Genomic DNA, 54096 nt, shown 5'->3' with positions numbered 1-54096 from the left:
CCCATGAAGCCGGGCATCTGGGCACCGCCGCCGATGGTACCGGCCAGGGTGGAGAAGGTCATACCGGACGGGGTCATGCCGCCATGCTCCCGGTTAACCACCATGAAGCCGTTGCACTCGGGCACCATGGCCAGGATACATTCGAAGCAGCCGCAGGAGGTCATCGGGTATTCCATGATGGTGTAGAAGTTAACAGCTTCAATGTTGCGTTGCGAGTTGTTATAGGTAAATTCGTTGAAGGACTTCCACTGGCCCTTGACATCGTCAATGACGCCTTCCTTGGGAATGGGCTGGTTAGCACCATGCGGGTTAATTTCATAAGCCGCCTTGGCATCCAGCCAGCTCACCGCGCCGCACAGGCCGACCCGCTCGGGGGCGATGACGCACACGTGGGTGGGCGCAAAGCTCTGGCACAGGGTGCAGGAATAGAAGGTGTCCACTTTCTCATCCCGCAGTTCCTTGAGGCGGTCGTCACGCCTCTTGTAGTATTCCCGTGCTACTTCCCGCATTTCCAGTACTTTTTGTTCATCACTGTAGATTGTTACAGCAATCCGGTCTACGATAGAGGAGAATTCGGACTTGAATTTGGCGTACAGTATTTCACCGATATGCTTGAGGCGGAAGCCCTTGGCATAGGCATCTTTACTGATTCGTACCCACATAATATCCCGCTGGGCTACGTGCCACAAACCTTCGCCGTAGTTGGTGAAGTAGTGAATGCGGCGCTCCAACACGGGTTCAAAGTCTTCCTGCATTTTGCGACCGTAAACGTCCACTACAATACCCAGGGGCATTCTGCCACCTTCGGCTACAGTATCGATATCCGGTCCCACCAGCTCAATTTTGCCGTCTTCGATGGTATCGTCACCCATACGTACCAGCTCGAAGCCGGGGGTTTTGGTGCCGCCGAATTCCACGTACATGTCTTTCTTGCGGATGGATTCGCCTTCAAAGGCGGGACCCACGGTGATGGGTACGTCGATATCCACAGTGGTAATTTTGATGCCCCGTACTTCAAGGCAGGTTTGGACGATTTTGTCGTAGTCGGGCTCGCTGATGAACCAGTCTTTAATTTGCTTGTCTTCGGGCAACTCCTGGTCGGTGATAACCGGGAAGCCCACGTTGATGGCACCCATGGCGGCTGCGGTTTTGACCATGTCATGCTCGCCCAGGTACAGGATGAAGGCCAGCACGCGGCGGCGCTGGTAATCGCGCTGGGCGTCATAGTCGCCGGGTTTGATACCGCCGAACATCATACCGGCCCGGAGGGCGTAGTTGGCGGCGTGTACCACCTGGGTGAAGTTGCCCAGCGGGTAAGCGATGTAGTCCACACCCAGCTTGACGCCTTCCTCCAGTAACTGCTCAATTATTTCATCGCATAAGAACAGCATTAGACCTTTGGCCATCAGGCTGTCCACTATTTTCTTGGCTGACTTGCTGTCCTTGGCCCGGCCCAGGATGACAGCTTCACCGGGAATGGTCCAGTCCACCATTTTGGTGCCGTACTGGCGCACCACGGGGTCACCGATGAATCCGGTCCAGGGAGCAACGTGCAGCGGGTTTTCCGGAGTATTCTTAATGTACCTGATTGCTTCGATGATATCGGCGGCGTACCAGGTTGCTTCGCCCCACTTGCGGGCGTTGGCAAAGGTTTTCTCTTCTTTGACGGCATTACGCATCCGGTTCAATACCGGTACCATATCGCCCAGGGTCTTGATTTCTTCACCGCTCAGGCAGCGGATGACCGGCAGGTAGTAAGCTGTATCGGGATATCCCACGGGATGGTCCTTGCCGTAGGTACGGATAGCCTGATTTAACAAAATCTCAGCGTAGCTAAGGGCGGTAATGGTGCCCTCATAAGCTTCCTTGAACAGCTTCTTGGGCTCCTTGCCCGGTTCTATGGCGCCTTCAAAAATTTGATCAAAGTTGATCTGTTCAGACATGCGTTATCCTCCTTTCAACCACGGGTATTAATAATTCTGGCAGAGGGCGGTTTCAAGATCTTCCGCGACATTCTTGTGAACGCCCAGTTTCCAGGTGCGGTATTCCAGCGCGCTGAGCAACTTCTTGGCTGCTTCAGCGGGATCCATTTCAAAGATAAAGTAACCGCCGTATACGTCACCGGCAACTTGAGTGGTGATGCTGTAAATCAAGTCGCTGCCTTCCAGCGGAGGCATGGCACCGACGTGTACGGGTGCACCCATAGCTACATACCAACATCCGATAGCAACCGCTTTACCGCTCATAGCTTCAGGAGCAGTGGCCACAAACGGCACCTTCGGTGTGTCTACGCCCATTTCATTGGCCATAGCCATTAAAAGGTCGGAGCAGCGGGTGTTGTCAACACAAGAACCCATGTGGAAAATGGGGGGTAACGCAGTGCTGAGATTGGCGTTTTCGCTGATCCGGGCCAGGAATTTCTTAAGCCCTTCACCAGCATACTCATCTACTGCCGCGGGGTCTAAGAGACCCAACTTGGCACAGGCTTGCATAGCACAACCGGTACCTATGACAAATACGTCATTCTTAATCATTTCTTTGGCAATGGTTATATGAGTGTCATCCTGCAGGCGCTTGACGTTGTTGCAACCGGCCATTAAGCAAACACCCTTCAACTCGCCGCTTTGAATTGCATCTGTAAGCACCTTGATCGGGTTGTCGGGGTTGACGGAAGCAAAAATATCATAAAGAGCTTCCAAGCTAAAACCTGCAACAACTTTATTCTTAACATCCGGAATATGCACTCTTGCAGGATCTCTTAGTTTAAAGGCTTCGATGGCCATCCTGATGGCTGTTTTAGCATCCTCAAGAGCAGTGGGCGCATTAAAGTCGAGGTGTGCTGCGCCAGGAATTTTAACCAGCGGAGAAGTGGTAATCAGTACAGTGTGGAAGCACTCGGCGGCAGTACGCAGCGAAGGCATAATGCACTGCACGTCCACTACCATGCCGTCAATGGCTCCGGTGGCAATGGCATACTCTTGGGAAGAGAAAGATGTCACAATAGGCACGCCTTGGCGCATCAGCACTTCATTACCGGTGCAGCAAATGCCCATGCACTTGATACCTTTAGCGCCGGCTGCTTTTGCTTCGTCTTCCATTTCGCGGGCGGCCTGAACAATAATTTCACTTAAAATGGGGTTATGGCCATGTAGTACAATATTGACTTTATCGGGTTCAATAACGCCCAGGTTGGCTTCGCTGACCACCGGTTTCGGTGTGCCAAAAATAACGTCGGCCAAATCTGTACCTACGTGCATACCTACATAGTCAGACAGGGCAACTCTCAGGGCACTGAAGATTAAGTTAACCGGGTCATTGTCCATACCAACGTGGGCTTGGGTTACCAGGTTGGAGATAGTATTATATACTCCACTGGGCATAATGTTATGGGTACGGAATTTTTCCAAACGACCATTTGTTACAGTGGTTTTTACCCAGGTTGACTCGCCAAAACCATCAAGCCGGCTATAATCCTGCAGAGCTGCTTCCGCCACTTCTTTGGCAATTTGATTGATTTCCTTGCCCTCTGTTTCAATACCTATACGCTTGGCCACTGCGTTTAACTTGGCAGGATCTTTGACGCTGTAATCAGGTGCATGCCCTTCAGCAATTTCCAGTAGGGTTTTGGCCATATGGCTGGCGTGCTCACTGTGGGAAGCTGCACCGGTAAGGAGCATCAGGCCGGTGCTTCTGGCAGCGATGGTCCAGGCGCTGGCACCACAAATACCACGGCTGGCCGGACCTTCATCGGCTTTAATCCGGCAGGGGCCCATCATGCAAAAACGGCAGCAAATCCCTTTATACCCGAATTGGCACTGAGGTTGCTGGGCTACGAAACGATCAAAGGCAGTTATCATGCCATTTTCTTTAGCTATATCGATCATTTCCAATACGCCCGGGTCGATGGAGCGCTTGATGCTCTTCGGGTCAACCACTCTGGGTGCACCCGAAGGCCTGCTTGTATGGCTTGGATCTCTAAACCTTGGCATTACTTTAACCTCCTTAATAAAAGCTAATCAATTAACTTATATGGTTCCAGCCGAAGAAACTCCCCCCAGAACTTTCGGCTGACCCCACTGATTGGCAATTATGAATAATTTTAATGTTTATTTACCACCTGCCTCTCCAGAAATTTTAAGGCAAACCTGCTGCATCTCCGCCAATAATTCTCCCCCTATTTCGATGGCTTGAGAAGGTTCCATGGAGTTTGCCAAAATAGATTCGGAAAATTTTATAAAACCCAGGATGTTGTTATCCGGGAAACTCGACTTGATAAACTCTTTTTCTTTATCTGTACGGATCTTATTGGCTATAATACCCACCTTTTCAATGCCCAGGTCTCTAGCCATTCTTTGTACGTTTCTTGCAGTATTTACGCTGTTGCGGCTTGGTTCCACCACAACCAACATCATGTCAACTCCACGGGCTGTACCCCTGCTTAGGTGTTCTATGCCCGCACCCATATCCATAATTACGGTATCTTTTTGATCAAGCAGAAGTGATGTTACCAGTGCATGTAAAAAGGTGTTCTCCCGGCAGTAACATTCAGACCCGCCTTTTTTCGGGTCGCCCATACGCAAAAATCTGATGTTACCGAACTTATAGCTGTACTCATCCAAGAAATCATCCAACTTGGGGTTAAGGTTGTAAAATGCACCGTCGCCTGTTTTTTTGCGGATAGCGTCCCGCATTTCCACTACTGGTTTGATTTTGGCTGCTTCCTCCTCAGGTATGCCGATACCCGCAGCAAGGCAGGCATCCGGGTCGGCATCGATGGCGTACACAGTGCCTCCGTTTTGGGCAAATATTTTAGCCAGTGCCGCAGCAATGGTTGTTTTGCCGACACCACCCTTACCTGATATGGACAGTTTCATTACTACCACCCCTGCTTTGTTTTGATAAAAAATATTTATGCATGTCCATTATCAAAGATTTTAGATACCAACTTAATCAATTTCAACAACGGTAAGTAATCTCCTGCCATGTACGAATAAATAAATCCACTTTGCTGTTATTGGTACTTTAAATAGTTTTATTTTTTCAAAATAACTTGAGTTACATTTCGACAAGTATTCTGAAAAATCCTTCTCCTATAGGGATAAAAAATGAACGTATGGTTATTAGCTTACTGTTAAGTTTAAGGAAATATAAGGTACTTTTTGCGTAACCACCTGTACAGAAATACATAGCCGGTTAATAAAAGGATAACTATAACGGCCCCCGCAAACTTTAATATCTTGATCTGTATTAACAGCCGGTGTGTGGTACTGTCCTTTTCTGAAATAATTCTGTGTATGTTTTCCCTTTCCTTCTTGATCTCAGCTTTTTGTGATTCAATTGACTGGTATTCTTTTTGGATCACACTTATCTGTTCATTATAATACTGGCACTCCTTTTGTAAATCGCCGATTCTTTTTTTCAGATCGCCCGTTAATATCTGACTGTTTGTTACTGGCAGGCTTTCGTATAGAATATGCCCGGGCATTTCGGCAGGTGGGGTGATACCGTGTATTTTACATATAGTGGGTGCAATATCCAGCTGACAACAATAGAAATAACTTTCCGGCTTACCAATGTTGCTATTGTAAATAATTAACGGGGGCGTCTCGCCATTGCCGGTAATTATTATTGTTGAGCTTGATAGTCTATCATTTTTTATGAGATGGTTCAGCACTCTTCCCACTTGATTATCAGCCAAAGACCATGGTTGAAAGCGGGAGGAATTGTTTAATTTATCCGGAATGCTGGTATCGTTCAGGAATATGGCTGTGAATTGATAGGAATTGTCGTTTAATTTATCCAGCAACTTGTCCACGGCCAGTTGATCATTTTTTTCCGATATTAATTCCAGATTGCTTCCCCTGGCCTGTGAAACAGTAATTGCACCGGTGCCATCCACTGCCAGGCAATTAATATCGTTATTTGCTAATATTTTGGTTAACAAGAACCGGTTGTCCAGAGGTACCAGAACATCTGTATTGGTGGTTGGTGTGCTTTGGGCCACGTGGCTGTAGCTTACACCTTCACTTTTCAGCTTTTTGATATTGGGCAGTCCGGGACCATCAATATCTGTGTAATTTAAACCCTGCACATAAAATAAAAATGTGTATTTTTTGGGGTTGTTGGTTTCTTTGTTGGTGGTTACGTCTGCGGCTGCTGCTTGGTGAAACACACTACCGGAAATGAAAGTAAAAATGCATACCAGTAAGGCCCATAAAATATTTTTAAGCATAAAAAAACCCCCTTAACTATTTACACAATATACTTATAGTAGGGGATGTCCATTATTTATGCCTTTGACCTATCGTTGTTTTTCGAGTTATAAATCCTTTAATTTGTTAATGTCTATTTGCTAAGAAAACATGCGACAAAAATTTTATTTTGACCGGTTAGAAAAAGTTCTGCCGGTTACTGCCTTTGCAAGATTATGTGACCTGTACATAACGGTTCTTTGGTTATTGTTTGCGAGATATGAATAATAAACCGGGTTGGCGGTTATAATTTAAATACTCCGCTTTGGTGAGTTCTATCTCTCCCCGTCCGGCTTTAATGCCGGACTTTTTTTTAAAAAAATAAAAAATAACTCCGGTATCTAACCGGAGTTATTTTTGGTGCGGCAGAGAGGACTTGAACCTCCACAGGCGTAGCGCCTATAAGAACCTGAATCTTACGCGTCTGCCAATTCCGCCACTGCCGCATATAAATATTTTGTTTATTTTTATCTTACCTTTGCAGGGCTGTTATAGTCTTTGTCGCCCGCGCAAGAATTATATTAACATAGTTTAAGTAAAGTGTCAACAAAACTTTTAAATATTTTATAGATATTAAAAAGCTGTTTCCGATCGAAACCGAAAGCAGCTTTTTAATATTTTAATTAAGCAGCATTGTTGACTTTGGAAATTGCTCCACTGGGACATGCTCTGAAGCATTTTCCGCAACGGGTGCAGTTGTCAAGATTAATGGCGTAGTTTACGGTATCGTCAATGTAAATGCCGTTGAACTTGCATTCCACCTCGCATGCCGCACAAGCCATACATTTGGTGGCGTCTAGGACATAGTTGAATTTAAACTTTTTCTTTTCGGCCATCTTTATATCCCCCTTCCCTTGTCTTAACTTAAATAATGCATTATCAGAAAAGTTCTACATTACAAAAATGAAATCCTGCTATTTTTAATACATAATATCAAAAAAAAAATTTATGCTATATATGTAGTAGATAAAGTTATAAATAAATATTCTGGAGGTGTGGAAAAATGCCCAAAAGAGTTGCAGGTATTTTGGCAAAAAATACAACAGGTTATCGACCGGTTTGGGATATGGGTAGAGCGGCCGGTGTAAAGAAAAGGCAAAGGATCACGGGAATAAACAGGCCCAGTACCTAATAATCAGTATTATTGTGGGGTAGTGGTGTGGCCTCTTCTTTAAGCTCTCTAAGGGGTTCCATGGTGTAAGAAAATAAATATAAAATAAATACACTTAAGGGTACAGGATAATGTCCTGTACCCTTTTCTGGCTGGGGCGGCTGGATTCGAACCAACGAATGACGAGTCCAAAGCCCGTTGCCTTACCACTTGGCTACGCCCCATTATGGTGGAGGGGGCAGGATTCGAACCTGCGAAGGCGTCGCCGGCAGATTTACAGTCTGCTCCCTTTGGCCACTCGGGAACCCCTCCGTGTCATTGGGGACATGCTTTGCAAAGAGGCTTGTCCCCTTTCTTATTCGGGACATATCTTTTGGAAAAAGATGAGCCCCGCTTTGCTATTGGTGACCCCACCGGGATTCGAACCCGGGTTACCGCCGTGAAAGGGCGGTGTCTTAGGCCTCTTGACCATGGGGCCTTGTTAAATGGTCGGGATGGAGGGATTTGAACCCCCGGCCTCTTGCTCCCAAGGCAAGCGCGCTAGCCAAACTGCGCTACATCCCGACTTTCTCAACGCAAAGATTATTTTACTTTAAAAAGAGGGTAATGTCAATGTATTGATAAAAATATTTCTTGCATAGCTCTGGACAGTTGCATTGCATTGCGGCATTCCAATACCAGTGAGCAACAGGGTGCGTAACTTTCCATGATGCAATCATTGATGGACCAATGATCACGGGGTAAGGGATTAAGCCAAATTGTTTTGCGGCACCGTGCGGTGATACAGCTTAAATATTCCTTACCGTCCGGTTGCCAGTTATTTCGGGCATCACCCATTATAATCAGTATAGTTTGCGGGGTTAATGTATATATAAAGTCTTTTGCAAATTGTTCCCATACCTGTCCGTAATTGCTAAAGCCGGTGCGGGATATCCGGGCTTCTCTGAGAATTATTCTGGCTGCGATATTCCATGCTGTGGAAATGGATCCGGCCATGTTGGTCACATCGGCGATATGATCAACAAAGGCATAGGACTTTAATTTCGAGAACCTGTGTTGCAGGCTTACCAGTAGTTGTAAAAAAAACAAGCTGTATGGTGCCATTGAACCGGAAAGATCGCACATTACTGTTATACGGGGTTTGCCCGGCACAGGCTTCATTTTTTTCAGCACCACGGGTATCCCCCCCCGGGCCGCCGCTTGGCGTATGGTGCGGCGCATGTCCACGATTCCGGTGGGTGCGGGCTTTTTTCGGTATCCTTTGTGGGCGGCCAGCCGATTTCCAATAGCAGTAATAATTTTATTTATTTCGGCTAATTGCTCAGCATCAGCTTTAGCCAGATCAAGTTGTTGCAAGTTGGTTGGCCCGGGAGATGTGTTTCTATTTTGGTATGCCTCCTGTGGAGATACTGGTTTATATTGCCGGCCTGAACGGTGAATACCGGGTTTAATGGCCTGACCATCGCAGGTTAAATCATTATTGTCATTGTTCCGATTATTAAAGGCTGTATTATACTCATAACCAGAGTTCAGGCCAGCACCGCTTTTACCGGCCCCGGAACCACCGGTTATACCGGCTTCGTTGATTAACATTATCTCATGTCGGATGCTGTTTTTTATATTATGCAGGCGGTGAATAAAATCTTCATCACTCAACTGGGGCGGGTTGGTCAGTACTTTTTCGGCATCGATTGGCGGGGGAATTATTAGATGGTTGTCTTTTGATGTGTTTTGCAAGTAATCATTGATGACAGCTTTAAGGGAATCGACAGATAGTTTATCCTTGGCAAGGGTACATTGTGCCGCCGTTAAGGCATCGCCTCCGTACAGTTCAATTATTTGTAGAGCACGGCAAAAATCCAGGATTTCCCCGGGTGAAATGCGCAGACCGGCCCCCCGTAGAAGATTTACCAAATTAATTATACTGGCGTGCATTTTCAAACACCTCAAACTTATGTGTCACTCATGGGCATACTTAAACTATTATTTCAGTCTCACACTCACCCTCAGAGGGCATATTCGAGTACTTTATGCATAAATTCAATCATTTGACTGTGAATACGGCGTATAAAGTCCAGAGACTCATCTTCCCGGTTAATTTTTACGCTTGCGCTGATTACCAGGGTTAGTTTTTTAATATCATATATCGCGGTGAAGTAATCACATTTTATTGAAAACAAATGAAAGTCCGGTTCTTTAATAAAGGATAGTTTGCCAACCAGTTGTTCCGAAGGCAGCAGGACGTTAACCGCTTTGTGCTGTATTTTTAATTCCTTAAAGCCCAGTAAATCGTGCAGTTGCTTTAATAAATCGGTACTTAATACTTGTGGATCGGTTATGGCAATGCTGCAGAATATTTCGCGCCGTTCAGCATTTTGTACAAAATTAATATGCCCTGCCTTACCGAGGTCCACCATATAAGAATCAGTTTTCTGCCGGTAAATGACCGGGGCGGGTTGCTGGTTGACAAATTCGGCCCAACCGGAACCGGGTACGGTTTGCTGAGCCTGGATAACCGGACCGGTTACCTGCGGTGTGATTGGTGGCTTTGTAAACCCGTGACACAACGGCATGAGCACTTCACTAATAGATACTTGTTCGATGCAAGCCCGGCAGTTATACTGGCTATCCCTGAAATGTGGGTTATATTTTATGCGGGCTGTGATAATACCGCCCTGGACGGCTAGATCGGCATGTGCAACCACTGCCACATCCCGGGAGCGCCATTCCACCAGTCTGACCCCCAAAAGTTCGCCACGCTCCATATCCAGGTGACTTAATTCGTGCAAATGGGGCAGTATGCGGGTTGGCTCCAAACTTTTGGCCGTGACGATAATTTTTGCATCGGAAACCGGTTCATAGAACTGGCCGGCGGCATTGATCGGCTTTACAGAAAACAAAAGCGGCACAACGCGTTCCGCCCAGGCCGGAGAAGTGACGTTAAACAGCAGGTAATTGGCGTTAATATGTAGAACAAGTCCGGGAACTGTTATCTTATCACCCGTGGCCTGCAATTGGGGCTCGGTGGACAGCAGTGTTAATACCGTGTTCTTTTTATCCAACTGCTTGGTGAAAATTTCTATCAGCATAATTTACCTCCGTGCTACTATCACCGCCTGATACAAAATTATTTTATCATTTGAGGAGTAGGTATGAATAGGGTCGATGATTTTTTTAACAGTATTGAAAGTGTCATGGATGGATTGCTTAAGCAGCAATATATAGTTGACAGAAAGATTGCCACCGCAGTTTTTCTGGCCGGGCGTCTGGAAAAGCCGCTGCTTATAGAGGGTCCGGCCGGGGTGGGTAAAACCGGGCTGGCCGGTGCAATAGCAACAGCCAGGCAAACGGAACTGGTAAGGCTGCAGTGTTATCCCGGGCTGGATGAAAGTAAAACCCTTTACGAGTGGAACTACCAAAAGCAATTGTTATATATCCAAATGCATGGCAGCGACGTCGATATCTTTTCCTCCGAATTTTTGTTGGAAAGGCCACTGCTTAAAGCCTTCCGGGCACCCAAACCGGTGGTTTTGCTGGTTGACGAAATAGATAAAAGTGAGGAAGAATTGGAAAGCTTTCTGCTTGAAGCTTTATCCGAATTTCAGGTCAGTATACCGGAGTTGGGTATACTGACGGCGATGCATAAGCCATACGTTGTGATTACCAGCAACAGCACCCGGGAACTGGGGGATGCCCTTAAACGCAGGTGCTTGTATCTTTACCTGGCATATCCTGATGCCGCCCGGGAACAAGCTATTTTAAGTTTAAAGGTGCCGGGCCTTTCAGGGTTTCTGGCCAAACAAATTGTTGCCTTTGTGCAGCAGTTGCGGAAGATGAAACTTAAAAAGGCACCCAGCATAACTGAAACCATAGACTGGGCCAGGACATTGTTGCTATTGGGCCGGGACAGTTTGGAAGAGCAACTGGTTCGGCATACATTAAATGTATTGTTGAAATACGAAGAAGATATCAGAGAGGCAGAGCGAAAATCAGGCGGCATTTTATTGTCCCTGGCGGCGGATTCCGGGCCGGTTGCAGGTGCCTTTGCAGAAGACGACAACCAACCGAAGGTGGACCGGGCCGGCATCGATCAAAAGCAACAACACGGGCCGGACCCGGCAGATGATCCAGTGCTGGCCAGGTTTGACTTTTAAAACTGGTATGTGAAAACCCGATTGGGGGTTTTATTGAACGCTAATTCTAATAAGAACCTTGCGTTGACGGGGGCCGTCAAATTCACAAAAAAATATTCTTTGCCAGTTACCCAGCAGTATTTCTCCACCGGACACCAGCACGGTTTTTTCGGTACCGGCAAGAAAAGCTTTTATATGGGCGTCCGAATTTCCTTCCAGGTGGGTATACCCACCGTCGTCCGGCACCAGTTTGTTTAAATGCATCAATATATCATGTATAACACTGGGATCATGGCCTTCATTAATGGTTACACCGGCGGTGGTATGAGGCACATAAATATGACATACTCCTTCAGATATCCCGCTTTCTTTTATAAGATGGGTAATGTCGCGGGTCAGATCGATAAATTGTTCTTTTTTACCGGTATTAATTCTTAAAGTATGCAAATTGGTCATGGTTTTCATCCCCCTTAAATAAATAACCTGCCGTTTAAGGGCAGGTTTATTAATTGCTAGTCCGGATCATAAATATAACCTCGTAAAATGGCTTATCCCTTTATTTAACTTATAGTTACAAACTTTGGGCTGCTCTAAAGCCAAGGTTAAAGGTTAGTACTTCCAGTTTTACGGACAAGTCCACATTACGTATTTCAATTTCATCCGGTACGTTTAGTCCCACCGGGGCAAAGTTTAAAATTGCCTGTACGCCATTTTTTACCATCATATCGGCCACTTCCTGGGCGGCACTGGTGGGAACGGCTATTACCCCAATGCGTATGTTTTCCTTTTGAGCTGTTTCGGGGAACTGTGTCAGTGGCTGTACCACCAGGTTGCCTATTCTTTTGCCTATCCGTTCAGTATCTTTATCAAATACACCTACAATATTGAAACCACGCACATTGAATCCCCGGTAGGTGCACAGTGCAAAACCCAGGTTGCCGGCACCCACGATAGCCAACGCCCATTCCTGGTCCAGACCAAGTATTTTTAATGTATACTTCAACAAGTCTTTGACATTATAACCTACGCCTCTGGTGCCAAATTCACCAAAGTAGGCCAAATCTTTGCGGACTTGGGCCGGACTAACTCCTACCCCTTCGGCTATCTCACCCGATGATACAGTAGTGATACCGTTTCTATCTAACCTTTCTAAGAATCTGGAGTATATTGAAAGCCTGGTTACTGTTGCTTCCGGTACCCGTAAAGTTTTCAATCATGTCACCTCCGCTCCCCCTTTATATGCTATATATCTTAACCAAAAACACTATGCACGGTTTTTGTCATTGCTATTTCATTTATTTAACAAACTTTGCTGTAATACCAGGTTAACAATGTTATAAAATTCACATGATATTGATATATATATCACGTATGCCCAAATATGTCAAATAACTTCCTCTTTAACGGGCGTATTCGGGGGTTAATGCTAATTTTCGGCCTGTAAACGGCTGCATTTAATAAATTCCTTCTGTAAGGGTATCTTTGTATACGTGTTATTGTGTCAACCCCTTAAATACCTCGCGGGCGGCCTCAATGGTCTGGTCGATCTGTTCACTGGTATGGGCCAGGGACATAAAGGCGGCCTCAAACTGGGATGGGGCCAGATATACGCCTTTGTCCAGCATACCCGCAAAATATTTGGCAAATCGTTCAGTATCTGATTTTAATGCCGAAATGAAATCAGTTACGGGCTCGCTGGTGAAAAATGTGCAAAGCATGGATCCCACCCGGTTAAAGGTAAGGTTCAGCCCCGCTTCTTCGGCTGCTTGCTTCAACCCTGATTCCAAACGGGCTGATTTTTGCTCCAGTTCATCATAAACGCCCGGCCTGCGCAGTAACTGCAGGGTGGTGATACCGGCTGTTACCGCCAGCGGGTTGCCTGACAGTGTTCCGGCCTGGTATACTGGTCCCGCCGGGGCCACCTGGGACATAATGTCCTTTTTACCTCCATAAGCGCCAACAGGTAGTCCGCCACCAATTATCTTACCCAGGCAGGTAATATCGGGCTCAACGTTATACAGTACCTGGGCACCGCCGTAGGCCACCCTGAAGCCTGTCATTACCTCATCCATAATGAGAAGTGCTCCGTATTGTTCGGTCAAACGGCGTAAACCCGCCAGAAAACCCGGTACCGGGGGAACTACTCCCATGTTGCCCGGGACAGGTTCCACGATTACTGCTGCGATATCCTCGCCCACCTGCCGGAAAATCTCCTGCAGGGTTTCCAAATCGTTAAAGGGAGCGTTAATGGTATGTTCAGCCGTGCCCGCCGGCACTCCCGGACTGGTGGGTACGCCCAGGGTAAGGGCACCGGAACCCGCCTTAATTAAAAGGAAATCGGCGTGCCCGTGATAGCAGCCGGCAAATTTGACTATCTTATTGCGCTTGGTATAACCCCGAGCCAGCCTGATGGCACTCATCGTAGCCTCGGTGCCCGAGTTAACCAGCCTGACCATATCCATGGCCGGGAGGGCTTCTATGATCATCTTTGACAGCTCAGTTTCCAACTCGGTAGGGGCACCAAAACTTGTGCCCATTTCCAGGCAGCCCTGTAAAGCTTTAACCACTTCGGGATGCCGGTGGCCCAGTATCAACGGACCCCAGGAACCTACATAATCAATGTATGTATTGCCGTCTACATCGGTCAGCATGGCCCCCTCGCCCCTGGCAATAAATACCGGGGTGCCTCCCACCGATTTAAAAGCCCGTACCGGACTGTTTACCCCGCCGGGGATATATTTAGTCGCCTCTGCGTAAAATTGGGCCGACTTATTAAATCCATTGTGCATTGGATCACCGCCCTGTTTTATTAGTAAGCGCAAAAGCGCCAGCACTTAATCAATGAAATATTTCATACTGCTTTTTTTCAGCTCGGCTGTGCTGAATAGCAATTTATAATTGGTTACACCGGTTTTTTCCGCCATTTTTTTGGCCAATTGCTCACATTGCACCCTGGTTTGCCCGTGTATAACGGTAAATATGGTATATGGCCAGCCGGGTTGTCTGGGACGCTGGTAGCAATGGGTTACTTCGGGAAGTCCCGCCAGCAACCGTCCCACGGTGGCCGCCCGTTCTTCGGGTACGTCCCAAACCACCATGGCATTTGCTGTGAAGCCAAGATCCTGATGGCGCAACGCTGCTCCGAAACGGCGAATCATGCCGTTACTTATCATTTCATTTATTTTGATCATCAATTCTTTTTCTGACAGACCAATCCTTTGGGCTATAGCCTGGTATGGTCTCTCCACCAGGGGCAGACCCTGCTGCAATTCCCTGACAATCTTTTTTTCCAATTCAGTCAGCATGCTTCACCTCGGACAGGTTGAAGTTTACGCGAACTTTGAAAATATTGATGGCCGGCAGGTTTAATATATCCGCCAGGCCGGTTTTTTCTTTAATCTCGTTTAAAATGCTGTTGATATGTTGTTCCGACTCGGCCAGTAACGTAAACCACATATTATAGTGATGGTTGCGCAAGTAATTGTGAGTTATCCCTGGATAGCTGTTAATTATTTGAGCTACACGGTCAATTTCCTCTTCAGGTACACGCAATGCGCATAAAGTACCTGTATAGCCGATTTTACGGGAATCAAATAGCCCGCCCAGTCGCCTGATTATTCCGGCCTGCTGCAACCGGGAGATTCTATCCATTACCTCTTGCCCGCTGATACCGAGTTGTCTGCCAATCATTTCGTAGGGTCGCTGGACCACCGGGAAATCGGACTGAATAATTTGCAGCAGTTTTTTATCTGTTTGATCAACGCTCATGGATTAATATCCCTTTCTTCCGTGGTAAAGACACCAGGGTTCCTCAGCCATGTAATCACCATGATAATAATAAGCCCTGGCCCGGCAACCGCCGCATATTTTTTTAAACTGGCAGGCGCCGCAGCCCCCGCTATACTCCATGGTGCGCAGTTTTTGCAGTACTTCGTTGTTGTGCCAAATTTCATCAAAGGGGGCCTGTCGCACATTGCCCAGGGGGATATTAAGATAAGCGCAGGGCTGTACGTCACCCCGGGGACTAACTATACAATAAGCTGTTCCGGCCAGGCAGCCCCGGCTAAAACGCATACTAACCCCCATCTGGCGGGCGATGCGCATGAATTGGGGTGCGCATGTCGGTTTAAGCTCTATATCCACCTGGCCTTGCTTGACCATGATGCGCCGCAGCAAATGTTCATATTGCTCGGCACGCAGTGTTTCCGTTTCTATATTTACCGCCCGGCCGGTGGGTACCATAAAGAAAATATGATGTCCCCGGGCACCCAGTTTGACGGACAGGTCGGTTAAATCCTCAATTTCGCCGCTGTTCCACTCCATTACCGTTGTATGCAATTGAAATGGCAGCCCGGCATCACGGCAGGCTTGCATGCCGTCCACCGCTCCCTGCCAGGCTCCGGCACAGGCCCTGAAATCATCGTGCCTGCCTGGGTCCGTACTGTCCAAACTGATACCCACTGCCATGGCTCCCGCTTCTTTTAATCTGGCGGCAGCCTTCGGGGTGATCATGGTTCCGTTGGAACCTAATACGGGTCTCAGCCCCGCGCCGGCAGCATATTGGATCAACTCATATATGTCTTCCCGCATGAGCGGCTCGCCGCCGCTGAAAATCATTATTTTAAAACCTGCCCGGGCAATTTCATCAATTAATTTTTTGCCTTCTGCAGTGTTAAGTTCCTCATCGGCCCGGGCACCTGAATCCCGGTAGCAGTGCTTGCAGTACAGGTTGCAAGCGTTGGTGGTGTTCCACGATACCAGCATGCTGCTACGTTCCTTTCTTCAAACCTTTAGATTATACCCGGTCATGTTATGATAAGCCATTTAAGCCGGCTAGCCATCCTCTTTTAACCAGCGTACCACATCCGGAGCATGGTAAGTTATGATGATATCCGCCCCGGCTCTTTTCAGGCCGGTCAATAGTTCCATGGTGGTTTTTTGTTCGTCAATCCAGCCAAGACGGGCAGCGGCCTTAATCATGGAGTATTCGCCACTAACATTGTATGCAGCCAACGGGCCGTCAAAATTCTCCCTTACCGCAGCAATTACATCCATATAAGCCATGGCCGGTTTAACAATAACCATATCGGCCCCTTCGGTGATATCCTGCTCTACCTCACGCAGGGCTTCCCTCAGGTTGGGCGGGTCCATCTGGTAGGTTTTGCGGTCACCGAATTGCGGGGCCGAGTCGGCGGCTTCCCGAAAGGGACCGTAAAATGCCGAAGCATATTTAACGCTGTAGGACATGATGGGAACATCAGCATATCCGTGCTCATCCAGAGCCTCCCGAATAGCCCGCACCCGCCCGTCCATCATATCCGATGGCGCTATAATGTCAGCGCCGCTTTGAGCGTGGGAAACAGCAGTGCGAGCCAGCAGTTCCAGAGTTGGGTCGTTTAGAACTTTACCTTCATGTACAATTCCGCAATGGCCGTGATCCGTATATTCGCACAAACAAACATCGGTAATTACCAATAGCTCGGGAAATTTATCTTTGATGGCCCGTACGGCTTGCTGAATAATGCCATTGGCATCATAAGCACCGCTGCCCACGGCATCTTTACTGTCCGGGATGCCGAACAACAGTATGCCCGGAATACCCAGCGACTGTACTTCCTTTAGCTGAATCAGCAGCCGGTCTGTGGAAAACCTATACACGCCAGGCATGGACTCTACAGGTTGTTGCACATCCCGACCACCGGTAATAAAGAATGGATATATTAAATCATCTACTCGCAGGTGGTTTTCCCTGACCAACCGCCGCATGTTGGCGCTGGAGCGCAAGCGGCGCGGCCTGGCAACTGGATAATACATGGTCCACCTCCTGTTTATTGTAGGATGTAGAGTATGCTTTATTAGCTTGCCGACGTTCCGGTTTCTTCGTCGGTTAGATAACAGGCGGGATCCGGTGCCCAGAAATCGCCGTGCACCGCCTCAGCCCTGGTTCTAAAATTGCCGTTGCACATATCCAGCCAGCGGCACCTGGCACAACGTCCCTTTAGCAGCGGCTTACGGTTTTTAAGTCCTTGCAGCACGGGATGATCTGGATTTTTCCATATATCTCCAAAGGGTTTTTCTTTAATATTTCCCAGTACATGCTGGCGAGTAAACTGGTCGGGATAAACATTGCCGGACCAGTCCACGGCCCCGATGGCTATGCCCGAACGGTTGCCACCATTGGCGGTCAGTAGTTGTTTGACCCGTTCGGCCCTGTCCGGGGAAGTTTTTTGCAGAGCCAGATAGATATAAATGCCATCGGCGTGGTTATCAACCGTAAGTATTTCCTTGTTCAGACCACGGCGGTGGTAATCCCTAGTACGTTCCATAATCAATTCCATGGCCTGCCTGGTTTGGCTGTGGCTCAAATCTTCATCAAGCATTTTGCTTCCCCGGCCACTATATACCAGATGATAAAAACACACCCTGGGTATATCTTCAGCTTCAATTAAATTAAAGATATCCGGCATTTGGTCAAAGTTATGGCGGTTAATGGTAAAGCGCAAACCTACCCGCTGGCCAATGGACCGGCAGGCACGTATACCACTTAATGCAGCATTAAAGGCTCCTTTGCGGCCACGAAAACGATCGTTATTATCACCAATACCGTCCAGGCTGATACCTACATAACTGATCCCTATTTCCTTTATTCGGGCGGCTACCTCCGGGGTTATCAATGTACCGTTGGTGGAAAGGGTGCAGCGAATATTTTTACTGCGGGCATAACCGGCCAACTCAAAAAAATCAGGGCGCAGTAAAGGCTCGCCTCCGGAAAAAAGGATTACAGGCACATTAAAGGCGGCTAGGTCGTCAATAAACTTTTTAGCCTCCGCGGTGGTTAGTTCATTTCCAAAAATCCGGTCATCGGAATTGGAATAACAGTGCAAACATCTTAAATTGCAAGTACGGGTTGTGTTCCATACCACCACGGGGCCATGTCCGGTAGTTGTTCCATTGCGCTGGCAGCTTGCATCATGTTTATAGCGCAGTGAATCACCGTAGTATTTTGCTCCGCAAAGTAGTCTGCTTACGCTGATCATAAATTTCTCCTTGTTTAGAGCCGGTTTGGTACCGACGGGTTATAGCTTAAAAATATTATAAACTGAAATGCTATTGTGAAAAGCCTTACAGGTGACAAGTTGGTGCAAACAAAGCCTATTTTTATTTACCTGACTTGATACTGTCCAAAATAGCCTGTAGTAAACCGCTGATGGTGTACTCTTTTGCTTCAATGTGCACCGGTAGTCCCAGATCACGGGCGGTAGTGGCGGTGATGGGTCCGATGCAGGCTATGCGGGCATTGTTAACAAATTCACCCGGGTTGGCCTCACCCAGTAAGTTAATAAAATTACGCACCGTAGATGAACTGGTGAAGGTGATTAAATCAATGGAGCCATTGACCAGCATGTCCTTAATATCCCCGGCGTTACCGGTACCCACTACAGTACGATAAGCTGTCACTTCATCCACTTGCACACCCATACGGGACAGCGCTTCGGGCAATACTTTCCTGGCGATGTCCGCCCGGGGTAGCAATACCCGGTCGCCAGCCGACAATTTACCTTTTAGTCCCTCTACGATGGCTTCAGCCCGGTATTCAGTCGGTATGTAGTCTACCTTAAGGGCCATTTTCCGAAGTGCTTTGCCAGTTTGTGGCCCGATGGCACATATATTTATGCCCTTTAGGTCCCGCACGTCTCCGTTTAACTGTTGCAGTGTGTTAAAAAAGTATTTTACCCCATTTACGCTGGTAAAAATAATCCATTGATAGCGGGACAGGTTAGCTAGGGCATTTTCAAGGGGTGCGTTGTCCTCGGGTGCGGCAATGGCGATGGTGGGGAATTCCACCGGTTCGCCACCTAATCTTTCAATAGCCCGGGACAATTCACTGGCCTGTTCCCGGGAACGGGTGACCAAAACTCTTTTGCCGAATAGTGGCTTATTTTCAAACCAGCTCAGTTTATCCCGCAGGCGCACCACTTCTCCTACGATAATAATGGCGGGGTTTTTAAAATCATGTTCCCGGGCCAGGCGGGAAATATTGTCCAAACAGCCCACTAAAGTTTTTTGTTCCGGGCGGGTGCCCCAGCGAATCAGCGCTACGGGGGTTTGGGGAGCTCTGCCGTGTTGTAACAGTTTATCCACAATACCCGGCAGGTTCCCCATGCCCATTAGGAATATTAAAGTTCCCACGCCGGTGGCTATTTTGGACCACTCAATGTTGGATGTTTCTTTGGTGGGATCTTCGTTACCGGTGATGATGGCCAGGGTGGAAGTGAAGTCCCGGTGGGTTACCGGTATGCCGGCGTAAGCCGGTACAGCGATGGCCGAGGTAACGCCGGGGATTATTTCAAAGGGTATACCGTGACGGGCTAATTCCTCAGCTTCTTCGCCGCCGCGTCCAAAAACAAAGGGATCTCCCCCTTTTAAACGGGCCACGGTTAAACCTTGCATGGCCTTTTCCACCAACAGTTGATTTATTTCCCCCTGGGTCAGGATGTGCCGGTCCGGTTGTTTACCTACAAATATACATTCAGCGTCTGAACGGCGCTGTTCCAGTAATCTAGGTCCTGCCAACCGGTCATATACGATCACGTCGGCTTGTTTAATGCATTCCAGACCTTTTAATGTAAGCAGCCCCGGGTCGCCCGGCCCGGCACCGATGAGGTATACCGTTCCCTTTTTATTTGTCATGAAAACCAAACTCCTGTCTTGCTTGCTGTAATATTTTTTCTGCCCCGCGTTCGATCAGAACTTCGGCCAGTTGAGTGCCCAATTTCCGAGCAGCAGCCACCGGTCCCGTTATGCTGTGGCGAATAGCGGCTTTACCGTGCAGGTCAATCACCGCCCCTTCCAGTGTGAGTAGATTATCATGGAGATAGCCATAAGCGCCTATGGGTACCTGGCAACCACCTTCCAATCTCTTCATAAAAGCTCTTTCGGCCTCAATGGCGGCTCGGGATGGTCCGTGGTCAAGGGGGGCTATAATATCCCGGGTTTCATCATCGTTGCTTTTAATTTCTACCCCAATGGATCCTTGCCCTACGGCGGGCAAGCAAATATCAAAGGGGATCAACTGGGATATCATCTCTTCATAACCCATGCGTTTTATGCCGGCGTAAGCCAGAACAATGGCATCCAGTTCCAACTCTTTGAATTTGCGCAGCCGGGTGTTCAAGTTTCCCCGAATATCTACCATCTGTAAATCCGGTCGATAATATAGCAATTGAGCGCGGCGCCTTAAACTACTGGTGCCGACCAGGGCACCTTTCTTTAAACTGGCCAACTTAATATTATTTTTAGATATTAATACATCGCCAGGATATTCCCGTTGGCAAATCGCACCAATGGTCAACCCTTCCGGTAATTTGGTGGGTAAATCCTTCATACTGTGTACAGCCAGCTTAATACTATCGTTAAGCAGAGCTGATTCCAATTCTTTGGTAAATAGCCCTTTGTCACCGATTTTAGCTAGCGCTACATCTAAAATATGATCTCCCTTTGTTTTCATGCCTTTAATTACGAAATTGCGTCCCGGGTGGGCTTTAAGCAGTGCATCTGCCACCCAGCGGGCCTGCCACATGGCCAGGTCACTGTCCCGGGAACCGATAAGCACTTGGTTTACCATTTTGGCCTCCGATACATTTTACCTTAAGGCACAGGATGCCCATATTGGTTTGAAAAGTTTCGCTTGCGGGAATTCTTTATGCCAAATATCCTTCAATGCTGGCCCGACGCTTGGGCTGTGATGCTTGTGCTTTGCCGTGCTTGCCCACCTTGGTAGATTGTTTGACGTTAGTGTGCCCGTTCGGGGTAACCAGGTAGTCGACATCGTCCAGGCAAAATAATTCCTCCATGGCCTCTTTGTATAGCGGGCCTTGCTCGGTAAGGGCGTATTCCTTTAACCGGGTAACGGGAGTGTGCAGCAATTGATTAACGATGTTATTAGCCATGGATCCGATCACCTTGCGATCGTGTTCGGAGATGTTACCCAGTTTACCCAGGGCTCGGGCCATTTCCCTCTCTTTAATTTCCTCTCCGCGTTTTTTCAGTGCACTGACGGTGGGTATGACATATTGCATGTCTAGCCACTGGACAAACTCATCCACCTGTTCCTCAATGATGCCTTCCGCCATAATGGCAGCCCGCTTGCGTTCCATTAGATTATTGTCCACTACGTTTTGCAAATCATCTATATCGTAAAGGGTCACACCAGGTATTTTACCCACTGCGGGGTCTATATCCCGGGGCACCGCAATGTCAATCATCATTATTTTTTTATTGGGTTTTGGGGACAAGGCACTTTGTACATCGGAGGCCCGTACCACATAGTGGGTAGCCGCAGTGCAACTGATTACAATGTCGGCTGCTTCCAAATAACGATGCAATTCATCGAATTTAACAGCCCGGCCACCAAACTGGCGGGCCAGGCACTCGGCCCGGTCATGGGAGCGGTTGGAGACGATGACCCCTGAAACACCGTTGGCAACTAAATGCTTGGCGGTCAATTCACTCATTTTACCGGCACCGATAACCAATACTGACCTGCCGGTAAGATCGTGAAAAATTTGCTTGGCCAGTTCAACCGCAGCATAGCTGATGGAAACGGCATGCTGGTCGATGCCTGTTTCGGTACGCGCTCGCTTGCCCACAGTGATGGCATGTTTAAATAAAGTATTGATAACTTTGTCCGTGGCTTTATACTCTTGGGCAAGATGGTAAGCCGTTCTTACTTGGCCCAATATCTGGGTTTCACCCAACAGCATAGAATCCAGCCCGGCTGCTACTCGGAATAAATGCCGGGCTGTTTTATGCTGTGTAAAGGCATAGGTGTACTTTTTAATCATTGACGCCTCAACGCCCGATTTATGTTGTAAAAAACTTCTAATAGTTTCTATGCCGCTTTCAATATCAGTAACATGGGCATAAATCTCAGTACGGTTACAGGTGGAAATAATTACGCAACCCAAAATTACCGGTTGGTCAAGCAGCCTGGCCAAGGCATCCGGCAATGAATTATCAGAAAAGGATAGTTTCTCCCTAATCTCCACCGGAGCAGTTTTATGATTGACACCGATTGATATAACAGACATTATTTACCCGCTCCTTTGCTTTATCTAAATCCCCGTGCTTGACCAGGTCGAATGTGGTTTCATCCACCAGATTTTTTAATATCTGTTCACGCTTGTTTGGATCCGTTACCTGTTCCTGCACCTGCTTACGTACTGTATTTAGAAAATCAGTGAATTCGCCAAATACAGGGCTGAAATCACGCTCCAGCCTTTTACGTATCAGCTTGGCCAGGCGGGGACTGCTGCCGCCCGTGGAAATGGCCAGTTTCAGCGAACCCCTGTGTACCACCGAAGGCACAAAAAAACTGCACCGGGGCGGGTCATCCACTACATTGACTACAATATTACGTTTCATGCAATCGTTGGCCACAGCATGGTTGGTGGCGTCATTATTAGTGGCACTAATTACCAAAAAAGTATCCTCTAAATCACTGGTTTGATATATACCCCGGCGGTGCATAACCAGACCGCGGTTTACCATGTCCTGTAGCCCGGGGGTTAACTGGGGGCTAACGACATGGATTTTAGCACCACAGCGGGCCAAAGCATTAACTTTGCGCTCGGCTACTTTGCCGCCGCCTACCACCAAGCATTTTTTATCCGTAAGATTAAGAAATATGGGGTAAAGTTCCAAAGAAATCAGCTCCGGGTGCAAAAATGCGGGGGAAGTACAAAGTTAGTATGCCTCCCCCGGTCACATTTTCAGGATGTAATTAATGTTAGAACTTCCTGACACCAATAAAATCAGCAATGATTTGCATGGTTTTTTTAACTGGTACATCGGGCAGCTTGGTCAATTCTTTTTTTGCTTTGGCAATATATTGATTAGCGATAGCCGCTGAATATTCTATACCTCCGCACCGGGTGATCAAATCAATGGCTTCGTGAACTTCTTCTTCACTCTTATCAATTTTTTGTATGATTTCATGCAGCCGGTTTCGGTCACTGCTTTCTTTAAGTGCGTAAATTGTTGGCAAAGTTATAATGCCCTGCCTTAAGTCACCGCCCACCGGCTTACCCAATTTGATTTGCTCGGCAGTCATGTCCAGAATATCATCCGTTATTTGAAAGGCCATACCAATATGGTGACCAAACCTGCGGAGGGATTGATGTAAGTGCTGTGGAGCACCACAGGCTACAGCTCCCAATTGGCAAGAGGCTGATATTAAAAGGGCGGTTTTCCGGTTAATACGATAAAAATAATCTTTAATATTCTGATCGGTATTATAGGTCGTGGAAATCTGCAGTATTTCCCCTTCACTCATTTTTACGCTGGTATCTGCCAGCACTCTAGGTATCAATGGCTCCTCATAACGGGAAATTAGTATTAAAGATTTACCCAGCAAATAGTCGCCAATATGGGTGGAAATGCGGTTGCCCCATTTGGCTCTGACAGTGGGAATACCCCTTCGGGTCAGGGATGAGTCCACAACATCATCATGCACCAGACTGGCCATGTGAATTAGTTCCAATGCCACCGCTATGGGAACCAATTTGTCCATATTGAAGTTGTAAAATTTGCCGCCCAGCAGGCAGAAAGCAGGGCGCAGACGCTTGCCGCCCGCGTTAATCAAATGCGTAGCTGTTTCCGTTAGTAACGGATCGGAAGATTTTACAGCATTTTTTAGCTCATCTTCCACAACGCTTAATTCTGTTTTTATTTCGCTGAAGAAATCAAATATCATTATGCTCACCTACTCATTGTGAAAGAAGGCTATTTAAAAAGAAGGCTATTTAAATACATGAGCTTTACCTTCGACAACGTTGGATAAATTTCCTTCTTTTGCGTTGTCAAGCGGGTGTTTGAGGTTTGTGATGGTCTTTCATAATACCGGCTGGCGGCTAATGACGGTAGCCTTTTAGCTGTAGACTGCTTATAAACTACTATATTAGATTATTATATTTTACTCTTAAAATCAATGAGAATTGTATATACCCCTGCTTGTTTAACCAAAGCTTCTTTGTTATAATAAATATTGTCGTCAAAATGAATATGGGGGTGGATGGTGCCTGGTGGTGCCCCTGGTCTTCAAAACCAGTCCGTGGGGCGGCGATCCCGTCCCTGGTGGGTTCGATTCCCACACACTCCCGCCAGTAATAGCAAGGCTTCCGGGGTTCCGGAAGCCTTGTGCTTTTTGTGTTGCCACCCAAAATGGCAACGGATTTGGCAACATCATTACTTTGTTACTCCAGTTCCTTCTATTGTAATCCCCTTTTACCCTATGGTGGAAAACGAGGTCAATTTGTTGTCGGGTTATGATTTGAGAGAGAGGCGACAAGTGTGCAACAATGAACTATACCCATTATTTTGTCGCGCGCGCTCTTTCGCCGGGCTGCGAAAGCTTATTGAACATATTCATGAATAATTGAGTTCCTTAAATACCAGCAATAAACAGTGATTATGGTAATCCATATTCAAAGTTCTCATGCAACTGCCAAAAAGGGAACACTTAATAAACCGGCATCCGCAGGAAAAAATCCTGTAGATAACTTTTAATCCTGTAGCTTTTACGAAGCATCCACAGCTAATAGCTGGGATCTAACAAACAGGAAATGTTTAAGTTTGGCCTTTTTTTAGTCATTATATGCTCTAACCAAAGGTTGGGAGCAACTATTTATCTTAGAATTGTCTATTTGACGTTTTGCGTAGCTTTGGTTTTATTTCCTCTCTCAAAGCTTTATAAATCGAAAAACACATAAGTAACATAATTATCGAAAATGGCAACGCCGCTAAAATTGCCATTGTTTGCAGCCCTTCAAGCCCTCCGCTTAGTAGCAGTACCATGGCCGTTGATGATTGAAGGATACCCCATATTATTTTGACTTTTGTTGTAGGGTTGAGACTGCCGTCGGTTGAGAGCATACCTAAAACAAACGTAGCTGAATCAGCCGATGTAATGAAAAAAGTAATGATTAGCGTGGTAGCCAAAAGAGAAATGATCATTCCCAAAGGGAGATGTTCCAGGGTGATGAATAAGGCGGAAGATACATCCGCCTGAACGGCCGCCGCTATGCCTATGTTTTGAAACATCTCCATATTTAAAGCGGTTCCACCAAAAGCAGCGAACCAAAGGAAACTAAAAATACTGGGTGCGATTAAGACCCCCAAGATAAATTCCCTAATTGTCCTGCCCTTGGATATACGTGCTATAAAGGTGCCTACAAAGGGTGCCCAGGCAATCCACCACGCCCAGTAAAATAAAGTCCACTGTCCTATCCAGGTGCCCTGGGTAAAGGGGGTTAACCGTAAGCTCATTTGGATTATATTCTGCAAATAACTACCTAAAGTGGTGGTAAATGTGTCGAATATAAAAGTGGTTGGTCCCAGCAATAGTACAAATAACAGCAGACCAATCGCCACTGTTATATTGAGGTTACTTAAAATTTTAATTCCCTTGTTTAGGCCGGTGTTGGCGGAAAGCATATATAATACTGTGACGATCAATATTACCATAAGTTGCGTGGTTGGATTATTGGCAACACCAAAGATATGGGATAGGCCGCCATTTATTTGCAGTGCACCTAGGCCCAGTGAAGTAGCTACCCCAAATACAGTAGCAATGATAGCTAGTATATCTATAGCTTGCCCTAACGGTCCTTTTACCCTTTCCCCCAGAAGCGGAAAAAAAGTGGAGCTAACCAGGCCCGCAGTTTTTTTACGGAACTGAAAATAAGCAAGAGTAAGTGCAATAATTCCATAAATTGACCATGGATGCAGTCCCCAGTGAAAAAAAGAATAACGGAGCGCAGTAGCACCTGCCTCCGGGGTTTGTCCCGGTATTCCCATAGGGGGGTCTATGTAATGGTATATCGGTTCTGCTATTCCCCAGAAAACAAGCCCTATTCCCATACCGGCGCTAAATAACATGGCAAACCAGGTAAGGTTTGAGTAATCAGGTTTGTCGTAATCCGAACCAAGTTTTATATTGCCAAATTCACTAAAGGCAAGGTATAAACAGAAAATTAAAAAGCTGAACACTGTAATTAAATACATCCAGCCAAATTTAGCTATTGTAAAGTCCAACAGATGGGTGGCTGTATTGGCAAGGTTTTGTGGCAAAACTACACCCCAGACAACAAACATGAATACAAGAACCATTGATAAATAAAAGACCAAAGGATGCACCTTCCTCTATAAAGGTAAACAACACACCGGTATTTATAGTTTATATTGTTTTTCGTATTTTACCCGGTTATGGTTTTGTAAATCATTAGGCAAACGGGAAAGAAATGAGAAGTATAATAACATGAAAAAGCCGCTGCTATCAAGAAATGTTGTTACTACCGGGTATAAATACCTTGATTTACACATTTCGTCAAAGTATTGATTAGATTAGTATGAATAGGAATTACTTTTAAGAGGTCATATAATAGCATCCGGCTGTTCCAGTAGTGGTTTTATTCTTTTCCTGATTTCCATCCTGTTGGTGTTTGGCATGGGTTTCAGTGGATATGGCGGTGTTTACGAGGCTGAAAAATATAGTGTAAAAAAGTTACCCCCTTTATGGCGGGGGTAACATATTTTAGTGACGCGAGGGTGTTGGGGAAGTAAAAAAGTAAGCTTTGTCCTGAAAATAACGTCAGTTAATTTTCATCCCCTGCTGGTGCCGCCCGCAGCATGGATGTCTAGTTAATGATTAACTCATCTTTGTGCAGTAGCGACAATATAAAACCGGTCAGGCCGGTGAATAAATTAATCACTCCGAAGATTACGTAATTGGTGCTGATAAATCCGGTTTGTACAGTTGCAATAACTAAAAACATAAGCCCGAGCAGAACGAATAATAACGACTTCTTTTTGGAGTTTATCATATTCTCTTTGATTGACAGTGCCATTTCTATTCCTGTTATGCGAGTGTCCTTTTCCTCCTGCCATTTTTCCGCCGGAAAAATTGGATGATTAGTACGTTTGGCCATATGTAGCAATTTATAACCGTCGATGAGATGGATTTTGACCCGTCCATGCATTCGCCGCACTAATCGTCTGGCTTCGTCGGTGTATGAACCGGTGGTTACCACAATGCCCTTTTGAAAATGAGCCAGCCTGACTTCCTGCAGAAAAGCTTTGATTTTATCGGCGGATACTTTGTCGTTTTCTCCCGAGGAGTTTATGCACATGACAGCAGTTTTATAGTTGCGCATATAACCTGTCATATCGATGGAAGAATCGGCACAGTGGCTCAGCGGTTGTAGTTTTTCAAAGGAGGCAATGCCTTCGAGCAGGTCCTTTACTAATAAGATGAATTCTTCCCGATTGTTAATATTTTTAATGTTTTGCCGGCATTTGCGGGCACTGTACCAGATGTCCCGGTGAGTGTTCAATGCTTTATGCCGGTAGTTTTTTATTTTGGCCAGGGCTATCGCCTCAATAGCCATTACAATAATGAGGATAGTTTGGGATGTTATTCCCTGGGGAAAAAGCTGGGCGAAAAAAAAAGTAATAACCCAGGTGAACGACAGTATAAGGATAAAGTCAACAGCCCGGGCCAGCCTGGTGCGCTCGTCCCGGGGCGGGTTTTGCATATAATGACGTAAATTGTTGCTAAACATGATGAAAACACCTCCACGCAAGAGTTTACCCCGACCATACACATTTCGGGGGATGGTTGAAATTTATTAATTGGGCATATGCTTTTATGGAAAGTATTTCCCTATATTGTTGCTTTTACACTTAAGATAGGAATTGTATCAAGCAATTATAACAGCAAAGCCGACCTTGTAACGGGTCGGCTTGTCTAATATATACAAGGTTGTTTATTGCGTGTCAGCGGCAGCGGGATTCTTTAATTCACCTACTTTAAAATGAGTGGTCATATCTTTTTCCACAAACCGCCAGGTTTCTTTAGCATTGGTACGCCAGTTGGTGGGACATGATGATAGCGCCTCTACAAATGAGAAACCTCGCCCGGCCATTTGGTTTTCCAATGCTTTTTTAATGTAGCCTTTCAATTGTCTTAAGTTGGCGATGGTACCCCGGGCCACATAAGCCCCTTCCCTGGTGATGGCGGCTACCATTTCCGGTCCTCGCATAGGATAGCCTGTGGTTACGGGCTCCCGCCCGTAAGGACTGGTTTCGGTTTTTTGATTCGGCATGGTGGTGGGGGCCATCTGACCACCCGTCATGGCGTAGACGGTGTTGTTGGCCAGAATAACCGTGATATTTTCATTGCGACCAGCTGCGTTGACCAGGTGCTGGGAGCCGATGGCATAGCCGCCTCCGTCACCCATATAGGCTATGCATATAGTTTCGGGATTGGCCCTTTTTATGCCTGTGATCACAGGAGTGGTACGGCCGTGATGTGTTTGTACACTGTCCACGTTGAAAAAGTCGAAGGACAGTAGTGAACATCCAATGTCACAACCAAACACGGCCCGCTGTTGAATACCTAATTCGTCAATGGCTTCACCCAAACATTTTAATACCAGTCCGTGGCCGCATCCGGGACAAAATTTATGGGGTTTGGTTTCTATACGCCAACTGCGGGGTATTACCGGTTGAGGTTCGGGCATAGCTGTTCCTCCTTATTTTTTATCTAATTTCAATATCACCCGTTAAAGCCTTTGATATGCAGTTGGCGGGGGATTTTTTTAAATGTCCAGTTCCTTTATTACTGCCACTTCGTCACAATTAGGGAATTTAGGGCAATTGATACATTCTTTCCAAACCTTCTGGGGCAACTCTTCCTTGGCAATTAGTTTAAATCCGCATTTGACAAAAAAGGGAGCCTGGTAGGTAAGGGCAAATACTCTGGGCACCTCGATGTCCACTGCTTCGGCCAGGAAAGCTTCCACCAGGCCTCGACCCACTTGCTGGTGCTGGTAGGCTTCCTCCACGGCCAGAGAACGTATTTCGGCCAGATCATGCCAGATAATATGCAGTGAACCCGCTCCCACAACTCGACCGCCCACATCCGCAACGGTAAATTCACGTAAACCTTCATATAAAGAAGAACGGGAGCGGGCCAGCATCAGGTTCTTTTCGGCAAAGTGAGTTATCAGTTGATGAATGGATTCAATATCTGAAATTTTAGCTTTGCGAAAGAGCAAATTAATCTCCTGCCTTTACACCAAAATAAGTTGGCATGTTTTAGCCAGGACTAACACCCGGTACCGGTTTGCGCGGCATATGCCACAGCATTGCGGAATAAGGGCAGGCCGTGGGGCTCGCCCAGTGCTGCCCGCCTCCAGTTGGGGTGGTGGAACGATTCCACAAACCTTTCCGGGTGGGGCATAAGACCCAAAACCCGCCCGCTCTGGTCACAAATTCCGGCAATTGCGTGCAGTGAACCGTTAGGATTTTGGGGGTAATCCTGCGTTGCTTTTCCGCTTGCTGAACTTGCATAACGGAACACCACTTGTCCGCTTTGTTCTAATTTCTGTAAGGTAGTTTCGTCTGTAAAAAATTTGCCTTCCCCGTGTGCTGCCTGGTACTGTACAACGGAGCCGCCCAGGCCACGGGTAAATACACAATGGTTTTGTTCCACTAAAAGGCTGGTCCAGCGACACTCAAAATGGCCACTGTCATTTTGCATCAAGGTAGCTTGAATACTACCCAGTTCACCCCAGGGCAGAAGCCCGGTGCGTACCAATACCTGAAAGCCGTTGCAAATACCCAGCACCAGCTTGCCGTCGTCAACAAAACGACGTAGTTGGTCGTTTAGAAAGGAGGCCATTTCCACTGATAACACTTTTCCGGAATGAATGTCATCGCCGTAGGAGAACCCTCCGGGCACGGCCAGTATTTGATAATCAGCCAGTTTTTCGGTGCCGCTCCTCAGCTGGTTAACATGAACCAACCGGCAATCCCCGCCGGCTTTGCTGAAGGCGTAGGCTGTTTCCTGGTCACAATTGGTGCCGTCTGTTCTTAATATACATACCCGTGGTTTAGGACCGCGGACATTTAATTCTCCGGTGTTAATTTTATTTAGCATCCGCCGAACACCTCCTGCATGGGTTTTTGCCAGGCTTTAACTAGTTTGGCGGTGGAAACGCTAAAGATACAGATGTTTTCCTGGGTGAACGAAATGTTTTGTTCAACGGTGGTGTTGCCCAATATTATATGGGGTATGTCCCGAAACAGTTCTTCAGCTTGGACCTGGTCGGCCAATTCTACTAAAAAGCAGCCTGCTGTTTCATTGAACAAGAAGTAATCCGCCCTGTTGCCGGCCGGCAGGTTAATGGTTGCTCCTATGCCGCCGCCCAGGCACATTTCGGCCAGCGCGGCCAGCAGGCCTCCTTCACTGATATCGTGGCAGGCTAAAATTGCATCGTTGCCTATAGCCCGGTAAAGGCTGCGCAACGTGTTGGTCAAACTGGTTAGATCAATTAAAGGCACCTTGGGAGAGGAGGCTCCCGTGACATCATAGTATGTGGATCCGCCCATTTGATTTATATCCCTTTGGCCCAAAAGAGCGATAACACTGCCAGGACGTTTAAAATCGCTGGATACAGTTTGGGTTACGTCCTTTATCCGCCCAAAGCAGGATATGCAAAGAACGGGCGGTATTTTAATTACAGAGCCGTCCGGGGCCCGGTAAGTGCTGCTCAAGCTGTCTTTACCTGAAATAAAAGGCATACCGGTGGCTTTGACAAAGTCTACACAGGCATCCACGGCCTGGTCCAGGTCATATAAAGACTCTTCGTCCGGGTAGGGCCAGATAAAATTATCTATCAAAACCAATTCGTCGGGGTTGGCACCCGTGGCCACGGCGTTAGACACCGCTTCGGTGGCCGCCCAGAGACTACCGGCGTAGGGGTCGATGGTGTTTAATACGGGGTTTAGCCCGTGGGCAATAATTGCTCCATACTTTTTGCCCAGTACCGGGGCAATGACCACTGCGTCATTAGGTGCATCACCCGTTACTCCGGCAAATGGGGGTAATGCATTGCTGCCCTGCACACCGTGGTCATACATGCGCACAATGGGCTCTTTGGAGCACACGTTAAGGTGCTGCATTATTTCTATACATATCTGCTCCCAATTGTCAGGCACCGGTGGTTCGGTAACCTCCACCAGTCTTTTTTGCGGAGCTGCGGTCATAGTGCGATCGGGTATACCGTGATGTAGAAAATCCATGGCCAGCTCACAAACCAGATCATCATGGTAAAAAACTTCAAGCTTTTTGGTATCTGTAAACTCACCGATAACGGTAACTTCCACATTGTGTTCCCGGCATATGTCCGCCAGTCGTTCCATATGGGCCGGATTCACGGCCAGAGCCATTCTCTCCTGGCTTTCAGATAACCAAATTTCCCAGGGCGCCAGTCCCTGATATTTCAATGGTGCTAAGTCCAGGTGGATACGTACACCGGTATTTTCCCCCATCTCCCCAAATGCTGATGCGAAACCGCCTGCACCACAGTCAGTGATGGCTCTGATTAGTTTTTCATCACGCGCCTTTAGAAGGGCGTCGCTCATGCGCTTTTCTTCGATGGCGTGCCCTATTTGCACAGCACTGGCGTTTACATCTATTGTGCGGTGGGTCATTTCACCGCTGGAAAAGGTGGCTCCGTGTATACCATCCCGACCGGTGCGCCCCCCCACAATTACAGCCAAATCACCGCTTACTGCTTGTCCTTTGCCGGCATCCGCGGCGGGCATGATGCCATAAGCACCCACAATAATGGTAGGCTTGGCCCTGAAGTCCCGGTGGAAGTGTACGGATCCGTTATTGGTCGGTATACCCATGCGGTTACCGTAATCCCGTACCCCGTCCACCACACGGCGCAGCAAGTAATGGGGGTGTAAGCAACCCGGGGGAACCTCATCTGTTGGCAAATCCGGCGGTGCAAAACAGAACATATCCGTGGAAGCAATCACCTTGGCGCCTTTACCGGTACCCATGATGTCCCGGAAAACCCCGCCGCTGCCTGTCATGGCTCCGCCGTATGGCTCGATGGCCGACGGGGAGTTGTGGGTCTCCACCTTGCCACATAAAGCCAGGCCCTCATAGAATTCTATGACACCCGAATTGTCCTCAAAAGCGGAAAGCACCAACGGGTGGGCGGTCTGTTGGGTGGATTCCCGCAATCTTTGATAAAGCGGTTTTTTTACCTGACCATCCACCATGATAGTGGCCTTAAAGGTTTTATGCACACAATGCTCCGACCAGGTTTGGGCCAGGGTTTCTATTTCACAGTCGGTGGGGTCACGGTCCAGGCTGATAAAATATTTTTGAATGGCCCGCATTTCTTCCAGATTCAAAAATAAATTGTCCCGGCTTAATTCAATCAAAGCCCTGTCATCCATTTTTCTTATGGGGATTATCCGGGTATCTCCCGGCTGGCCCTTGATGATCAGGGTGGTTGGTTTTTCAGTAACTACCCTTTCCACAGTTTCATTGACCAGTAATCTGGACAAAATGAGGTTGATTTCGTCATCGGTTAAAGTACCGTAAAAGCCGTATTCGTAACTGGAGTCGGCGGCCACCATTTCGCTGATACCCAAATCAGCGGCGGCTTTTAAAATGGAACCTGCTTCGGGATTCATTACCCCCGGTTTGTATGCCACCTCCACCAGCCTATCAGCATCTTTAATAATGGTTTCATTGACCGTGTAGGTTTGAAATACTTCCTCGGCCAGCAAGTGGCGGGCTAAAAACTCGGCTTGGGCAACGGAAATACCTTCCAGTCGATAAACCTTGGCAGTAACTAACCCGGTGATGCTTGAAATGTGCAGGGTGCTTTGAATTTCGCGCAATAAATGCTTACCTTTGACATCCTCCAGGTGGGGCAATGTTCTGACCCGCACTAGCTGAATTGCCATGTATTAACACCTCCAGGGTTTTATGCGGCGATTAAAAAAGAAAAATTCCGGCCTGGCAGGGCCGAAAACATGTTTTAACGAGTACTATTGTATTTTATTATATTCGAACATTAAAAACAACAGTATTGAAATAATTGCCCCAAATTACCCACCGTCTATAAATAAAATTATACGAAACAGTTAATCAATAGTAATGGTGTTTGACACTACCTGACAAGCAGTACCGGGCACGGAGCGTGCCTGGCGATGCGGTTACTGACGCTGCCCATCAGAAAACCTTTTATCTCACCCAGCCCGCGGCTGCCAATGACAATTAAATCGTACTTTCCGTCTTCCGCCTCCTGGATAATTTCCTGGGAGGGATGGCCCCATACCTGTTTTTTACTTATATATACCCCCCGGTCCTCAAATTCCTTGCGAGCGTCCTCCAAAATTGCTTCACCCTGGGAAGCAAATTCCTGCTTGAGTTCGTTATAATCGATGGCTGCGTGCACACCAGGATTGCTGACGTATCGGACTATATCCGGTGCCACATGGAAAAAGACCACCTGTGCCCCGAAACCGGCGGCGATTTGTATAGCGTGCTCCGCTGCCGCCATGGAGCGAGACGAGCCGTCCAGGGGGACTAAAATCTTTTTATACATGTTATCACTCTCCTTTTTAGTGAATGATTTCACTTATACTATACCACTGTGGTTAAAATTTGCAAGATACCTGACACTCCAAATTATCGAGAAAACGGTAAATTACATCATTAAACGGCAAAAAAAGCCGGGCAACCTTAAACAAAGGTGACCCGGCCTCCGGCCAGAGAAGCAATGGGAGCCAAAGATTCAATGCGGATACCCTTTTCCCTCAGGGCCTGGCCTCCACCCTGAAAAACCTTTTCAATAACTATGCCTACTCCCACCAGGGTTGCCCCCGCTTGTTCCACTATCTCCACCATGCCTCGCAGCGCTTCACCCTGAGCCAAAAAATCATCGACAACTAATACTCGATCATGGGAGTTGATAAATTTTTTGTTTACATATATATCCACCGCTTCTTGGCGGGTGAATGAAAAAATATTAGTGGAGTACGCCTGGGGATCTTGGGTGGCCGCCTTTTTTTTCTTGGCAAATACCACGGGTACCTTTAGGGCCAGTCCGGTGGTTAAGGCAACGGCTATTCCAGAGGCTTCAACCGTCAGTATTTTGGTAACACCGTCACCAGCATAGCGGTCGGCCAGTTCACGCCCCATGGCCATAACGAACTCCGGGTCGATCTGATGGTTCAAAAAGGAATCCACTTTTAAAACGGTATCTGATAAAACCTGACCTTCTTCAATTATTTTTTTTTGCAAACTATACAATTTATTTATCCCCCTTTATCCTGACTCACCCGGGAGACAAGCGCCTTGCCAGGTAGCGGAAACTTCATCGTTCCTCGCGGTCATAGGGCAGTCCCAGTGCCTGTGGGGAACCAATACGACCCGCCAAATTGCGTTTAGTGACCAGTATCAGCACCAGTACGGTAAATATATAAGGGAGCATTTTAAGGAAAAAAGGTGAAACTGTCACACCGAATGTCTGCAGTCTGAAGCCCAGGGCGTCGATACCGCCAAATAAATATGAGCCCCATAATGCATTGACCGGATTCCATGTGGCGAATATCACCAAAGCCACCGCTATCCAGCCCCGGCCGGCAGTCATGTTTTCCATCCAACTGGGTACGTAGTGCAGTGAAAGATAGGCCCCACCGATACCGGCCAGCATGCCGCCGATAATTACGTACATGTAGCGGGAGCGAAATACATTTATGCCCATTGAGTCGGCTGCCGACGGGTTCTCGCCCACCGCCCGCATTTGCAGCCCGGCCCGGGTGTGATATACATAAAACCAGAGCAGCGGAACCAAAAAGTAGCTCAGGTATACTATCGGATCTTGGTTGAATAAAACCGGGCCGATGACCGGAATGTCCCTCAATACCGGTATAGCTACGTCTTTAAAGGGTGTGGTCAGGGGCACCCCGACATAGGATTGTCCGAGATAGCCGCTAAGTCCGGTGCCGAACATGGTCAGGGCAAGACCGCTGACCACCTGGTTGGCCCTTAGGGTTACGGTTAGAAATGCGTGTATGAGCGCCAGTAACCCGCCGGCCAGCATGGCCACCAAAAGTCCAATCCAGGGGTTGTCGGTTTTAAGTGCACATATGAAGCCTGAGACAGCCCCTACCAGCATCATGCCCTCTACTCCCAAGTTTAATATGCCGGATCGTTCCGCCAGCACTTCACCCAGGGCTGCGTATAAAATTGACGTGCCTGCCGTAACGGCAGTGGCCAGTATAGCCACAAATATTTCCTGGCTCATAGTTAAATATCATCCTCCGATGGCACTGGCGGAATTTACGCCATATTTTGATTAGCTGGCGAAACAGAAGATTTTCTTATTTTGTAGTAAGTAAGAAGTTCTCCTCCCAGCACAAAAAATAGCAGCAAACCCTGAAGCATGGTTACCATGGATGAAGGGATACCACTGGTTTGCACAATATACCCGCCTACTTGCATGCCGCCGAATAAAAATGCTACTAAAATAATGGCGAAGGGATTTAGCCTGGCCAGCCAGGCTATAATTATGGCGGTATAACCATAGCCGGTACTGACACCGGGCTGCAGCCGGTGGGCAATGCCTGATACTTCCGCCATACCGGCCAGGCCGCAAAGGGCTCCGCTGATAAACATGACCAGCAATATGTTTCTTTGCCCGTTTATGCCAGCATAACGGGCGGCGCTGGCACTTTCACCAGCGACCCGTATTTCATAGCCCCAGCGGGTATGCTGTATAAGAACGTATACCAGCAAAGTAAGTAATATCCCAAAAAACAGGCCGGCGTGAATACGGGAACCGGCCAGGGTGGGCAGTATGGCCTCGGGCGGGAATAGCGAGGTTAACGGGAAATTATAGCCCAGGGGATCCTTCCATGGCCCGTAAACAAGGTAGCTTACCCAGGAGATAGCTATGTAATTTAACATCAGGGTGGTGATGATTTCATTAACGCCCCATATCGCCCGTGGAATAGCGGGCAGCAGTGCCCATAGCCCGCCGGCCAGCATACCCGATAAAATCAAACAGGGCAGCGTCCACCAGCCTGCACCGGCGGGAAAAAACAAGGCAGCCCAGGTGGCAGCGAAAGCCCCCATGTATATCTGTCCCTCGCCCCCGATATTCCAAAGCTGCATGCGAAAAGCCAGCGCCACACCAAGGCTGGTGATTGTCAAGGGAATGGCTTTGACGATGGTTTCCGTAATGCCGTAACGAGATCCGAAGGCACCGCCGAACATGGCGGCGTAAATCTCCAGATAGTTATGGCCCGATAGGGTAAGGAAAACAGCTCCAACTGACAGCGCCAGAAATACGGAAATTAACGGCACTATCACATAGGAAATTGGAGCGGGAGTCAATTTTTTTTCAATTAAAAGACTTGTTCCCAGTATTTTCATCATATATTGTTATCTCCCTGGTTCTTAATGCCCATCATCAGTAGCCCGATTTCTTCCACATCAGTCATGTCAGCGGGCATCACACCGGTGATGTGCCCGCCACAAAGCACGCCGATACGGTCGCTGAGTTTAAATATTTCTTCCAGATCCTCTGAAATTAAAAGGACGGCCAAGCCCTTGCTCCTTTGCTCAAGCAGCAGATTGTGCACAGCTTCGGTGGCTTTTATATCAAGACCGCGAACCGGGTATACGGCGATGAGTAATTGGGGTGAGGAGGTGATCTCCCGGGCCAATAGCAATTTTTGCAGATTGCCGCCGGATAACAGCTTTACCGGAGCGTCCAGAGCGCTTAAGCTAATATCAAAACGCTCCACCAACTCTTCCGCTTTTTCTTTGGCTATGTTTCTTTTTAAAAACGGCCCCCAGCGCAAACGGCCTTTGCGGTAGCCCTTAAGAATCAGGTTGTCAACAGCATTAAGGTTAGGCACCAGACCGGTACCCAGACGATCCTCGGGGACCAGGGACACACCGCGATCGATGGCCTGGCGGGGTGAACAGTTGGTAATATTATAATCATTAATAAAAACTTCTCCCCGGGTTAACGGGCGCAGCCCCGCAATCACTTCGGCAAGTTCCCGCTGCCCGTTGCCGGCTACACCGGCAATCCCAAATATTTCACCGCTGCGCACGGTAAACGAAATATCCGTAAGGCCGGGGCGGCCCAGGTCATTCAAGCAGTGTACATTCTTTAATGTTAGAACATTTTTGTTCCCGGGCGGGGTTTTTTTCGCTATTTGTCTTACCACATCGTGGCCAACCATCAGCCAGGCCAGATCCCGCCGGTTGATTTGTTCTTTTTCCAGAGTGGCCACTGATCGGCCCCGGCGCAGTATAGTAACCCGGTCGGCAATTGCCATAACTTCGTGCATCTTATGTGTAATCACCACTATGCCCCGGCCACTGTCGGCCATTTCCCGCAGGTTGCGAAAAAGTTCTCCTGTTTCCTGGGGGGTTAATACGGCGGTTGGTTCATCCAGTATAAGTACGTGGGTGCCGCGGTATAGCATTTTCACTATTTCCACCCGTTGTTTTTCCCCCACGGACAATTGCCAAACCATAGCGGAGGGATTTATTTGTAATCCATAGCGCGCTGATAGCTGCGCCAGGTTATTTTCAATTTGCTGCATATTTAAAACCCGTGGTATGCGTTCATCTCCTAAAATAACGTTTTCAGCCACGGAAAATGAGTCAATTAACTTGAAATGCTGGTGCACCATACCGACACCGGCCATAATGGCCTGCCGGGGTGATCGAAAGGACATTTTTGTGCCTCGAATGATGATCTCACCTTCATCCGGACGGTAAAGGCCGCATAATACCGACATCAGTGTGCTTTTACCCGAACCATTTTCACCCAGCAGCACGTGTATTTCACCTTGCCTGACGTTGAAGTTGACCCTATCGTTGGCCACCACGCCGGGAAACCTTTTGGTAATGTTTTTTAATTCCACCAGGTAAGGTTCTTTCATTTGGTATACTCCTTGCTAGGTAATCTTATTATAAAAGGCAGTTGCCAACAAAAAAACGGCAACCGGTTTGACCATGATAGCTGGTAGTTGCTTTGCAAAATATAATATTTATATATAATTGTAAAAAACACCAGTAAAAAAATTCTTTTACCGGTCAGGCAATTATTGTACAGCCTGACCGGTAAATTGCTTCATTAATAATCGATTGGTTGTTGTTAACTGGATATAGGTTGACGGATAACTGAAATGAAATAATGAATAGCCTGGTTTCGCTGGTTGACACAAGTTATTCAACAGAACCTACTACTCCCTGTACGAACCAGTTCATATTCAAAATTTCATCGTCGGTCATAACTTGACCTTCAGCCACTTTAACAGCGCCGGACTGGTCTTTGATGGGGCCGGTAAATACATCCCATTCGCCGCTAACTATACGTTCTCTTTCCTGTTCCACCAGTTGTTTAACTTCTTCGGACACCATCGGACCGAAGGGGGCTAAATCAACGGTGCCTTCTTTAAGGCCACCCCAGTAGGTCAGACTACCTGCTGTGAGAGTGCTTTGCCAGGTGCCTTCTTTAATGGCCTTGACAGTATCCACGTAATAAGGTCCCCAGTTCCATACCGGTGATGTCATAGTAGCTTTGGGTGCCATTTTACTCATATCGCTGTTGTAGCCAATGCCAAACTTGCCTGCTTCTTCAGCAGCCTGCTGTGGTGAAGCAGAATCCTGGTGCTGGGCGATAACATCCGCACCGGCATCCAGTAGTGCAATGGCTGCATCCTTTTCAATGGCGGCGTCCACCCAAGTGTTGGTCCAGACCACCTTGACTTGAGCGTCCGGGTTAACTTTTTGTACGCCCAGAGTAAAGGCGTTGATGCCACGAATAACTTCCGGAATGGGCATGGCGGCCACGTAACCGATCAAGTTGGTTTTAGTGGCCTTACCTGCCACCAGGCCGGACAGGTAACGGGCTTGGTACATCCGGCCGAAATACGCACCTACGTTGGGTGCGGTCTGATAACCCGAGCAGTGCAGGAATGTAACATCCGGATATTTTTGAGCAACCTTGATGGTGGGGTCCATATAACCGAAACTGGTGGTGAATATAATCTTGTTGCCTTGCTCCACCAGTTGAGTGATCACCCGCTCCGCTTCGGTGGGGTTCTCCGGTACGTTTTCCACATAATCGCTGGCGTCTACATAAGGAAGCTCAGCCATTAAATATTTACGAGCTTCATCATGAGCCTGGGTCCACCCGGCATCATTTACCGGTCCTATGTATACGAAGCCGACCTTTAGTTTTTCGTTGTCCGCCTGGCTGGCGGCCGGGTCTTCATTTCCGCCGCCGCAACCGGTGGCCAACAGGGCTACCAGCAGCACTGCCACGAAGGCTTGTATAGCCTTTAATGATAACCTTTTCATCTTTACCTCCCCGTTTGTTAAATTCTAGTTAAACTAAATAAACAAGTAATTTAATTCAACCGGCCCCATCCCTCCCCACTATTGATTTCACACCTAGTACCTATTCTGACTTTTTAGGTAAAATCCTTCTTATAACGACAAAAAAACAGATACCACAGCTAAAAAACATTGCCAGTAAATAACAGGTATGATAAAATTCCAGCGTAGTGATAGTGGTCTTTTTAGTGTTGGTAATACAGTTGGTAATAAATAAGGCGGGGTGAAAAAATGAAAGAAGTAGAGATTTATACGGATGGTGCTTGTAGTGGTAATCCGGGGCCCGGGGGATACGGTACCATATTAAAATATGGTGTCCATGAAAAAGAATTGTTCGGAGCCTATGATAATACCACTAATAATCGAATGGAATTAATGGCTATTATCAAAGGATTGGAGAGTTTGAAGGAGCCATGCCGGGTAACGGTATATTCGGATAGTAAATATGTAGTGGATGCCATGACCAAGGGATGGGTGACCAAATGGCAAGCTAAAGGTTGGATGCGCAATGACAAGGAACGTGCAAAAAATGTGGATCTATGGCAGCGGTTACTGCAGTTGGCCGCATGTCATCAATTGCATTGGGTATGGGTTAAAGGGCATGCTGACAACCCGTATAACAACCGTTGTGACCGCCTGGCGGTAAACGCTATAAAAAGCTGTCCTTTGTTGCCGGACAATCCCATCAGTTCCCCTTAGGAGTATACAGCCCAGAAAAACCATACAATCATGGTTAATTGAATGGCCAGTTTAACCAATGTACCACCCAAAAGTCCCAATACAGTGCCCATCCCGGCCTTAAATGCGCTGTCCAGTGGTTTTTGATTCAACAGCTCGCCGGTTATAGCCCCGATAAAAGGTCCAAAAATTACACCCGCAGGTCCCAGCAATAGTATACCCACCATGGTGCCAATGACACTGCCATATACGGCATACCGGGAGCCACCGTATCTCTTGACGCCATACGCCGCGGCCAAATAATCTGTAGCATAAACCAGGGCTGCAGCCAGGCCTTGCCCAATAAAGAATGCTGTGCTTAATGTGGCAAATTGAGTTAGTAAGCCGTAAATCAGCATACCCAGCCATATAAGTACCGCCCCCGGTATCACCGGAAGTACCGAACCGGCCAGGCCTACAATAAAAAACAATACGGCCAGTATCATGGCCAACACTTGCATAAGCTCACCCCCGGCAAAAAGTGTTTCCCGGTTCTTTTTTACACTATTCTATATTACTTTATTTATATCGTCTATATGCAATGAAAAAAAAGGGCCCGTGGCCCTTTAACATTTTTATATTTGCACGTTTTTTCTTTTAGTAATTATGCCAATTTGCTTTTTTTCGCCGCGCCTTGAAGCGGGCTTAATGGTTAATTACAATGTTACATATCTTCCGGAGAATTTGTCTCTGACTTTAAGCTTTCCTCCAGTTCTTGATCTGATGATTGAGACTTTAAAGATTTATTAGATTCGTTTTGCTTGGCGCTGCCACAGCCGTCCTTGCAACTACTGGAAATAGAGCTGGAGCAGGGTGAGCTAATTTTTTTGGACAAAAGTTCATCACCTCCTGCCCTTATTGTTCCCGGCGGTGGACAGTTAAATACAGTTAATTCCGGATAGGTTTTTTCCCAGAATCAATACTTTAAAAATGCCGCCCATACCACCGGGAAGTACCAGTTGTTTAATGGCCGAGGTTATTTTAACCAGTTCGGGGCTCATAGTGTAGTCCGGCTGTTTTTGCAATGTGTCCAAGATGCCCATATTTAACAAAAATTGCGGTTGGGTGGTATATTCAATTTTATGTAAGCCCAATTGCTCGCCCCAGGTGATCAGGGTGGAAAAATTAACATGGGCGGTGATATCCTGGCCGCCGATATTAATTAAGGGGTTATCTACCAGCCGGTGTTTATGAAAACAGCGCAGTGTGCCGTTATAACGGTGGGTGGAGTATAGTTCCCGGGATGTGGTTCCGTAATCGATGATAAGCAGGTAACCCTTTTTCAGGTGCGCGGCAATCTCTGCCAGCCACCGGTGGGCCTGAAGATTGACCTCGGCCCGCTGGCCATTCTCCAGTTGTATGTTTTGTATATCGAAATAATCGGCCAATTCCCTGGTTGACAGGGGGCCTGGTATTAAGGTGAAGATACCTGGCAAGCTTTTATTCAAACCGGTAGTTATATTTAACATACTGCGGTCGTGCTTGCGACCTTCGTTATCATCGCAAAGATTATCGCTATTTAAACTTACGTACAGTTCTTGCAGATTGTTGTTATTTTGCCTGACCAAATGTATGGGGAAAGCATCTACCAATTCATTAGCCAGTATACAACCACAATCTATGTATCCCGGGTCTATTTCTTTCAGGTTTTTCACCCAGTGAATTTTTTCACTATAGACATGGCCGGATGTCCCTGCCTGGTTATGACCAGTTGGGCTATTATTGTTGGCGACCGGGGTGTATCCAATTACCCTTTGCTGGGTTTCAATTAACTTGCTGCTGATTTCAATTAAATAGTACTCCAGGGCATTAAACAGGCCGGGATGATGCTGCTTCATGGCCGCCAATATGTCCCGGGCTAATATACCGGTGCCGGGGCCGTACTCTACTACGACCCATCGTTTGGGGCGGCCGGTGGCAACCCACATTTGTTCAATGCGCCGGGCCAGCATGGCAGCGAACAGCGGGTTTATGGTGGGTGCGGTATAAAAGTCACCTCTGCGGCCAATTTTTTGTCCCGGCGATGTATAGTAGCCCAGTTCGGGATGATAAAGCGCCTGCTCCATGAACCGGGCAAAGGTTATGGGACCGTTTGTTTCTATTTCCTGTTTAATAATCCCGGCTAGAACAGGCATTAAAACCACTCCTTAAGGATAATATGCTTCTTAATATGCTTCTTGCTGCAATAACCTTCTGCTCAACCCGGTGTAAGGGCATTTTTTTAGGGCGGGTGCTTAGAGAGGGATAAAGGTCGTTAGCCCTTTAAGCGCTAATTATTGGCCGCTTTATCTATGGACAATGCTCTGCCTGCCACGCGCTTGTCCCCCACACGGCGGGTTATTTTCTTATTATCCAGGTATTCCAATAACGGTAGAGTATATTTGCGGGAAGTATGCAGTAAATCACGTACTTCGCCCAATAACAATTCACCCCTCCGGGCCAGGTGATCCTTTACCAGTTCCACTGCCTCTGTCAGAGCCTGGTGGTGGAAGAACAATCCATCCGCCACTTTTACAATTGTTCCCCGGGCCAATAGATAGTTCAAAATTTCCTGATCGTCCTTGCTTATACCCGCTTCCCGGGCTGCATCGCTCCAGTTGGGAGGTTGGAAGGGGTTGGCCAGGTATATTTCCTCCAGGCGTTTAATGCCGGTTCTTTGAATATTATCGGGCTCAGGTGTAAAGCCCTGAAGAGCAACACTGTTGGCATGTAATTCAATACCACCGGTTTGTTTTAAATGTATTAACACCATTTGGAATTGCTTGTTATTGAGGGTGGGAAACAGCCGGGAGCGCAATTCTTCCTTTGGGTAGCCTTCCCGTAAAGGGAAACTTTGGTGGTATTCAGCCAGTGTTTGCTTGATTTTATCTTCCCACCTGTTCATTACCGGGGCAGATAGATAGTAAATTTCTCCTTCGTAAATCAGCTTTACAATCCGTTCCCGTGTTAACAAATCCTGTAGTGCACTTGTTACCGTGTCTGCCGCCAGGCCTGCTCCCGTGGTTAAGTCGGACTGGGTGCACAGGCGGGCAGTTGCTGCCAGGTATTGTTCCAGTAGCTCGGTGGGGGTACCTTTTTCCGCAGTGGCCAGTGCATCGATGGTATCTTTCCGGTAACGCTTGTGTTTGCCTGCGGTAGGGTCGATGACCAGCCCTCCTCCAATGGTGCGCATAGGTGAATATGAACGAATTACCAGGTGGTCACCCCTGGCTGTTGCCACCGGTTCTTCCAGTTGCAACTGAACGTAAGCCTCTGTACCGGGTTCCAGTTCTTCGCGATCAAGCAATATAACCCGGGCCAGTATTTCGGCCGTGCCCAGGTAGACCCTAACCCGGGTCCGGTGCTTTAAAGGTTTGGGGGCACTGGACAGAAATCGTAGTTTAACATCCAGCCGGTGGTTGGGCTGCAGGCTGCCCGGAGCAGCCAGTACCTGACCGCGTTTCAGTTCGCAGGCTTCCAGGCCGGATAGGTTGATGGCTACTCTCTGGCCGGCTTCGGCAATGTCCACCTTGCGTCCATGCACCTGTAGATTACGCACCCGGTATACTCCGCCCGCCGGGTAAATTTGCAGGCTATCACCGGTTTTAATTTGCCCGTCAAGCAGCGTGCCGGTGGCCACGGTGCCAAAACCGGTGACTGTAAATACCCGGTCCACGGGCATACGGGGTGGCCCGGCAGATTGTCTTGCCTTTATATCCGCGGCTATTTGGTTAATGGTCTGAAGTAGTTCTTCCATGCCTTCACCGTTAACTGCGGATACCTTGACAAGCGGTGCCTTTTCCAGCACAGTGCCCTTAACAAAATCCTGGATATCCTCGGTGACCATGTCCAGCCATTCCTTGTCCACCAGATCTTTTTTGGTGATTACCACTATACCACGTTCAATATTGAGTAGCTGGATAATATCCATGTGTTCTCTAGTTTGGGGCATAACTCCTTCATCGGCGGCGATAACCAGCAAAACAATATCAATGCCGCCTACCCCGGCCAGCATATTTTTAATAAACCTTTCGTGGCCGGGTACGTCTATAATGCCAGCGGTTTGGCCGCTGGCCAGTTTAAGGTAGGCAAAGCCCAGCTCAATGGAGATGCCTCGTTCTTTTTCTTCTTTGAGCCGGTCGGTATCCACTCCCGTCAGTGCTTTGATGAGTACTGTTTTACCATGATCTACGTGACCCGCAGTGCCAATAATGACATGCTTCATACCCGAGCACCTCCCTTGAGCACCCCGGCAACCACTTCCACCAGGGTTTTTTCATCGCCTGGTAAAAGGGTGCGTACATCCATAAGTAGTTTTCCATCCTGCAGCCTGCCTATAACTGCGGGCTCTGTTTCCCGGAGCTTACCGGCCAGATCGAATATTGTCATGTCCCGGGGGATTACTTCCACCGCCCAGGAAGGTAGGTCAGCAGTGGGTAGTGCCCCACCCCCCACCGCCGAAGACGTTTGCACCGGAGTAAATAAAGCAAGGTCTCCGGCCGCGGCGGTTAGCTCTGCACATAAGGAATGAGCCTTTTGCTGCAATATGTTGATATCCGCGGTAAGCATGGCCAGGGTGGGGATGCGCTCCCAGACCGTGTTCGGGTCGATGTATTCCCGCAGGGTGGCCTCCAGGGCGGATACCGTAAATTTATCTATACGAACCGCCCTGGTGAGTGGATTCTTTTTCATGCAATCCAGGTATTCCTTTTTGCCCACGATAATACCCGCCTGGGGACCGCCAAGCAGCTTATCTCCCGAAAAAGTAACTACATCGGCACCTTCTTTGACCACTTGCTGAACGGTGGGTTCCACGGGGAACCCGTGCTCAGCCAGGTCCACCAGGGAGCCGCTGCCCAGATCAGACATAACCGGTAGCTTGTACGCCCGGCCCAGTTCAACCAGTTCGGCGATGGATGTTTCTCTGGTAAAACCCACAATACGATAATTACTGGTGTGTACATGCAGTAATAATGCGGTTTCGGCTGTTATGGCCTTCTGGTAATCACTGGCGTAAGTTTTGTTTGTGGCACCTACTTCCACCAAGCGGGCACCGCTTTGGGCCATTACTTCCGGTATACGAAAAGAACCTCCGATTTCCACTAACTGCCCCCGGGAAACTATAACTTCCTTACCCCGGGCCAGTGTGCCCAGGGCCAGTAGTACAGCAGCGGCATTATTATTTACCACCAGAGCGGCCTCGGCACCGGTTAACCGGGCAAGTAATTGTTCCACAGGAGCATAACGTGATCCTCGTTTGCCGGTTGCCAAGTCCAGTTCCAAGTTGGAATAACCTGATGCGGCATGGTTGATGGCTTGCCGGGCGTTTTCTCCCAGCACTGCTCGCCCCAGGTTGGTATGGAGCACTACACCGGTGACATTGAGTACCCGGCGCAGGTTGGAGCGATTTAGTAAGTTGGCTTCATGTATTGCTCTTTTTATAACGATGGCCATGAAAAAATCACGCGCCTGCTGTTCCTTGTCTACCTGCAGGCGGCCCGCCACCAGTTCTTCCCTTAATTGGCTGATGGTATCCCTGATTGCTTTCAGCACCAGTACCCGCGGTATCGACCGGGTAAGACCGGCGATGTCGGGTTTTTTAAGCACCTCGTCAACCGCAGGTATGTGCTTTAACAAGCGGGTATGGTTATTTACAGACATAAAAAACCCCCCCGAAGTCGCTATCCTAAACATTATATGGCAGTAGGGAGTGCGACGCAAGGGGAGGTTGGGACGTTACGCTCCATAGTTCAAATTTGAACCGTTTATTCGCCCTTCCAGTTGGGGATTGACTGGGCTGTGCTTGGTTATATATTCCGTAACGACATCATACTGCATATAACCCAGATCCTTACTGGAGATAGCTTGCTTAAATACTTGGTAGCCATCATTTCCTTCAGATAAAAAACTGTTGACAGCTACTTTATAAACTGCTTCAAGGTCGATTGATTGGTAACCCCGGTTGGATTTAACTTCTATACTGGCGATACGGTTGCCCACTGGTTGGGATAAGTCATAGGTGAATCGTATACCGGATACCTGTGGGAAACAACCGCCTCCGCTTTCCACCCGGCTGACGCCGTTCTTAACCTGTTTTTACCATCATGGGGTATGTTTCAGGCAGGGTGTGACTATGACCGCCAAACACCACGTCAATACCTTCCACCTACTATGCCAATTCTATGTCCCGAATCCAGCCGAGGTGGCTAAGTATAATGATTTTGTTTATTCCTCGTTTTTCTAAATCACCTACGGCTTCGCGGGTAGTCTCGAGGCTGTTTTTTCAAGACAATGTTTTCACCCATCCTAGAGCCGGTAGACGTATCCTCTGTAGTGAGACCGATGATACCTACCTGTTCACCGTTTACGTTTAATATTACAGATGGGTAGAAGCGTCCGCCCAGGAAATCCCCCTGTTCATCGTTTTGTATACCCGGATTGGGATAAATCAACTCCCGAAGGGCAGGTTCGTTGACCGGTTGTTTAAATAATTTATAGTTTAACGCCCAAAGTAAGGATATATTTGTTGATTGCGCGGCGCTAAAATGCTTCATCCATTGTACGGCAACTAACAATACAGCTGCGGGGTACCAGATACTTCAACTCTTTTCAATTAAGTGTAAAAGGCTTATACTGATACAAACCTGAAGGTTTGCGATAATTTTACATAAGGAAAGCAAACAATAATTATCATCTCTTGCCTACTGTCCTTTTCTTTTTACCAAAATTCGCATCCTCAAACTTGTTTAATTTTGTTTTTCTGCCGAAGATAACCATTATATCTCCCTCGTTCAGTCGGGTGGTTGCCGTGGGTTGCACCGGTTCGTTACCTTGGTAAACCAGCATGATCCATATACCGAAGCGGTTGGAAGTATTCAGCTTCTCCAATGTTTTACCTGCAAACCCGGGACCGACTTCCAATTGTTCCACTACGAACCCCTGGGGCAACTCCAGCATGTCAATTTCAGCTTCAGTGGAGATAACGTGAGCAAGCCTGCGACCCATATCTCGTTCCGGGAAAACAATCCGGTCGGCGCCCATTTTCTGCAGTACGTTACCCCTTCTTTGATTGGGTGCCTTAACCGATACCGGTACACCGGCATCCTTTAAGATGCTGGTGGCAATTAAGGCTCCTTCAAAATCCGCACCCAATGCTACCACCGCCTCATCAAAATTCTTTTCACCCACAATTCTCACCAACTCATCATCATCGTCTCCGACATCAAGAATTGCCCCTGAAACGATCATATCACGTACATCCTCAAGATTTTCTTCATTAATATCAATGGCAAATATATCATGTCCTCTGTCATATAGCCCTTCAATGACGCCCCGGCCGAACCGGCCTACACCGATAACCAGTATAGATTTTTTCACAGTCAATTGCACCTTCCCAATACTTGATTTTTTTTCTAATATGACATTTGCACATTAAGACGTGTTAACCTATAAGGATATCTTCCTTCATATATTGGAAACGTCGCTTTTCTGTACCGGCCAGTACTACCACCACTGTTAAAATACCAATGCGGCCCACAAACATCAAAATTCCGATCACTATTAGCCCAAAGGGGGATAATTGAGTTGTTATACCCATGGATAAACCAACCGTAGCCATGGCTGATACTACTTCAAATAATACCGGCATAAACGGTAAACCTTCTACGGTCATAATTAACAAGGTACTGACTACAACCAGCATACCAGCCATAACCACTACCGTAAAACCTTTAGTCACACTTTCCTGGGCAATTTCCCTTTCAAAAAGCACCACTGCTTTTTTGCCCCGGACAATGGACCAAACGGCCAGTACAACCGTGCCAAAGGTGGTGGTCTTGACACCTCCGCCGACGGAGCCCGGGCTGGCTCCAATGAACATCATGATAATCATTAAAAATATAAATGGTTCATTCCAGGCCGTTACCGGAACGTTGGTAAACCCGGCTGTACGGGTTGCCGCTTGAAATACACTGATTATAATTTTATCCGCCCAGGGTGCTCCCGCCAGGGTACGATGAAATTCGCTGACAAAATAAAAAATACTACCCACCAGGATGATGGCACCGGTGACCAGTAATACCATGCGGCTGTGCAGGCTGAGCCTGTGCCATTTGCGCACTAAAAAAAGCTCTTGTAAAACAACGTAACCCAAGCTGCCCAGGGTGATCATGGTCATTATCACCAGGTTGATTCCTATATTATAGCGGTAAGGTTCCAGGCTTTGTCCGGTTAGATCAAAACCTGCACCGTTAAATGCGCTAATGGCATGGAAGGTTATGAATAACAGGCCCTCGATGGGGCCGTTTTCCCATAAATCGGGAAAAAGAAAGCCCAGCAAGGCCGCGCCTGTGCCCTCTATAAACAAAGTCAATACAAAAATATTAAGTACCAGTCGTACAACCCCGTACATATCAAAATAGTTACGGTCCTGGGCAATCAACAAACGGTGGCCCAGGTGAATGCGCAGGCCCAGCATGGTTAAGGTAATGGTGGCTATGGCCATAAGGCCCAGACCACCTATTTGCATTAGCACCATAATAACCACGTGCCCGAACGTGGTCCAGTGGCTGGCTGTGGTGACTATTGTAAGGCCGGTTACTGTAAGGGCGGAGGTGGCTGTAAACCAGGCCTCAATTAAGCTTGTCGACCCTGATTCAGTGGAGGCAAGTGGCAGCATAAGTAATATTGTACCCATTAAGTCGACTAATGCGTAGCTGATAAGCAGGAATTGTCCTGGTTTTATTTTTTTTAACATACTTACCTCTGTTTTGACGTATTTGCTAAACTAGGCGGTCCTCCACCCGTATTTAAGTTAACCTAGAAGTTGTAATTTATATTTGCCTTAACACTAACCTTTAACACGTGCTGAACAAAAAGGCTACCAAGTGGTTAATATAACCAATGCGTATTATCATTTTTTAGGATATCAAAAGTTGATAACAAGGACAATGTATATGAAAAAAATTTTGTATAAATTACACCTTGTGGATATAAAATGTATTTGTAGCCAAAAACATCAAGCGAATTTTCACCACGAAAATATTTTTCAATTACTGCTTTTGGGGGTGCTGATACTATCGCTTTATGGGGGTAAAAATAGCCCCTCCTCGTTATAAACAGTTTTTTGTTTCCACTGTCTAATACAAGGGGAGCATATCAGTTTTCCTGCGCTGTTTATATATAAATATATTTATTATTCCATGGCTATCAGTGCGTCGGCGGCGCAGGCCCCTTCGCCTTTGGGGAATACAATAAGAGGGTTAATGTCCAATTCGGCGATTTGGGGAAAGTCTACGGCCAGGCGGGATAATCGTTGGATAATATCCAACAGTGCCTGTTTATCAGCAGGTAACCGCCCTCGTAGGCCATCCAGTACGCGCTGACCCTTTAGCTCGGACAACATCTCTTGGGCATCCAGCGGTGATACAGGTGCTACCCTGAGGGCCACATCTTCTAGTGCCTCCACAAAGATGCCTCCTAACCCCACCAGTACTGTGGAGCCGAAGGTGCTGTCTTTACTAATACCTACAATCATTTCAATACCATTGTCAGGTAGCATTTGCTGCACCAGAACGCCTTTGATGTCCGCGTCAGCTTTATAGACCCGGGCATTATTCAGTAATTGGTGGAGACCTGTGGTTACTTCCTCAGGGGTACGGATGTTTAATAATACCCCCCCTGCATCAGTCTTATGCAATATGTCGGGTGATTCTATTTTCATAACCACCGGATAGCCGATAGTCTCAGCCGCCGCGAGGGCTTCTTCCATTGTTGTGGCCAGTTGTTCCCGGGTTGTGGGTATGCCATAGGCGCGCAGCACTTGTTTGGCAGTATGTTCGGATAACCTGGTGCCGGGCCCTAAATTATTCAATAGGACGGCCGCCTTTTCCCGGGCGTTTATTGGTATCTCCGGACCCAACATAGTAGTTTCCTTGCGGGACTGTACAAAAATATGGTATTCCGCCAGTGTGGCCATACTTTTAATAATGAAATCCACTTCCCGGCCTGCGGGGATTAAATTGTTGTTCATGTAGTGCATGGCTTCTTGCGCCGCCTTTTCCGGACCCCAAATCAAATTGAAAACCGGTTTATTGGTACTTTGCTCAACCCTGATCATTTGATTCAGAATACTCCGGTTTCCGAATTCGGTCCAGTAAGCCACAATCATCATATCCACCCCGGGGTCTTTAATCACTATTTGGGCGCATTGTTCCAACAACCCGGGTTGGGTTATAATGGCCGAGGTAATGTCCACAGGGTTAGCGGTGGATGCAAAATCGGGCAGCAGTGCCGCCAAGGCCAATCTAGTTTCTTCCTGAAGTGGAACTACATCCAGTCCGTAATGAGCGCATTTGTCCGCCAGCATAACGCCGCTACCGCCTGAGGTGGCCAGTATGGCTATCCTTTTGCCGCACGGTATTTTACCGCTATGCATTATTGAAAGCATATTCAAGAATTCTTCTAAGTTATCTATCCTGATAATACCCTTTTGCTTAAAAACAGCGCTGTATACTTTTTCCGATCCCACAAGCGCTCCGGTATGAGAGGCAGCGGCCTTTGCGGAAGCCGGGTAACGACCTGCTTTCATGAGCATTACGGGTTTATTATTTGCTAAAGCCATATCTGCTGCCTGCAAAAACTTCTGCCCGTCCTTGAGCCCTTCCAGGTAGCCGCCAATCACTCTAGTTTTGTTATCGGCCGCCATATAACCCAAGTAGTGGGAAAACTCCAGATTCGCTTCATTACCAGTACTAACAAAATGACTAAAGCCATAGCCTTTTTCTTTGATCATTTCATAAATGGCTACCCCGAAGCCACCACTTTGGCTAATAAACCCCAAGTAATCAGGTACCAATACTTTATCTGGCAGTTCGGTTACGGCAAAATTAGCCATTAAGGCGTTTTGGGCACTGAAAATGCCCATGCAGTTGGGTCCGCAGATACGCATGCCGGTTTTTCTGGCCAGAGCGGTCATTTGCTGTTGGATGATCGCGCCCTCATTCCCTACTTCAGCAAATCCCGAAGTAAATATTATTACACCCCGCACACCCTTTGCCGCGCATTCCTCCAGAGCGGTCAAAGTCATGCGGGCAGGCACTGCGATAATGCATAGATCGACAGGACCAGGTATATCCGTTAGCGAAGGGTAACAGTGCAGACCCAGTAAAGTACGGTAGTTAGGGTTTACCGGATATACATGCCCTTTAAAGCCGCATTGTGTAAGTGCCACCAACGGCTGACCGCTGGGTTTGGCGGGGTTGCTGGACGCTCCTATGATGGCTATGGATTCAGGTTTAAAAAGGGGTACCAGGCTTTTTAAATCGCTTTGTAAATCCGTGTTACTCATTGAGGGCCTCCTTGTTACACAAGAAAATGAATGAACATTCACTCTTTTTGCATTTATTGTACCACAAATAAAAATAATTAGTGAAAAAATATTTGAAAATGTAAACCACGGTATACATATTTGCCGCAACGGAGCGCATAAAATAAATCCCCACGGAGTTATGGTTGGGGATCTGAAAATGAGCCGGGCAGCTTATAACGGTTGTTGAAAATATAAAATTGCTGACATTAATTACACAGGAAGAATAATCGAAATAGGCGTAAAAATGATAAAAAAAGCAGGTATACCAAATAAGGTAGGCCCGCTGGGTTGTAATACACTGGGTAATATGCCGGCACCAGGGATCGTGCAAAAGCACTGTATAGGCCTGGGTCACATACTCGCTTGCCGTAAATTATGCAATTGTATTGTATTGAGTTTATGCCTATCCTATGCTGTCACGGTAAGCATAGGGTTGAATTCATAATGAGTAAATAACAAAAACTTGGGGCCAAGTAATAAAATGTAATTATACCACCATGCGTACCATGCGCTCAGCTTCGGTGTTTTCGGTGGTTAATAAACCCAGTAGATCCCGCAGGCTTTCTTTATCTTTACCCGGGGGCAGGTGTTGTAGTATAGACTCTGCTGTGGCGGCATAATGGTTTACCTGTCTTGCCGGGGCACCCCTTGACAGCAATCCCAAGGCCATGCCCAAATTCAGTCCGAAATGATATAACTTATCCTTACTGCCACTGTCAGCGCCGGCTAAATCGGCTCCTAAATAGGCACCGCAAGCCAGCAGTTCCGCACATTCGCCGCGAATCGCTTCCAAGTATGCCGTCGGATTGGAGATGGCCAGGTCTGGATTTTTTAGAATTAAAATACCGTTTTTATTGATAGTGCAGATAAGCTCCGCCATATTTTTCAGGTAGTGTACAATACCAGCGTCGCATAAAGTGGTAAAAAATTTGCCGTACAGGTAGTCCCCCACCAGCACGGGAAATTGATAACCGGTACGGATATCTATAGGTTCTTCCTGTCCGGGGTTGTTTTCCGATAGTTTTACGTGTACCTGGGAAGCCATAAAAATAAACTGCAGCACGGCAGCCAGAGCAACGGCTTGCTGATTTACCGGGCTAAACAACCGGTGGCATATTAGCACCAATGCAGGCCGTAAATTAATATATAAATAATTGAAATCCTGCTTAACATAATCATTAATATTACCCGTTCTGATAAAAAAATTTTTATAAATCAACTTGTTTACTTTTTCCAGTTCATCGCTGATATGATGAAAAATATGCATATGTGGGGGCAGCCTCCTTTGCTTTAAACAATTATATATTCGGTGCCGCGATAAAATATCCTTCCGTGAGTGTATATTTATCAATAAAAAGCAATGACCTTGCGTTTGTTGGCCAAACAGCAAGGTCATGCTAATCTTCACTTAAGTTGGTACTAATAAAAATCCCTCCTAAAGATTTACGGCTTCCTGAAGCGGTATATCAGGAAGTATGCCCCGTTTTGTCTCTTTAGCTGTGAGATGCTTGGCGCAGAATTGCTCGGTTAAGAAGTTGCACGCATCCCAGGGATCCACCTTGTCCCCGCAGGTAAAAACATCAACGGCGGCATAACCCAACTCCGGCCAAGTATGAATGGCCAGGTGAGATTCTGATATTACAACCACTCCGCTGACCCCCTGCGGGCTGAATTTATGGAATACAAATTCTCTTACCTCGGCACCTGCCTCAAGGGCTGCGTTTACCATAATTTTTTCAACTTTGCCGATATCATTGAGAATATCGTATTCACATCCATAGATTTCAGCTAGTACATGGCGGCCCAAAGGTTTCATTCTTATTATCTTCCCCCTTTTGCATATTGTTAAAGGCTGGCTGATAGAGAGTCAAAGTGGATACCTTTATACCAGCCAAACTCAATTTTAGCATAAAATATTGTAATGTCAACAATATTTTATGTATGCTTGTGATTTTAACTGTTTAATACTGCCTTTTAATCAAAACCTCAGCTTTACTCTACTTTGCTTATTCATTTAATCCAAAACTAAACGTTGGGGCGCAGGGTACGAATGACCAGATAAAGCAGCGGCGGCGCACAAAATATCATGGCAGTGGCTGCGGCCACTATACCGGAGTCATTGAAAATAAGTGCCATGATGCTGGCGATGGTTACACCGATGAAACCTGTATACAGATTGGTATAGCGGGTAAATATCTGCTTCATTATTCCCACCGGACGGTAAAATAAGATTGCCA

At 47.2% G+C, this 54096-nt stretch carries 47 protein-coding genes and 6 tRNA genes (1 of these 53 cut by a window edge); 4 read left to right on the top strand and 49 right to left on the bottom strand.

Annotation, left to right across the window (positions count from 1 at the left end):
- The 6 genes from acsB to LX24_RS10040 form a co-directional block, all read right to left on the bottom strand.
- Positions 1-1943: acetyl-CoA decarbonylase/synthase complex subunit alpha/beta (acsB, locus tag LX24_RS10065; protein WP_166512027.1), on the bottom strand; the 1943-nt coding region annotated here is incomplete at its 3' end.
- A gap of 27 nt (positions 1944-1970) precedes the next feature.
- Positions 1971-3989 (bottom strand): anaerobic carbon-monoxide dehydrogenase catalytic subunit, encoded by a 2019-nt coding sequence (cooS, locus tag LX24_RS10060; RefSeq protein WP_166512026.1) that lies wholly within the window; start codon positions 3987-3989, stop codon positions 1971-1973.
- Positions 3990-4106: 117 nt separating this feature from the next.
- A complete protein-coding gene (locus tag LX24_RS10055) occupies positions 4107-4874 on the bottom strand; it encodes an ATP-binding protein (protein ID WP_166512025.1) in 768 nt (255 codons plus the stop codon).
- Positions 4875-5137: 263 nt separating this feature from the next.
- The gene (locus LX24_RS10050; RefSeq protein WP_166512024.1) at positions 5138-6232 is read right to left on the bottom strand and encodes a hypothetical protein; all 1095 of its coding nucleotides are present in this window, start codon (positions 6230-6232) and stop codon (positions 5138-5140) included.
- Positions 6233-6609: 377 nt separating this feature from the next.
- Positions 6610-6697 (bottom strand) — tRNA-Leu (locus LX24_RS10045).
- A gap of 177 nt (positions 6698-6874) precedes the next feature.
- Positions 6875-7087 (bottom strand): 4Fe-4S binding protein, encoded by a 213-nt coding sequence (locus LX24_RS10040; RefSeq protein ID WP_166512023.1) that lies wholly within the window; start codon positions 7085-7087, stop codon positions 6875-6877.
- A 167-nt stretch (positions 7088-7254) separates the two neighbouring features.
- Here LX24_RS10040 and LX24_RS15160 point away from each other — a divergent pair, with 167 nt between their 5' ends.
- Positions 7255-7383, top strand: a complete 129-nt coding sequence (locus tag LX24_RS15160; RefSeq protein WP_279233205.1) for a hypothetical protein — start codon at positions 7255-7257, stop codon at positions 7381-7383.
- Between the two features lie 128 nt (positions 7384-7511).
- Here the strand turns inward: LX24_RS15160 and LX24_RS10035 are convergent.
- From LX24_RS10035 to LX24_RS10010, 6 genes are all read right to left on the bottom strand, one after another.
- Positions 7512-7586, bottom strand: a tRNA-Gln gene (locus tag LX24_RS10035).
- 3 nt (positions 7587-7589) lie between these two features.
- A tRNA-Tyr gene (locus tag LX24_RS10030) sits at positions 7590-7674 on the bottom strand.
- A gap of 90 nt (positions 7675-7764) precedes the next feature.
- Positions 7765-7840, bottom strand: a tRNA-Glu gene (locus LX24_RS10025).
- Positions 7841-7848: 8 nt separating this feature from the next.
- A tRNA-Pro gene (locus tag LX24_RS10020) sits at positions 7849-7926 on the bottom strand.
- A 45-nt stretch (positions 7927-7971) separates the two neighbouring features.
- Positions 7972-9297 carry a vWA domain-containing protein gene (locus LX24_RS10015; protein WP_166512022.1) on the bottom strand — a complete coding sequence of 442 codons (1326 nt, stop codon included), beginning with the start codon at positions 9295-9297 and terminating at the stop codon, positions 7972-7974.
- Between the two features lie 71 nt (positions 9298-9368).
- Complete coding sequence (locus tag LX24_RS10010; protein WP_166512021.1) at positions 9369-10451, bottom strand: hypothetical protein; 1083 nt, start codon at positions 10449-10451, stop codon at positions 9369-9371.
- Between the two features lie 63 nt (positions 10452-10514).
- Between LX24_RS10010 and LX24_RS10005 the strand changes: the two genes are divergently transcribed.
- Positions 10515-11516, top strand: coding sequence for an AAA family ATPase (locus LX24_RS10005; protein WP_166512020.1), 1002 nt, complete (start codon positions 10515-10517; stop codon positions 11514-11516).
- 30 nt (positions 11517-11546) lie between these two features.
- Here LX24_RS10005 and LX24_RS10000 read toward each other — a convergent pair whose 3' ends face one another.
- From LX24_RS10000 to LX24_RS09940, 13 genes are all read right to left on the bottom strand, one after another.
- Entirely contained in the window at positions 11547-11951 is a 405-nt protein-coding gene (locus LX24_RS10000) for a secondary thiamine-phosphate synthase enzyme YjbQ (RefSeq protein WP_166512019.1), read from the bottom strand.
- 115 nt (positions 11952-12066) lie between these two features.
- Complete coding sequence (locus LX24_RS09995) at positions 12067-12708, bottom strand: redox-sensing transcriptional repressor Rex (RefSeq protein WP_166512018.1); 642 nt, start codon at positions 12706-12708, stop codon at positions 12067-12069.
- A 280-nt stretch (positions 12709-12988) separates the two neighbouring features.
- Complete coding sequence (gene hemL / locus LX24_RS09990) at positions 12989-14284, bottom strand: glutamate-1-semialdehyde 2,1-aminomutase (protein WP_166512017.1); 1296 nt, start codon at positions 14282-14284, stop codon at positions 12989-12991.
- 45 nt (positions 14285-14329) lie between these two features.
- Positions 14330-14800: a siroheme decarboxylase subunit beta gene (gene ahbB / locus LX24_RS09985; protein WP_166512016.1), complete on the bottom strand. Its 471-nt coding sequence runs from the start codon at positions 14798-14800 to the stop codon at positions 14330-14332.
- Positions 14790-15263, bottom strand: coding sequence for a siroheme decarboxylase subunit alpha (ahbA, locus tag LX24_RS09980; RefSeq protein WP_166512015.1), 474 nt, complete (start codon positions 15261-15263; stop codon positions 14790-14792). Before ahbA ends, ahbB begins: the two co-directional genes overlap by 11 nt.
- A 3-nt stretch (positions 15264-15266) precedes the next feature.
- Complete coding sequence (gene nirJ2 / locus LX24_RS09975) at positions 15267-16259, bottom strand: putative heme d1 biosynthesis radical SAM protein NirJ2 (RefSeq protein WP_166512014.1); 993 nt, start codon at positions 16257-16259, stop codon at positions 15267-15269.
- Positions 16260-16328: 69 nt separating this feature from the next.
- Positions 16329-17309 carry a porphobilinogen synthase gene (hemB, locus tag LX24_RS09970; RefSeq protein WP_166512013.1) on the bottom strand — a complete coding sequence of 327 codons (981 nt, stop codon included), beginning with the start codon at positions 17307-17309 and terminating at the stop codon, positions 16329-16331.
- Positions 17310-17350: 41 nt separating this feature from the next.
- Complete coding sequence (nirJ1, locus tag LX24_RS09965) at positions 17351-18532, bottom strand: putative heme d1 biosynthesis radical SAM protein NirJ1 (protein WP_166512012.1); 1182 nt, start codon at positions 18530-18532, stop codon at positions 17351-17353.
- A gap of 121 nt (positions 18533-18653) precedes the next feature.
- Positions 18654-20186, bottom strand: coding sequence for a uroporphyrinogen-III C-methyltransferase (gene cobA / locus LX24_RS09960; RefSeq protein WP_166512011.1), 1533 nt, complete (start codon positions 20184-20186; stop codon positions 18654-18656).
- Positions 20176-21120 (bottom strand): hydroxymethylbilane synthase, encoded by a 945-nt coding sequence (hemC, locus tag LX24_RS09955; RefSeq protein ID WP_166512010.1) that lies wholly within the window; start codon positions 21118-21120, stop codon positions 20176-20178. Before hemC ends, cobA begins: the two co-directional genes overlap by 11 nt.
- Before the next feature lie 76 nt (positions 21121-21196).
- Positions 21197-22585 carry a glutamyl-tRNA reductase gene (gene hemA / locus LX24_RS09950; RefSeq protein ID WP_166512009.1) on the bottom strand — a complete coding sequence of 463 codons (1389 nt, stop codon included), beginning with the start codon at positions 22583-22585 and terminating at the stop codon, positions 21197-21199.
- Positions 22554-23198, bottom strand: a complete 645-nt coding sequence (locus LX24_RS09945) for a precorrin-2 dehydrogenase/sirohydrochlorin ferrochelatase family protein (protein WP_166512008.1) — start codon at positions 23196-23198, stop codon at positions 22554-22556. The genes hemA and LX24_RS09945 overlap by 32 nt, the downstream gene beginning before the upstream one ends.
- A gap of 85 nt (positions 23199-23283) precedes the next feature.
- Positions 23284-24249 (bottom strand): polyprenyl synthetase family protein, encoded by a 966-nt coding sequence (locus LX24_RS09940; RefSeq protein ID WP_423244336.1) that lies wholly within the window; start codon positions 24247-24249, stop codon positions 23284-23286.
- Between the two features lie 310 nt (positions 24250-24559).
- Here LX24_RS09940 and LX24_RS09935 point away from each other — a divergent pair.
- Positions 24560-24658, top strand: a tRNA-Sec gene (locus tag LX24_RS09935).
- A gap of 526 nt (positions 24659-25184) precedes the next feature.
- Here LX24_RS09935 and LX24_RS09930 read toward each other — a convergent pair.
- The 12 genes from LX24_RS09930 to LX24_RS09875 form a co-directional block, all read right to left on the bottom strand.
- Positions 25185-26690, bottom strand: coding sequence for a glycine betaine uptake BCCT transporter (locus tag LX24_RS09930; protein ID WP_423244335.1), 1506 nt, complete (start codon positions 26688-26690; stop codon positions 25185-25187).
- A gap of 500 nt (positions 26691-27190) precedes the next feature.
- A complete protein-coding gene (locus LX24_RS09925) occupies positions 27191-28114 on the bottom strand; it encodes a restriction endonuclease (protein ID WP_166512006.1) in 924 nt (307 codons plus the stop codon).
- A gap of 204 nt (positions 28115-28318) precedes the next feature.
- The gene (locus tag LX24_RS09920; protein ID WP_166512005.1) at positions 28319-29074 is read right to left on the bottom strand and encodes a thiamine pyrophosphate-dependent enzyme; all 756 of its coding nucleotides are present in this window, start codon (positions 29072-29074) and stop codon (positions 28319-28321) included.
- Between the two features lie 78 nt (positions 29075-29152).
- Positions 29153-29611 (bottom strand): N-acetyltransferase, encoded by a 459-nt coding sequence (locus LX24_RS09915; protein WP_166512004.1) that lies wholly within the window; start codon positions 29609-29611, stop codon positions 29153-29155.
- Between the two features lie 50 nt (positions 29612-29661).
- Entirely contained in the window at positions 29662-30495 is an 834-nt protein-coding gene (gene purQ / locus LX24_RS09910; protein ID WP_166512003.1) for a phosphoribosylformylglycinamidine synthase I, read from the bottom strand.
- Positions 30489-33329 (bottom strand): phosphoribosylformylglycinamidine synthase subunit PurL, encoded by a 2841-nt coding sequence (purL, locus tag LX24_RS09905; protein WP_166512002.1) that lies wholly within the window; start codon positions 33327-33329, stop codon positions 30489-30491. Before purL ends, purQ begins: the two co-directional genes overlap by 7 nt.
- 206 nt (positions 33330-33535) lie before the next feature.
- Positions 33536-33973, bottom strand: coding sequence for a universal stress protein (locus LX24_RS09900; RefSeq protein ID WP_166512001.1), 438 nt, complete (start codon positions 33971-33973; stop codon positions 33536-33538).
- Between the two features lie 137 nt (positions 33974-34110).
- Positions 34111-34680 (bottom strand): xanthine phosphoribosyltransferase, encoded by a 570-nt coding sequence (locus LX24_RS09895; RefSeq protein ID WP_166512000.1) that lies wholly within the window; start codon positions 34678-34680, stop codon positions 34111-34113.
- 64 nt (positions 34681-34744) lie between these two features.
- A complete protein-coding gene (locus LX24_RS09890; protein ID WP_166511999.1) occupies positions 34745-35677 on the bottom strand; it encodes an ABC transporter permease in 933 nt (310 codons plus the stop codon).
- A 35-nt stretch (positions 35678-35712) separates the two neighbouring features.
- A complete protein-coding gene (locus LX24_RS09885; RefSeq protein WP_166511998.1) occupies positions 35713-36810 on the bottom strand; it encodes an ABC transporter permease in 1098 nt (365 codons plus the stop codon).
- Positions 36807-38336 carry an ABC transporter ATP-binding protein gene (locus LX24_RS09880; RefSeq protein WP_166511997.1) on the bottom strand — a complete coding sequence of 510 codons (1530 nt, stop codon included), beginning with the start codon at positions 38334-38336 and terminating at the stop codon, positions 36807-36809. Before LX24_RS09880 ends, LX24_RS09885 begins: the two co-directional genes overlap by 4 nt.
- A gap of 286 nt (positions 38337-38622) precedes the next feature.
- Entirely contained in the window at positions 38623-39759 is a 1137-nt protein-coding gene (locus LX24_RS09875; RefSeq protein ID WP_166511996.1) for a BMP family ABC transporter substrate-binding protein, read from the bottom strand.
- Between the two features lie 267 nt (positions 39760-40026).
- Between LX24_RS09875 and rnhA the strand changes: the two genes are divergently transcribed.
- Positions 40027-40494, top strand: a complete 468-nt coding sequence (gene rnhA, locus LX24_RS09870) for a ribonuclease HI (protein ID WP_166511995.1) — start codon at positions 40027-40029, stop codon at positions 40492-40494.
- Here the strand turns inward: rnhA and LX24_RS09865 are convergent.
- The 12 genes from LX24_RS09865 to LX24_RS09810 form a co-directional block, all read right to left on the bottom strand.
- On the bottom strand, positions 40491-40973 hold the full coding sequence (locus LX24_RS09865; RefSeq protein ID WP_166511994.1) for a DUF456 domain-containing protein: 483 nt from the start codon (positions 40971-40973) through the stop codon (positions 40491-40493). The genes rnhA and LX24_RS09865 overlap by 4 nt on opposite strands.
- Before the next feature lie 203 nt (positions 40974-41176).
- Positions 41177-41347: a hypothetical protein gene (locus LX24_RS09860; protein WP_166511993.1), complete on the bottom strand. Its 171-nt coding sequence runs from the start codon at positions 41345-41347 to the stop codon at positions 41177-41179.
- A 43-nt stretch (positions 41348-41390) separates the two neighbouring features.
- Positions 41391-42647, bottom strand: a complete 1257-nt coding sequence (locus tag LX24_RS09855; protein WP_166511992.1) for a class I SAM-dependent methyltransferase — start codon at positions 42645-42647, stop codon at positions 41391-41393.
- 134 nt (positions 42648-42781) lie between these two features.
- A complete protein-coding gene (gene selB, locus LX24_RS09850) occupies positions 42782-44716 on the bottom strand; it encodes a selenocysteine-specific translation elongation factor (protein WP_166511991.1) in 1935 nt (644 codons plus the stop codon).
- Complete coding sequence (gene selA, locus LX24_RS09845; protein ID WP_166511990.1) at positions 44713-46152, bottom strand: L-seryl-tRNA(Sec) selenium transferase; 1440 nt, start codon at positions 46150-46152, stop codon at positions 44713-44715. The genes selB and selA overlap by 4 nt, the downstream gene beginning before the upstream one ends.
- 75 nt (positions 46153-46227) lie before the next feature.
- Entirely contained in the window at positions 46228-46560 is a 333-nt protein-coding gene (locus LX24_RS09840) for a 5'-nucleotidase C-terminal domain-containing protein (RefSeq protein ID WP_166511989.1), read from the bottom strand.
- 621 nt (positions 46561-47181) lie between these two features.
- Positions 47182-47868, bottom strand: a complete 687-nt coding sequence (locus tag LX24_RS09835) for a potassium channel family protein (protein ID WP_166511988.1) — start codon at positions 47866-47868, stop codon at positions 47182-47184.
- Positions 47869-47932: 64 nt separating this feature from the next.
- On the bottom strand, positions 47933-49246 hold the full coding sequence (locus tag LX24_RS09830; RefSeq protein ID WP_166511987.1) for a TrkH family potassium uptake protein: 1314 nt from the start codon (positions 49244-49246) through the stop codon (positions 47933-47935).
- Between the two features lie 438 nt (positions 49247-49684).
- Complete coding sequence (locus tag LX24_RS09825; RefSeq protein ID WP_166511986.1) at positions 49685-51838, bottom strand: acetate--CoA ligase family protein; 2154 nt, start codon at positions 51836-51838, stop codon at positions 49685-49687.
- Between the two features lie 508 nt (positions 51839-52346).
- On the bottom strand, positions 52347-53126 hold the full coding sequence (locus LX24_RS09820; RefSeq protein WP_166511985.1) for a polyprenyl synthetase family protein: 780 nt from the start codon (positions 53124-53126) through the stop codon (positions 52347-52349).
- 168 nt (positions 53127-53294) lie between these two features.
- Positions 53295-53675: an adenosylmethionine decarboxylase gene (speD, locus tag LX24_RS09815; RefSeq protein WP_166511984.1), complete on the bottom strand. Its 381-nt coding sequence runs from the start codon at positions 53673-53675 to the stop codon at positions 53295-53297.
- Between the two features lie 209 nt (positions 53676-53884).
- Positions 53885-54096, bottom strand: partial view of a hypothetical protein gene (locus tag LX24_RS09810; protein WP_166511983.1) — the end only. It continues 2059 nt past the right edge of the window; the window shows 212 of its 2271 coding nt (coding positions 2060-2271); its start codon lies beyond the right edge, outside the window; its stop codon occupies positions 53885-53887.

It is taken from the genome of Desulfallas thermosapovorans DSM 6562, from assembly GCF_008124625.1.
Classification (GTDB): domain Bacteria; phylum Bacillota; class Desulfotomaculia; order Desulfotomaculales; family Desulfallaceae; genus Sporotomaculum; species Sporotomaculum thermosapovorans.
The sequence above is the reverse complement of the archived record's forward strand: the minus strand, read 5'-3'. Positions and strand labels throughout refer to the sequence as shown.

Bases quoted from the DNA above. Each gene is read 5' to 3' on its own strand.
- cooS (WP_166512026.1), bottom strand. From the start codon at position 3,989: ATGCCAAGGTTTAGAGATCCAAGCCATACAAGCAGGCCTTCGGGTGCA.
- LX24_RS10055 (WP_166512025.1), bottom strand. From the start codon at position 4,874: ATGAAACTGTCCATATCAGGTAAGGGTGGTGTCGGCAAAACAACCATT.
- LX24_RS10050 (WP_166512024.1), bottom strand. From the start codon at position 6,232: ATGCTTAAAAATATTTTATGGGCCTTACTGGTATGCATTTTTACTTTC.
- LX24_RS10040 (WP_166512023.1), bottom strand. From the start codon at position 7,087: ATGGCCGAAAAGAAAAAGTTTAAATTCAACTATGTCCTAGACGCCACC.
- LX24_RS15160 (WP_279233205.1), top strand. From the start codon at position 7,255: ATGCCCAAAAGAGTTGCAGGTATTTTGGCAAAAAATACAACAGGTTAT.
- LX24_RS10015 (WP_166512022.1), bottom strand. From the start codon at position 9,297: ATGCACGCCAGTATAATTAATTTGGTAAATCTTCTACGGGGGGCCGGT.
- LX24_RS10010 (WP_166512021.1), bottom strand. From the start codon at position 10,451: ATGCTGATAGAAATTTTCACCAAGCAGTTGGATAAAAAGAACACGGTA.
- LX24_RS10005 (WP_166512020.1), top strand. From the start codon at position 10,515: ATGAATAGGGTCGATGATTTTTTTAACAGTATTGAAAGTGTCATGGAT.
- LX24_RS10000 (WP_166512019.1), bottom strand. From the start codon at position 11,951: ATGACCAATTTGCATACTTTAAGAATTAATACCGGTAAAAAAGAACAA.
- hemL (WP_166512017.1), bottom strand. From the start codon at position 14,284: ATGCACAATGGATTTAATAAGTCGGCCCAATTTTACGCAGAGGCGACT.
- ahbB (WP_166512016.1), bottom strand. From the start codon at position 14,800: ATGCTGACTGAATTGGAAAAAAAGATTGTCAGGGAATTGCAGCAGGGT.
- ahbA (WP_166512015.1), bottom strand. From the start codon at position 15,263: ATGAGCGTTGATCAAACAGATAAAAAACTGCTGCAAATTATTCAGTCC.
- nirJ2 (WP_166512014.1), bottom strand. From the start codon at position 16,259: ATGCTGGTATCGTGGAACACCACCAACGCTTGCAACCTGTACTGCAAG.
- hemB (WP_166512013.1), bottom strand. From the start codon at position 17,309: ATGTATTATCCAGTTGCCAGGCCGCGCCGCTTGCGCTCCAGCGCCAAC.
- nirJ1 (WP_166512012.1), bottom strand. From the start codon at position 18,532: ATGATCAGCGTAAGCAGACTACTTTGCGGAGCAAAATACTACGGTGAT.
- cobA (WP_166512011.1), bottom strand. From the start codon at position 20,186: ATGACAAATAAAAAGGGAACGGTATACCTCATCGGTGCCGGGCCGGGC.
- hemC (WP_166512010.1), bottom strand. From the start codon at position 21,120: ATGGTAAACCAAGTGCTTATCGGTTCCCGGGACAGTGACCTGGCCATG.
- hemA (WP_166512009.1), bottom strand. From the start codon at position 22,585: ATGTCTGTTATATCAATCGGTGTCAATCATAAAACTGCTCCGGTGGAG.
- LX24_RS09940 (WP_423244336.1), bottom strand. From the start codon at position 24,249: ATGATATTTGATTTCTTCAGCGAAATAAAAACAGAATTAAGCGTTGTG.
- LX24_RS09925 (WP_166512006.1), bottom strand. From the start codon at position 28,114: ATGTTTAGCAACAATTTACGTCATTATATGCAAAACCCGCCCCGGGAC.
- LX24_RS09920 (WP_166512005.1), bottom strand. From the start codon at position 29,074: ATGCCCGAACCTCAACCGGTAATACCCCGCAGTTGGCGTATAGAAACC.
- purQ (WP_166512003.1), bottom strand. From the start codon at position 30,495: ATGCTAAATAAAATTAACACCGGAGAATTAAATGTCCGCGGTCCTAAA.
- purL (WP_166512002.1), bottom strand. From the start codon at position 33,329: ATGGCAATTCAGCTAGTGCGGGTCAGAACATTGCCCCACCTGGAGGAT.
- LX24_RS09900 (WP_166512001.1), bottom strand. From the start codon at position 33,973: ATGTATAAAAAGATTTTAGTCCCCCTGGACGGCTCGTCTCGCTCCATG.
- LX24_RS09890 (WP_166511999.1), bottom strand. From the start codon at position 35,677: ATGAGCCAGGAAATATTTGTGGCTATACTGGCCACTGCCGTTACGGCA.
- LX24_RS09885 (WP_166511998.1), bottom strand. From the start codon at position 36,810: ATGATGAAAATACTGGGAACAAGTCTTTTAATTGAAAAAAAATTGACT.
- LX24_RS09880 (WP_166511997.1), bottom strand. From the start codon at position 38,336: ATGAAAGAACCTTACCTGGTGGAATTAAAAAACATTACCAAAAGGTTT.
- LX24_RS09875 (WP_166511996.1), bottom strand. From the start codon at position 39,759: ATGAAAAGGTTATCATTAAAGGCTATACAAGCCTTCGTGGCAGTGCTG.
- rnhA (WP_166511995.1), top strand. From the start codon at position 40,027: ATGAAAGAAGTAGAGATTTATACGGATGGTGCTTGTAGTGGTAATCCG.
- LX24_RS09865 (WP_166511994.1), bottom strand. From the start codon at position 40,973: ATGCAAGTGTTGGCCATGATACTGGCCGTATTGTTTTTTATTGTAGGC.
- LX24_RS09855 (WP_166511992.1), bottom strand. From the start codon at position 42,647: ATGCCTGTTCTAGCCGGGATTATTAAACAGGAAATAGAAACAAACGGT.
- selB (WP_166511991.1), bottom strand. From the start codon at position 44,716: ATGAAGCATGTCATTATTGGCACTGCGGGTCACGTAGATCATGGTAAA.
- selA (WP_166511990.1), bottom strand. From the start codon at position 46,152: ATGTCTGTAAATAACCATACCCGCTTGTTAAAGCACATACCTGCGGTT.
- LX24_RS09830 (WP_166511987.1), bottom strand. From the start codon at position 49,246: ATGTTAAAAAAAATAAAACCAGGACAATTCCTGCTTATCAGCTACGCA.
- LX24_RS09825 (WP_166511986.1), bottom strand. From the start codon at position 51,838: ATGAGTAACACGGATTTACAAAGCGATTTAAAAAGCCTGGTACCCCTT.
- LX24_RS09820 (WP_166511985.1), bottom strand. From the start codon at position 53,126: ATGCATATTTTTCATCATATCAGCGATGAACTGGAAAAAGTAAACAAG.
- speD (WP_166511984.1), bottom strand. From the start codon at position 53,675: ATGAAACCTTTGGGCCGCCATGTACTAGCTGAAATCTATGGATGTGAA.